The 51,219-nt window shown below is 40.1% G+C and carries 46 protein-coding genes and 1 other RNA gene; 5 read left to right on the forward strand and 42 right to left on the reverse strand.

The window, feature by feature from the left end; genetic code table 11:
• Positions 1–14: 14 nt before the first annotated feature.
• The 15 genes from HMPREF9088_RS05995 to HMPREF9088_RS06065 all read right to left on the reverse strand — a co-directional run bounded on the left by HMPREF9088_RS05995 (position 15) and on the right by HMPREF9088_RS06065 (position 15,353).
• Positions 15–863, reverse strand: coding sequence for a DegV family protein (locus tag HMPREF9088_RS05995; RefSeq protein ID WP_007208271.1), 849 nt, complete (start codon positions 861–863; stop codon positions 15–17).
• Between the two features lie 79 nt (positions 864–942).
• Positions 943–2,214, reverse strand: a complete 1,272-nt coding sequence (locus HMPREF9088_RS06000; RefSeq protein ID WP_007208272.1) for an LCP family protein — start codon at positions 2,212–2,214, stop codon at positions 943–945.
• Between the two features lie 262 nt (positions 2,215–2,476).
• Positions 2,477–3,310, reverse strand: a complete 834-nt coding sequence (gene pheA, locus HMPREF9088_RS06005; RefSeq protein WP_007208273.1) for a prephenate dehydratase — start codon at positions 3,308–3,310, stop codon at positions 2,477–2,479.
• Positions 3,310–3,816 carry a shikimate kinase gene (locus tag HMPREF9088_RS06010; protein ID WP_007208274.1) on the reverse strand — a complete coding sequence of 169 codons (507 nt, stop codon included), beginning with the start codon at positions 3,814–3,816 and terminating at the stop codon, positions 3,310–3,312. Before HMPREF9088_RS06010 ends, pheA begins: the two co-directional genes overlap by 1 nt.
• A 2-nt stretch (positions 3,817–3,818) precedes the next feature.
• Positions 3,819–5,102 (reverse strand): 3-phosphoshikimate 1-carboxyvinyltransferase, encoded by a 1,284-nt coding sequence (gene aroA, locus HMPREF9088_RS06015; RefSeq protein ID WP_040366538.1) that lies wholly within the window; start codon positions 5,100–5,102, stop codon positions 3,819–3,821.
• Positions 5,103–5,113: 11 nt separating this feature from the next.
• The gene (locus tag HMPREF9088_RS06020) at positions 5,114–6,205 is read right to left on the reverse strand and encodes a prephenate dehydrogenase (protein WP_040366541.1); all 1,092 of its coding nucleotides are present in this window, start codon (positions 6,203–6,205) and stop codon (positions 5,114–5,116) included.
• Between the two features lie 21 nt (positions 6,206–6,226).
• A complete protein-coding gene (gene aroC, locus HMPREF9088_RS06025; RefSeq protein WP_007208277.1) occupies positions 6,227–7,393 on the reverse strand; it encodes a chorismate synthase in 1,167 nt (388 codons plus the stop codon).
• A gap of 1 nt (position 7,394) precedes the next feature.
• Positions 7,395–8,477: a 3-dehydroquinate synthase gene (gene aroB, locus HMPREF9088_RS06030; protein ID WP_007208278.1), complete on the reverse strand. Its 1,083-nt coding sequence runs from the start codon at positions 8,475–8,477 to the stop codon at positions 7,395–7,397.
• An 11-nt stretch (positions 8,478–8,488) separates the two neighbouring features.
• Positions 8,489–9,517 (reverse strand): 3-deoxy-7-phosphoheptulonate synthase, encoded by a 1,029-nt coding sequence (gene aroF / locus HMPREF9088_RS06035; RefSeq protein ID WP_040366546.1) that lies wholly within the window; start codon positions 9,515–9,517, stop codon positions 8,489–8,491.
• A gap of 11 nt (positions 9,518–9,528) precedes the next feature.
• Positions 9,529–10,422, reverse strand: coding sequence for a shikimate dehydrogenase (aroE, locus tag HMPREF9088_RS06040; RefSeq protein WP_040366547.1), 894 nt, complete (start codon positions 10,420–10,422; stop codon positions 9,529–9,531).
• A 382-nt stretch (positions 10,423–10,804) separates the two neighbouring features.
• Positions 10,805–11,575 (reverse strand): ABC transporter ATP-binding protein, encoded by a 771-nt coding sequence (locus tag HMPREF9088_RS06045; RefSeq protein WP_007208281.1) that lies wholly within the window; start codon positions 11,573–11,575, stop codon positions 10,805–10,807.
• Positions 11,576–12,460, reverse strand: coding sequence for an ABC transporter permease (locus tag HMPREF9088_RS06050; protein ID WP_007208282.1), 885 nt, complete (start codon positions 12,458–12,460; stop codon positions 11,576–11,578).
• A 1-nt stretch (position 12,461) separates the two neighbouring features.
• Entirely contained in the window at positions 12,462–13,481 is a 1,020-nt protein-coding gene (trpX, locus tag HMPREF9088_RS06055) for a tryptophan ABC transporter substrate-binding protein (protein WP_007208283.1), read from the reverse strand.
• 1 nt (position 13,482) lies between these two features.
• Positions 13,483–14,499, reverse strand: coding sequence for a tryptophan ABC transporter substrate-binding protein (trpX, locus tag HMPREF9088_RS06060; RefSeq protein ID WP_040366552.1), 1,017 nt, complete (start codon positions 14,497–14,499; stop codon positions 13,483–13,485).
• Positions 14,500–14,792: 293 nt separating this feature from the next.
• Positions 14,793–15,353, reverse strand: a complete 561-nt coding sequence (locus HMPREF9088_RS06065; protein ID WP_052607487.1) for a hypothetical protein — start codon at positions 15,351–15,353, stop codon at positions 14,793–14,795.
• A gap of 153 nt (positions 15,354–15,506) precedes the next feature.
• Between HMPREF9088_RS06065 and efbA the strand changes: the two genes are divergently transcribed.
• Entirely contained in the window at positions 15,507–17,210 is a 1,704-nt protein-coding gene (gene efbA, locus HMPREF9088_RS06070; protein WP_007208286.1) for a fibronectin-binding protein EfbA, read from the forward strand.
• Between the two features lie 4 nt (positions 17,211–17,214).
• On the opposite strand, the gene HMPREF9088_RS06075 is transcribed toward efbA, so the two are convergent.
• The 16 genes from HMPREF9088_RS06075 to HMPREF9088_RS06150 form a co-directional block, all read right to left on the reverse strand.
• The gene (locus HMPREF9088_RS06075; RefSeq protein ID WP_007208287.1) at positions 17,215–17,952 is read right to left on the reverse strand and encodes a carbonic anhydrase family protein; all 738 of its coding nucleotides are present in this window, start codon (positions 17,950–17,952) and stop codon (positions 17,215–17,217) included.
• An 82-nt stretch (positions 17,953–18,034) separates the two neighbouring features.
• A complete protein-coding gene (gene pyrE, locus HMPREF9088_RS12380) occupies positions 18,035–18,664 on the reverse strand; it encodes an orotate phosphoribosyltransferase (RefSeq protein ID WP_007208288.1) in 630 nt (209 codons plus the stop codon).
• Positions 18,665–19,387, reverse strand: a complete 723-nt coding sequence (gene pyrF, locus HMPREF9088_RS12385; protein WP_007208289.1) for an orotidine-5'-phosphate decarboxylase — start codon at positions 19,385–19,387, stop codon at positions 18,665–18,667.
• Positions 19,384–20,316 (reverse strand): dihydroorotate dehydrogenase, encoded by a 933-nt coding sequence (locus tag HMPREF9088_RS06090; protein WP_007208290.1) that lies wholly within the window; start codon positions 20,314–20,316, stop codon positions 19,384–19,386. Before HMPREF9088_RS06090 ends, pyrF begins: the two co-directional genes overlap by 4 nt.
• A complete protein-coding gene (locus HMPREF9088_RS06095; protein ID WP_007208291.1) occupies positions 20,313–21,080 on the reverse strand; it encodes a dihydroorotate dehydrogenase electron transfer subunit in 768 nt (255 codons plus the stop codon). Before HMPREF9088_RS06095 ends, HMPREF9088_RS06090 begins: the two co-directional genes overlap by 4 nt.
• 22 nt (positions 21,081–21,102) lie before the next feature.
• A complete protein-coding gene (gene carB, locus HMPREF9088_RS06100; protein ID WP_040366554.1) occupies positions 21,103–24,282 on the reverse strand; it encodes a carbamoyl-phosphate synthase large subunit in 3,180 nt (1,059 codons plus the stop codon).
• Positions 24,257–25,363 carry a carbamoyl phosphate synthase small subunit gene (locus HMPREF9088_RS06105; RefSeq protein ID WP_040366557.1) on the reverse strand — a complete coding sequence of 369 codons (1,107 nt, stop codon included), beginning with the start codon at positions 25,361–25,363 and terminating at the stop codon, positions 24,257–24,259. The genes carB and HMPREF9088_RS06105 overlap by 26 nt, the downstream gene beginning before the upstream one ends.
• Before the next feature lie 2 nt (positions 25,364–25,365).
• Complete coding sequence (locus tag HMPREF9088_RS06110) at positions 25,366–26,646, reverse strand: dihydroorotase (RefSeq protein WP_007208294.1); 1,281 nt, start codon at positions 26,644–26,646, stop codon at positions 25,366–25,368.
• A gap of 10 nt (positions 26,647–26,656) precedes the next feature.
• Positions 26,657–27,580 (reverse strand): aspartate carbamoyltransferase catalytic subunit, encoded by a 924-nt coding sequence (locus HMPREF9088_RS06115; RefSeq protein ID WP_007208295.1) that lies wholly within the window; start codon positions 27,578–27,580, stop codon positions 26,657–26,659.
• A 21-nt stretch (positions 27,581–27,601) separates the two neighbouring features.
• Positions 27,602–28,897 (reverse strand): solute carrier family 23 protein, encoded by a 1,296-nt coding sequence (locus HMPREF9088_RS06120; protein ID WP_040366559.1) that lies wholly within the window; start codon positions 28,895–28,897, stop codon positions 27,602–27,604.
• Entirely contained in the window at positions 28,890–29,432 is a 543-nt protein-coding gene (pyrR, locus tag HMPREF9088_RS06125) for a bifunctional pyr operon transcriptional regulator/uracil phosphoribosyltransferase PyrR (protein WP_071859059.1), read from the reverse strand. Before pyrR ends, HMPREF9088_RS06120 begins: the two co-directional genes overlap by 8 nt.
• Positions 29,433–29,653: 221 nt before the next feature.
• On the reverse strand, positions 29,654–30,562 hold the full coding sequence (locus HMPREF9088_RS06130; RefSeq protein ID WP_007208298.1) for an RluA family pseudouridine synthase: 909 nt from the start codon (positions 30,560–30,562) through the stop codon (positions 29,654–29,656).
• On the reverse strand, positions 30,555–31,022 hold the full coding sequence (gene lspA / locus HMPREF9088_RS06135; RefSeq protein ID WP_007208299.1) for a signal peptidase II: 468 nt from the start codon (positions 31,020–31,022) through the stop codon (positions 30,555–30,557). The genes HMPREF9088_RS06130 and lspA overlap by 8 nt, the downstream gene beginning before the upstream one ends.
• A gap of 16 nt (positions 31,023–31,038) precedes the next feature.
• Complete coding sequence (locus tag HMPREF9088_RS06140) at positions 31,039–31,728, reverse strand: CBS domain-containing protein (RefSeq protein WP_007208300.1); 690 nt, start codon at positions 31,726–31,728, stop codon at positions 31,039–31,041.
• A gap of 128 nt (positions 31,729–31,856) precedes the next feature.
• On the reverse strand, positions 31,857–33,530 hold the full coding sequence (locus HMPREF9088_RS06145; RefSeq protein WP_007208301.1) for a formate--tetrahydrofolate ligase: 1,674 nt from the start codon (positions 33,528–33,530) through the stop codon (positions 31,857–31,859).
• A gap of 108 nt (positions 33,531–33,638) precedes the next feature.
• A complete protein-coding gene (locus HMPREF9088_RS06150) occupies positions 33,639–34,040 on the reverse strand; it encodes an EbsA family protein (protein ID WP_007208302.1) in 402 nt (133 codons plus the stop codon).
• A 72-nt stretch (positions 34,041–34,112) separates the two neighbouring features.
• Between HMPREF9088_RS06150 and HMPREF9088_RS06155 the strand changes: the two genes are divergently transcribed.
• Entirely contained in the window at positions 34,113–34,517 is a 405-nt protein-coding gene (locus HMPREF9088_RS06155; protein ID WP_040366562.1) for a ribonuclease HI family protein, read from the forward strand.
• On the opposite strand, the gene cls is transcribed toward HMPREF9088_RS06155, so the two are convergent.
• The 3 genes from cls to HMPREF9088_RS06170 all read right to left on the reverse strand — a co-directional run bounded on the left by cls (position 34,512) and on the right by HMPREF9088_RS06170 (position 40,196).
• Positions 34,512–35,975, reverse strand: a complete 1,464-nt coding sequence (gene cls / locus HMPREF9088_RS06160; protein ID WP_007208304.1) for a cardiolipin synthase — start codon at positions 35,973–35,975, stop codon at positions 34,512–34,514. The two genes, HMPREF9088_RS06155 and cls, sit on opposite strands and share 6 nt — an antisense overlap.
• Positions 35,976–36,231: 256 nt before the next feature.
• Positions 36,232–38,874: an alanine--tRNA ligase gene (alaS, locus tag HMPREF9088_RS06165; protein ID WP_007208305.1), complete on the reverse strand. Its 2,643-nt coding sequence runs from the start codon at positions 38,872–38,874 to the stop codon at positions 36,232–36,234.
• Positions 38,875–39,143: 269 nt separating this feature from the next.
• Positions 39,144–40,196, reverse strand: a complete 1,053-nt coding sequence (locus HMPREF9088_RS06170; RefSeq protein ID WP_007208306.1) for a DUF7278 family profilin-like fold-containing protein — start codon at positions 40,194–40,196, stop codon at positions 39,144–39,146.
• Between the two features lie 105 nt (positions 40,197–40,301).
• On the opposite strand from HMPREF9088_RS06170, the gene HMPREF9088_RS11625 reads away from it, so the two are divergent.
• On the forward strand, positions 40,302–41,234 hold the full coding sequence (locus HMPREF9088_RS11625) for a DNA-deoxyinosine glycosylase (RefSeq protein ID WP_007208307.1): 933 nt from the start codon (positions 40,302–40,304) through the stop codon (positions 41,232–41,234).
• 99 nt (positions 41,235–41,333) lie between these two features.
• Here HMPREF9088_RS11625 and HMPREF9088_RS06185 read toward each other — a convergent pair whose 3' ends face one another.
• From HMPREF9088_RS06185 to HMPREF9088_RS06215, 8 genes are all read right to left on the reverse strand, one after another.
• Positions 41,334–42,683 (reverse strand): DEAD/DEAH box helicase, encoded by a 1,350-nt coding sequence (locus tag HMPREF9088_RS06185; RefSeq protein ID WP_007208308.1) that lies wholly within the window; start codon positions 42,681–42,683, stop codon positions 41,334–41,336.
• Between the two features lie 200 nt (positions 42,684–42,883).
• Entirely contained in the window at positions 42,884–43,255 is a 372-nt protein-coding gene (locus tag HMPREF9088_RS06190) for a hypothetical protein (protein WP_007208309.1), read from the reverse strand.
• Positions 43,256–43,332: 77 nt separating this feature from the next.
• Positions 43,333–43,968, reverse strand: a complete 636-nt coding sequence (locus HMPREF9088_RS06195) for an HD domain-containing protein (RefSeq protein ID WP_007208310.1) — start codon at positions 43,966–43,968, stop codon at positions 43,333–43,335.
• Positions 43,968–45,467, reverse strand: a complete 1,500-nt coding sequence (locus HMPREF9088_RS06200) for a carboxypeptidase M32 (RefSeq protein ID WP_007208311.1) — start codon at positions 45,465–45,467, stop codon at positions 43,968–43,970. The genes HMPREF9088_RS06195 and HMPREF9088_RS06200 overlap by 1 nt, the downstream gene beginning before the upstream one ends.
• Complete coding sequence (locus tag HMPREF9088_RS06205) at positions 45,464–46,639, reverse strand: THUMP domain-containing class I SAM-dependent RNA methyltransferase (RefSeq protein WP_007208312.1); 1,176 nt, start codon at positions 46,637–46,639, stop codon at positions 45,464–45,466. Before HMPREF9088_RS06205 ends, HMPREF9088_RS06200 begins: the two co-directional genes overlap by 4 nt.
• Before the next feature lie 105 nt (positions 46,640–46,744).
• Positions 46,745–47,108, reverse strand: an RNA gene (gene rnpB / locus HMPREF9088_RS11630) — RNase P RNA component class B.
• Between the two features lie 13 nt (positions 47,109–47,121).
• A complete protein-coding gene (gene gpsB / locus HMPREF9088_RS06210) occupies positions 47,122–47,538 on the reverse strand; it encodes a cell division regulator GpsB (RefSeq protein WP_007208313.1) in 417 nt (138 codons plus the stop codon).
• 67 nt (positions 47,539–47,605) lie between these two features.
• Positions 47,606–48,154 carry an SLOG family protein gene (locus HMPREF9088_RS06215; RefSeq protein WP_007208314.1) on the reverse strand — a complete coding sequence of 183 codons (549 nt, stop codon included), beginning with the start codon at positions 48,152–48,154 and terminating at the stop codon, positions 47,606–47,608.
• A 56-nt stretch (positions 48,155–48,210) separates the two neighbouring features.
• Between HMPREF9088_RS06215 and recU the strand changes: the two genes are divergently transcribed.
• Both recU and HMPREF9088_RS06225 read left to right on the forward strand, forming a co-directional pair.
• Complete coding sequence (recU, locus tag HMPREF9088_RS06220) at positions 48,211–48,834, forward strand: Holliday junction resolvase RecU (protein WP_040366565.1); 624 nt, start codon at positions 48,211–48,213, stop codon at positions 48,832–48,834.
• Positions 48,824–51,085: a transglycosylase domain-containing protein gene (locus HMPREF9088_RS06225; protein WP_007208316.1), complete on the forward strand. Its 2,262-nt coding sequence runs from the start codon at positions 48,824–48,826 to the stop codon at positions 51,083–51,085. The genes recU and HMPREF9088_RS06225 overlap by 11 nt, the downstream gene beginning before the upstream one ends.
• The last annotated feature ends 134 nt before the right edge of the window (positions 51,086–51,219 follow it).

A 51,219-nucleotide genomic window follows, 5' to 3' on the forward strand; every position in this document is an offset into this window, starting at 1 on the left:
CCTGTTTTTGTTGTTTATTGTGCAGATATAGCTAAACCAATCGCTTTTTCTCCTAAATGAGTGCCAATAACTGGTCCAAAATGACCAATTTCAATAATTGCATTTGGGTATTCTTTTTGCAAACGTTCTTTTTCTTCTAGTGCCACACTTAAATTATTGGCATGAATCACATATAATTTTACCGGGTATGGAATATCATTTATACGTTGCCCGATAATTTTTTCAGCTCGTTTAAATGCTTTTTTACTCGAACGAATTTTTTCGAATAAGACAATTTTGCCTTGATCAAACGTTAAGATTGGCTTAATCTTCAATAAACCAGCAATTAATGCGGCGCCATTCGTTAAGCGACCACCACGAACTAGATTATTTAAATCTTCAACAATTAGATACGCATAAGTATGGTCACGAATCTTATCCAGATGTGCTAAAATCGCCTGTATATCAAATCCTTCATCAAGGTCATCAAGTGCAGCTTCAACCATATGACCCATAGGCATACTAGTAATTAAGGAATCATAAGGGATCAGGTCTAATCCTTCGATATCATCTTTAAGTGTAAACAAAGTAGAATAAAAACCAGAAATTCCAGAAGAAAGATGAATACTAATGACAGTATCATATCCTTTTCTCTGCAAATCACGGTAGATTTCTATCGTTTCACCTAATGATGGTTGAGATGTCGTTGGAAATTCGGCGCTATTATTTAATAACTCATAATATTCATCTGGTTCAATATCAATTCCTTCATTATAACTCTTGCCATCAATAATGACTGGAATTGGTATAACATACAAATCTTTATGGCCACGTACTCTTTCAGGTATAAAAGCGGTACTATCAGTAACTATGGCTAACTTCATTTCATTTCCCCGTTTCAACAAGTTTTCACATAAATATAATATAGCATAAATAACTTGCTATTTGAAATATAAATCGCCTTTATTGTGCAAGAAACTTGCTAATAGCTTTTGTTTCAATATCATTATCAAAATAAATAACACTTTCCCCATCTGCTGTCGTCCCAAACTCCCATGTACTATCAACTGGAACAGATAATCGTTGCAAAGAAGATGCACCCTTGACTAATGAAAAACCAATTTTTGCATAGTAGCTAATCGGAATATCATTGGCAGTATATCCCAGTGCTTTTCCAGCTGCATAGGGTAACCGTAAAAGAGCCATCGGTGATTTTAATTGAGAAAAGATAGCAGTCATCACTTGTTGTTGTCTGCGAATGCGCCCAAAATCCCCCTCTTCATCATGTCGAAACCGAGCATATTGAAGCAACTTTAACCCATTCATCACCTGTTGACCCTTTTCAATTTGGATACCATCAAGATCGAGTGATTTTTCAGCATTAATTGCTACCCCATCAGGAAACAATGCATTCACAACTTTTTCAAAGGATTGAAAATCCACTGTTACGTAATACTTCGTGTCAATACCAAGGTTTTCTTTAATAGTCTTTCTTAATAACTCTGCACCACCATACGCATAAGCAGCATTTATTTTGGTAGAATTATACCCTGGGATATCGACATAGGAATCACGCATGATTGATATTAACTTTGGTGTTTTAGACTTGCCGGCAAAACTTAAAATCATAATGGTATCTGCCCGAGCATTTTCACCGTCACGACTGTCATTACCGATTAATAAAATATTTTTAGAGCCGTCTTCTGAAGTTACTCCATTGAAAGTTTGCGATTTTAGTGTTGAGGCTTCACTTTTTGCATCTTTTTGACCTAAGTAAAAGCCGCTAGCACAATAGCCAATGATCAGTACTAGTAACAATAGAATGAATTTTAAGATGCGGTGTTTTTTCTTTTTCTTGGTCTTTTTCTGTTTCGGCGATTTAGTAACTTGCGAGGATTCAACTACCTCAAGTTCACTATCGAAAGAATCGGTATGGTCTTCTGGATCGATTGTATCTTTATTCGTATTATGATAAATGGCTCTTCGTTGTTTTCTCTTTACATGCATTCGAGAAGGCTGCTTGTGTTCATAATAATGGTTAGCATACTCCTCATACGCTTCTGGCGTATCGTATTCGTTTGCTATATCTATTAGGTCATCAGTATCGGACCAATCTGTATCAAGGTAGTTATCTTCTTGTTCGTCTAATTGTTTTACCAGTTTTGAACGTCGATAAGCCTCTCTTGAGAATAGATCATTTTCACCATTCTTGTGGCGATCCATTCTTTTGCTCATTGCAGTTCCCCCTAAGTGACAGTATCTTCTACTATAGGATAACCTAGTATAAAACAATGTGAAAGTACTAATTAGAAAAAATTAACAATCTCCGCATAAGCTAATCGTCTTTTTTTGCTGAATAAATCAAGCAATCCATAGCTGTCGTATTATTTAATTCGCAATTTCCGGCAACAAGAAGACAAGTCAAACAGGAGTGTGACAAAACTCTATCACACTCCTTAAAAAATACTTTTTTTCCAAAAATTAGATTTGGCTATTTTTATTTTACGATACGAATCTCATAGGGGCCTAATACACGGATTTTCGCTCCTAATAAGGACACTTCCTCAAATGCATAATATGCTAATGCAACATTATCTTCAACGGCTAAATCAATAATAAAATAATATTGACCTAGACTTGTCTTCAATGGACGTGATTCAATTTTTGCCAAATCAATCCCACGCCAAGCAAAAGCTGCTAGCATCTTATGTAGCACGCCTGGTTGATTAGATGGCAATGTTAAAAAGAATGACAATTTACCTTGAGTGACTTTACTTGTTGATTCGGTCGGTTTAACTTTTCTTGTGATTACCCAAAATCTGGTCTCATTTTGATCATTGTCTTGAATATCCTGACCGATAATCGTCAAACCAAAGGCAGCGGCTGCTTGCTTGGATGCAATCGCTGCTACCTTTTCTTGAGGATGCGATGTCACGTATTCTGCAGCATACGTCGTTGATGGTGTTTGTACAATAGCTACATCTGGATAATGAGCAGACAAATACGCCTGAGATTGTGCTAATGCTTGCGGATGGGACATAATAACTTCGGGTATTCCCGGATTTGTCGCCATCAATTGTTGACGGATAGGCAAAATTATTTCTTGCTGCACGGTTAATTCTTTAGAATGAAACAAATAATCCATACTAGCATGAACAGATCCTTCTAAAGAATTCTCGATAGGAATGACCGCCATATCAACTTCTTTTGCAATCGTTGCTTCTAGGCACTTTTGAATGGTTGAAAAAGCAAGTTGCGTTTGATTTGGAAATGCTGCATTGGTCGCTTGATAAGTAAACGAGTTTTTAGGGCCTAAATAACCAATTTTCACTATTCCACTCCTACCTCTTTCATTATTTCTAAAACAATCGCTTCTGGAGTTTTGTTCGTTGTTTCCACAATATGAGAAGCTACCTCATGATAAAAGGACTCTCGTTCTTGGAATAAAGCAATCATTTCATCTGTCTTCCGTGAAAGGAACAATGGACGTACGTTGGTTTTATCTGCCTCTAAACGGCGAATAAATTCATCGGGGGCTGTTTTTAAGTAAACGACGTGAGGTAACTGTTTTAAAATGGAGCGATTCGCTTCATTTGTAACAATTCCACCACCTGTCGATAAAACACCTTTGTTTTCGGTTAATTCAGCTAAAACCGTCGTTTCTAACTGACGAAACTTTGGTTCACCGTACAAGGTAAAGTATTCATTTACACTCATATTGATTCTGTTTGTAATGGTCTCATCCGTATCGATAAATAACTGGTTTAGCTCCTTGCTTAGAAGTGAACCAATTGTCGTTTTTCCGGAACCCATAAATCCTACTAGCACTATTTGCATAATTAATCTTCCTCAGTAATTAAACGTTCAAAGTCAGTAAAGAACTGTGGATAAGAGATAGATACCGCTTCGGGATGTTCCAATTCAATCGTCTCATCTGTCAGAAGGGCAGCAATTTGCAACATCATTCCAATACGGTGATCACCATGACTTGAGACATGACCACCGTGGAGTTTAGTTGGTCCATAAATAATCAATCCATCGGCAGTTGGCTCAATATTGGCACCAAGCTTGCGTAATTCATTCACAGTGGCATCGATGCGATTGGTTTCTTTCACTTTTAATTCTTCTGCATTTTTAATAATTGTCGTGCCCTTTGCTTGAGTAGCTAATAACGCAATGACAGGAATTTCATCAATGAGACGTGGAATAATCTCGCCACCAATTTCAGTCGCTACTAATTCACTAGAGCGGATTTCTATATCTGCTGCTTGGTTATGTGTATCTTCATTTAAAATGGTCAGTCTTGCGCCCATCTTATTTAATACATCTAAAATTCCTGTTCTGGTTGGATTTACGCCAACATTTTTCAATACTAGGCGACTGTCTTTCCCAATAGCTCCTGCTACCAAGAAAAATGCTGCTGATGAAATATCACCAGGTACTGTAACCGTTTGACCCGTCAATTCCTGTGGACCGCTAATTTTAATGGTTTTGCCTTCAACCTCAATTGTTCCACCAAATTGTTTAATCATTTCTTCAGTATGGTTGCGTGATGGCTCTTTTTCGATAATAGTGGATTCCCCATCGGCCTGCAACGCAGCAAATAAAATAGCTGATTTCACTTGCGCACTCGCGACAGGCATCGTGTAATGGATTGGTTGTAACGATTCAGAAGGAGAAATCGTTATGGGAGCATAGCCGGACTCATTTTTCCCTGTCAGTTTCGCATTCATTTGTTTTAACGGATCGATTACTCGATTCATGGGCCTTTTAGATAGGGAGTCGTCACCTACTAAAATACTTTGAAATGGTTGATTGGCTAAAATCCCCATGATTAAACGAGTCGTTGTACCGGAATTGCCCATATCCAACGGTTCTTTTGCAGGCGAAAATCCTTTGAATCCTGCACCTTGAATTTTTAATGATGAGCCCTTTCGTTCGATAGAGACACCCAAATCTTGAAAAGCTTTCAATGTACTCAGGCAATCTTCTGCTTCTAAAAAATTCGTAACGACTGTTTCACCTTTTGCAATCGCTCCAAACATAATACTTCGATGGGAGATGGATTTATCTGCAGGAACGGCAAGTGTACCGTTTAAGCTTTTGGCTTGATGTAATTTCAAAAGAACGCCTCCTATTTCATATGACAATGATACGATGTTTTTGCTTCGATTTCATTTTTAGCAGCGAGTAAATCTTCTTCATTTTTAAAGCTTAGTTGCAAGATACCAATGATATCTTCACGAGTTTCTAAAATTTTTACATTAACTAGCGATAATTTTGCTTCGGCAATGAGTGAAGTCACTTCAGCAATCACCCCAGGATGGTCGGGGACGTTAACAAACAAATCATAAAAGCCCGGAATCGCTCCCCGCTGATGAATAGGTAACGTATCACGAGTCTCTTTTGCATTTTCAAAAAACGTGTAGATAGCCTCTTTTTGACTGTTCTGAATCCAGTGTTTTACTTGGTCCATATTTTGCTGCCATGCATCAATTAATTCGACCAATAGTGTCTGATTACTTAAAAGGATATCCGTCCACATGGTCGGATCAGAAGAAGCAATGCGAGTCACATCACGAAATCCGCCGGCAGCGAGTTGTCTGACACGTGGGTGTTCAGCTGAAAAAGAGTCTGCTTGGTTAACCAAGCTAGATGCTATGATATGCGGCAGATGGCTGACCATACCGGTAATGCTGTCGTGTTCTGTGGGAGAGAGCTCAATAAACTTGGCCTTTGTCCCTTGATAAAGTTGTTGCAATTCATTGACTCGGTCATCATTTTGTCTGGCTGGCGTAAAAAGAAAATACGCATTTTCAAATAAACGCTTGTCGACTGCTAAGACGCCTGATTTATGCGAGCCGGCCATCGGATGCCCTCCGATAAAATCAAACGTAAATTGCTCGGCATATCGAACAATCTCAAATTTAGTACTGCCAACATCTGTGACTAAAACATTGGGTTTCAATGCATAACCAGCAAGCTGTTTTAAGTAAGCAAGTGTGGTGTGAACAGGTCCTGCCAAAATAATAATATCCGCTTTTAAACAAGCCTGTTCAAAATCTTCTGTAAAGTCATCAATTATTCTTTGCTGCTTAGCGATAGCCATTGTTTCTTGATGGGCATCGTAGCCAAGTAATGTGATGTCTGGATGTTCATTTTTTATACACACAGCCAACGAACTACCAATTAATCCTAATCCAACTATAAAAACTGTTTGCTCCATTTTCATCGCTCCCCTATTTTTTTAAAAGTTTTTCAAATAGGTACGATAAGCTAAAACAGCTTCTTTTAATTCTTCAAAGGAATCACTTGGGAATTTTTCTAACAGTTCATTGGCAACCACTGTTGCTACGACACTCTCACAAACCACACTCGCTGCAGGAACAGCCGTACTGTCAGAGCGTTCCACACTCGCTTTATAGGGTTCTTTCGTGTCTATATCGACACTTTGTAATGGTTTATATAATGTCGGGATTGGTTTCATTACACCACGGACAATCAAGACTTCTCCATTGGTCATCCCACCTTCAAATCCGCCAAGATGATTGGTTCGTCGCGTATAGCCTTTTTGTTCTTCCCATAAAATTTCATCCATAACTTTTGAACCAGGTAAATTCGCCGCTTCAAAACCAACGCCAAACTCCACCCCTTTGAATGCATTGATGCTTACCACTGCTTGGGCAATTTTTGCATCTAATTTTTTATCCCATTGCACATAACTACCTAAGCCAGCAGGTACGCCGCCAACCAAGACTTCGACAACTCCGCCAATTGTATCGCCATTTTTTTTCGTTTGGTCAATTAAGTCACGAATTGGTTGTTCTACGGTAGGATCTACTACCCGAACATCTGATGCTTCTGATTGCTCGCGTACTTGTGCAACAGATAAGCCGTCAGGAATGGTTGCCTCAATTCCTCCTAAGTTCACCACATGACCAGCTACATCAATGGCTAGTTCAGCAAGTAATTTTTTGGCAATCGCGCCAATTGCTACACGCATCGTCGTTTCTCTAGCAGACGAACGTTCCAAAACATTTCTCAAATCAGAATGATGGTATTTCATCCCACCAACCAAGTCAGCATGGCCGGGTCTAGGTCGAGCAACACGGCGTATTTTGGCTTCTTTTTCCGTTACTGACTCTAACCCCATAACTTTGGTCCAGTTTTTAAAATCTTTATTTTCAACCACTAATGTGACAGGAGAACCCAATGTCTTTCCATGTCTCACACCAGAAGTAATTCGTACACGGTCAGTTTCGATCAACATCCGACCGCCCCTTCCGTAGCCAGTCTGGCGGCGAGCAAGCTCGGTATTAATATCTTCAGCTGATAAAGGCATACCCGCTGGTAATCCTTCAATGATTGCTGTTAGTTCTGGTCCGTGTGACTCTCCAGCAGTAATATAACGCATGTTAAATTTCCTCCTCTAGATGAACATAATCACGAAAATCAGCAAGATCTAATGGAACAATCTTCGCTTTACCTATTTTTTCAAGCAAAATAATCTTGATTTTTTGGCCTCGTGTTTTTTTATCGTTCGCAATTGCCTGAATTAATGTTTTATTTTCTAATTCTAACCCTTCTACACTAATAGGTAAATGGAATTTTTCTAACATTTGTGCGATTTTTTTATCGGTATCTACTGGCATTGTTTGTTTTTTTACAGCAGCTTGGCTAATTAAAACCATTCCTATCGCTACAGCTTCACCATGGCTGACAACGCCATAACCAGCTGTTTTTTCAATCGCGTGACCAATGGTGTGACCAAAATTCAATATTAAGCGTGACCCATTATCGAATTCATCTTCTTCGACGACAGTTTGCTTTACTTTTAAAGCTTGTACAATGACAGATTCCGCATGAGTCAGTAAATCAAATTCATCGCGATAGGTTGCTAGTTCTTCCCAGAAAGGTTCATCGGCAATCGCGGCACTCTTCACGATTTCAGCAATTCCTTCACGAATCCGTCTTGGCTCGAGTGTACTAAGAACTTCAGGGTCAATTAACACACCATCTGGTTGATAAAATGTGCCGACTAAGTTTTTCGCAGTCGCAGTATTTACACCTGTCTTGCCGCCAATGCTTGAATCGACTTGCGCCAATAAACTAGTAGGGACTTGCACAAAATGAATGCCACGCATATAAGTCGATGCAACAAAGCCGGCCAAATCACCGATAACCCCACCACCCAAAGCTACAATACCATCTGTTCGCGTAAATGTTTGTTCAGCAAGTTGTTCATATAATTTCGCTGCCTGTGTCAGTGACTTACTTTGCTCTCCTTCTGGCACTACCATCAACGTTACTGTAAAACCAGCTGCCTTCAATTGTTGGACAACGGTCTTTGCATAAAGTTCAGATACTCGTGAGTCAGAGATAACGGCAATTTTTTGAGGAACCCAAAGCGATTGTAACCACTCGCCCATCGTTTTTAAGGCTCCTTTTTTAATCAAAATATCATATTCATGATTCGCTGTCTTGATTGTTAGCATCATTGTTCCTTCTTTCAGATTGTTTCTAATTGACGAATTTTTTTCATCGCATCTACTAAAATTTCAACTTCTTTCATCATTTGCACATACGTTTTTTCATTGAGTGACTGAGGACCATCCGACCACGCATTCTTTGGATCTGGATGAATCTCTACAATCATACCATCCGCGCCACTGGCAACGCCCGCTCTTGCCATCGGTCCTACTAAATCCCAGACACCAGTACCGTGACTTGGGTCTACAATAATTGGGAAATGACTGAATTTTTTGATAATTGGCACTGCACTCAAATCAAAGGTATTTCTGGTCGCTGTTTCGTACGTCCGAATCCCTCGTTCGATGAAAATAATTGGGCTTTTCCCTTCGACCGCAATGTATTCAGCTGCATTCAACCATTCTGAAATGGTACCTGAAATACCACGTTTTAAGCCAATTGGTTTTCCTGTTTTGCCGACAGCTGAGAGCAATTTGAAGTTTTGCATATTGCGGGCACCAATCTGGATAATGTCACTATAGGCGGCTACCATGTCGATGTGCCCCTCATCCATGACTTCCGTAATGACTTTCATATCATATTCATCCGCAGCTTGTCGAATTTGCTTTAAGCCTTCCTCTCCTAATCCTTGGAACGCATAAGGAGATGTCCGTGGTTTGAAAGCTCCTCCACGCAAGATTTTTGCGCCCCCTTTTTTCGCCATTTCAGCACAGATGCGAATTTGATCAAGCCCTTCAATTGAACAAGGTCCTGCCATCGTCACAAAACTACCATCGCCAATTTTTACTCCATCTACATCTACCACCGTGTCATCTGGATGGAATTCTCGAGAAGTTAATTTGTACGTATTGGTAATTCTTACGGCATCTTCCACACCATCATAACTCTTGAAAGCCACATCTTGCACCGAACGTGTATCACCGATCAATCCTAATACGACTTGTGCACTGCCGGTATTGACCTGCACCTCTAATCCATTGTCGTTCGCACGCTCAATAACCGTTTGAATTTCTTTTTCTGTTGCCGTTGGTTTCATAATGATAATCATTTCTTTTCCTCCTATTTTTTGGTCTTTTCTTTCAATACAAGCGGATAAATTTCTTCTGTTGGCATTTTTTGACCCGTCCATAATTCAAATGCATCGGCCCCTTGGTATAACAACATGCCTAATCCGTTTGCCGTCTGACATCCTTTTTCCTTAGCTAAAGTTAACAATTTTGTTTCAAAAGGATTGTAGATAATATCGACTACAGCCGTTGATGCCTGAAGTCGTTGCAAGCTTTCCTCAGGGAGCGGCAACTGATTTTCATGCGGTTTCATCCCAAGTGATGTCGCATTAACCAATAAGCGACTAGCATCTATGGCATGCGCTAACATCTGTAAATTATCGATGGGCACTAACTCAATCTGACAATTCGTCGTTTGATGAATGAGTGCTAATCGTTGACGAAATGAATCAAACGAAGCCCCTTTACGATTAAACACATAAATTTTCTTTGCTCCATCCAGAGCAGCTTGAGCAACAATAGCTGAAGCTGCGCCACCACAACCCAGCACAGTCATTGTTTGCCCGACAATCGAAATGTCTCGCTCACTCAAGTCTTTAAAAAAACCACTTCCATCTGTGTTATAGCCAATTAATTTACCTTCGAGATTAACGACCGTATTCATTGAGCCACTTAAACGAGCTGAATCGGATAACTCATCCATATAGCTCATCGCCTCAATCTTGAACGGCATTGAAATATTAACGCCTAACATATCAAAATCACGCACGGTTTGAATTGCCCGCTTTAATCCATCACTCGGCAATTCAAACGCTAGATAACGAGCGTTAATCCCCAGCAGTGAAAATGCTGTGTTGTGCATCAATGGGGAAATACTGTGCTTAGCTGGATTAGCAAAGAAGCCAGCAAGACGCGTCTTTCCATTAATTTCTATCGCTTGATCCATCCATATCCTCCTCTTTTTAAACATAACCTTTTCATTCGGGCAACTCATTGAACTCTCTAGAACCTTAGCACAAAAAAGGATGCTCACGTTGATTTTCATCTACAGTGAACATCCCTTCCAAAATGGAATACGATTATATATAGCCACCGTAGATTTAAAGCATCTACGTGGCGGCTTAACATATCAAAAACTCCCTAGCCATCATAGATACAAACTGCTCGTTTGTATCCAAATTCATGAATACAAACCTATCTAAAATAGCTAAAGTAGTAACGATTCAGTTGTGAGTGTTCTAGCATTTGATTCATACATATCGCTCCAACCTGATAAGATGAATTTAGTATAGGTGCTTGCCATCTAATTGTCAACCTTCTTTTTCCTTTTATGCGGGATAGGTGTCTTCGAAGAAACTCAACAAATCGACCATTGTTAGCTTCCTTTTTTCTTCTTCAGAAAAATCTTGAACAATTTTTCCTTTCTGTAGGACAATCAAGCGATTACCATAGCGCAACGCATCTTCCATGCGATGCGTGATCATTAGACAAGTCAACTTGTCTTCTTGCACCTTTTTATTGGTTAAATGCATTAATTGTTTTGACGTTTTTGGATCGAGTGCTGCTGTATGCTCATCAAGTAATAAAACGTCTGGTCGACGGATAGTAGCCATCAATAAGCTCAAGGCTTGCCTTTGACCACCAGAAAGATCTCCTGTCGGTGTATCCAAATGATTTTCTAACCCATTGCCTATTTTGGCACACATCGCATAAAAATGGTCGCGTTGTTTTTGCAGATTTCTAAGGCGAAATGCTCTTTTTTGGCCACGGAATTGGGCTAATAATAAATTCTCAGCGACAGTCATGCGAGGAGCTGTTCCCATCTTAGGATCTTGGAAGACTCGGGCTAGGTAGCGGGCTCTTTTTTCTTCCGAATAGCGTGTGATATCTGTATCATCCAACACGACTTCACCACTAGATAAGGCCAACGAGCCAGAAATGATATTGAAGAGCGTACTTTTTCCTGCACCATTGCCACCAAGGACAGTGACAAATTCTCCTTCATTGACAGTCAATTGCAAATGATCGAGTAAGACTTTTTTTTCATTGGCGCCATTATTTATAATCTTAGTGGCTTGATTGATTGCTAAGCGTGCCATTTAGAGTTCCTCCTTTTCCAGTCCAGTTTTTAAGTTTAATGCTGATTTTAATTGCGGAATCAACAAACAAATAGATAAGATAATGGCTGAAAAAATCTTCAAGTAGGTCGTGTCAAAGCCAAGCTTAATCACTAATAAAATTAATAATTGATAAATGACACTACCAATGACTATGGCAATCAATCGCTCGAAAAACGTCACTTCGCCATAAAGGACTTCCCCAATAATAATCGATGCTAACCCAATGACGATGACCCCCGTTCCTTTACTCACATCCGCATAGCCATCATTTTGGGCGATAAGCGCACCAGAAAGAGCAATCACCCCATTTGATAAAACCAATCCCATGATTTTCATCCAATCTGTTTGGATGCCCATCGAGCGAGCCATCGATTCATTGTCGCCAGTCGCGATGTACGCTTGACCTAGATCCGTTTGGAAAAAGTAATACAATACAGCAAGTAAAAGTGCTAGGACAATTATGCCTAATACGACCGTATCAAAGTTCGTTGGCAATTGGAGAACCTTTAAAGAATCCAATATTTTGGGCTGATTTAACAGTGAGAGATTGGGTGTTTGCATGACGAATAACATCACTGAGTTCAACGCTGACATAACCAAAATACCAGCCAATAAGACAGGAATTTTTCCTTTTGTGTACAACAGGCCAGTCACTAATCCTGCACACATACCTGCTAAAATACCAAGTACTGTTGCTAAAATGGGTGAAATACCGTGAACAATAGCCGTCACACAGACCGCTCCTCCTAGTGGAAGGGAACCTTCTGTCGTCATATCTGGAAAGTTTAATATTCGAAACGTCATAAAGATGCCAAGTCCAAGTATACTCCATAAAAATCCTTGGCCAATAGATGAAATAATCATGCTAGTCTCCCCCTACGATTGTTGCGTCTTTTAATACATCTTCTGGAATTGTGATACCTAATTCCTTTGCCTTCTCTTCATTTACAATGACATTCCCCGTTGATACGACATCAAAAGGCAAGGTTGTTTTACTCGTTTGTTTTAAGACTTTCGCCACTAGTTTTGCTGTACGGATACCAAGTTGATACTGATCTTGGCCGACAGTCGCCAAGCCGCCTTCTTCAACCATGTTATCAACAGAAACAAAGACTGGTTTCTTTGCTTTGTTTGCTTCGTTCACTAAGGTTTGAAATGCGCTAGCGATACCATTGTCTTGCGGAACATAGATGACATCTGTCTCTTGACTCATCACTTGGACGGTTTGTGCCAAATCATTGCTAGATTGAATTGCATAGCTTTTGATTTCGTACCCAGCTTCAGTACCTTTTTCCGTGATTGCTTTAACATAACTTTTTGAATTTTCTTCATTGGCGGAATAGATGACACCAATCGTTTTTGCATCAGGTAATAATTCTTTTAAAAGCTTGATTTGATCAGCGATGGGAGCTTTATTTTGTACGCCGGTAATATTACCGGTAGGCTCTGTTACACTAGTCACTAGTCCCGACCCCACCGGATCAGAGATTGCACCTGCCACGATGGGAATCGTCGTTGTTTCATTGGCAATGGCTTTCGCTGCTGGTGTTGCAATCGGAATTAAGACGTCAGGATTTTCTGACACCAATTGCTGGCTCATTGTTTTGAGCTTACTTTGATCTCCTTGCCCGTTTAAAAAGGTAATGGTCGCATTTTTCCCATCTGTATATCCTTCTTTATCCAAACCATCGATAATTCCTTTTTTGATTTGATCTAGTGAGGGATGGCTAATGTATTGCAAAATGCCAATTGTGTAATGTTTTTGCGTGCTTGTCGTGGTTGTAGCTACCTTGCTGGTTCCTTGTTGCAACCCTACGAGATACCCACCAATCCCCAATGCCAAAAAGAAAGCCAGACCGGCGATGCCCTTACTTAGTTTTTTCATCTCATTCGTCCCCTTCAATCGTCGCTTTTTCTAAAATATCATCTGGGATATTAATACCAAGAAGTTCTGCTTGTTTTGTATTCACAATAATATCCCCACTAGAGAATGTATAGACTGGTGTGGTCGCTGGGTTTGATTTTCCATTTAAGATGGCCGCAACCATTTCACCTGTTTTGATGCCCAATTCTTTTTGATTGATTCCAACCGTGGCAAGTCCACCTTGTTCGACCATGGTATCCACAGATGGGATAATCGGTGTTTTGGTTTTGTTGGCTTGGGCAACGACACTAGCCATGGCATTGGCAATTGTATTATCTAATGGCACATAGATAAAATCGACTGCTTCACTCATTACTTGTACAGTTTGACTAATTTCATTGGTTGAAGGAACAGCATATTTTTTCACTGTATAACCCAATGCTTCTGCAATTTTTGTCGCTTCTTCGACTTGATATTTTGAATTGTCTTCAGCCGATGAATACAAGATTCCGACTGTTTTGGCTTTTGGCAAAAGCGTTTGTGCCAATTCAAATTGAGCGTTGATTGGTGCTTTATCTGAGACCCCAGTTATATTGCCACCGGGTTCTTTTAAGCTAGCGACCAATTTGGCACTAACAGGATCAGTCACTGCACCCAAAACGATGGGGATCGTCGAGGTTGTATTGGCTAGAGCTTGGGCCGCAGGAGTCGCGATACCAACCAATACATCTGCTTTATTATTTACCAACTGCTCACTCATCGTTGCTAGCTTACTTTGGTCGGTTTGGCCATTTTGAAAGCGAATGGTCAAATTGTCACCTTCTGTATAGCCACCTTTTTTTAATCCTTCAATGACGCCTTCTTTAATGGTATCTAGTGCTGGGTGACTGACATATTGTAAGATACCTACCGTCTTATGAGTCGTTGTTTGTTCACTCGATGAAGCCTTGGTCTGTTTCACACCCATGCCATACCCATACATCGACACTAAAAACCCAAATAATAAAAAATAGGAAAAAATCAAGCTTTTGTTTTTCATTCTTTCTACTCCCCTTTTCATAAAAAAAAACTGCATCGATTGGCAGTTGTAAAAACACAAAAGCCGCGTATAATCTACGCGGCTTCGTAAGTATTTATCCGACATAGATACAGTTTTTAGATGTGCACTCTAAAAAGTTGTATCTATGGATATGAGTCCATCAATACAACTACCTACGCCAAATTTGCCATGCTGTTGCTTGCATTTTCACGTGATTCGTTCTCATGATTTTCTCCCCTTTTTTTAATGTTGGTTAAAATATACCGTAACTTCCAACATCCGTCAATCTTTTTTTAATTTGTTTCGTTATCTGTAATATTCCACATCGGTAACCGATTCATTTCCGGAATGAGTTCGCTAGTTGGTTTTTTAAGTGAGGCATAGGTAAATTGTTTCTTTTGTACCCCTTTTTGGAAAAAGACAAACGTTGCTTCACTTGAAGCTAGCTTGTATTGCATTTCGGTCGTCTGGACATCATAAACTAAGGGATAGACATAGATTATCCGATTTAATTCAGATTCTTTTTCGTTTATTAACTGGAAAATCTTTTGATAATTTTTGGCTTGTGGGCTCACAAAAAGAACCGACAATGCAGCCTTTTTACTAACCATTTCATCTAACTCACCATATGGGATTAGCGTTAATTTTTTGGTTGTTTGAAATGCGTCGGTGGCGACTTCATTGATTTGCGATTGACGAATCGACACACGCATCTGTCTCGTCAGTCTTATCCCAATAAAGATGACAAACAAAATAATAACCAAAACGATGCCACTTTTTACTACTTGTTTGCGATTGAGTGATTGGATCTTTTGCAACCACTGAGCAACTATACCTTTTATCTTATTCTGCATATGCTTATCCTTTACTTCATCCATTTCTCACTTATAGTAGCAAGAAAAAAAGCATATCGTCAAGTTGCAATTATGAAGGGCGGTACATGTCTTTGTTTTTTACTGTATTTTCGTTATAATGATAGAAGAATCTATAGAAATGAGGGATGAAAGATGTCATTTGACGGAATTTTCACCCACTTAATGGTCCAAGAGTTATCCGAAACTTTAGTTAGCGGCCGAGTGAATAAAATTCATCAACCGTATGACAATGAAATAATATTAGTCATTCGTACCAAAGGAACCACTCATAAACTGTTACTTTCTGCACATCCTGCTTATGCGCGAGTCCAGCTAACGAATATGACGTACCAAAATCCAGACACACCACCTAATTTTGTAATGATGCTACGCAAATATCTGGATGGCGCCATCTTATCAAGTATCCAACAAATCGATAACGACCGCGTGATTCACTTAGTCTTCCATAAACGAAATGAACTCGGTGATTTAGAACATATTGTCTTAGTGGTCGAACTTATGGGGCGGCATTCGACAATCTTACTGATGAATGAACAAACAGGAAAAATATTAGATACCATCAAGCACGTGGGTAGTTCGCAAAATAGCTATCGACTCTTGCTTCCGGGTGCAACGTATCTTGCGCCGCCACCACAAGATGCAGCAAATCCATATGAGCTGGCTGACTTGGAAGCCTTCGATAAGTTATCCACCTTGCCTGAATTCACAGCAAAGGCTATCCAGCACATCTTTCAAGGATTTGGCGGTGATACAGCCAGTGAATTAGCCTATCGCTTACAACAAGCACCTAATGCTCGCTTACAAGTATGGCAGGAATTTAAAAAAGATCTATCATCGCCACAAAGTTGTTACTATGTTTTAGAAAAAAAAGAGTTTTTTACGCCTTTTTCTTTCCAATCACTTGATGACAAGGCAGTGAGCAAAAAGCAGTTTGCATCATTAAGTGCCTTATTAGATGCATTTTACCATGAGAAAGCTGAACGAGATCGTGTCAAACAGCAGGGCAGCGAATTAATAAAAAAGGTCGAAAATGATTTGAAGCGAAATGAAAGTAAGCTAAAAAAACGCGAACAAACATTGATCGATTCAGAATCCGCTGATGACCTACGTCAAAAAGCGGAATTATTGACTACCTATCAAGCACAAATTGAGCGCGGTCTAAATACGATTGACTTACCGAATTATTATAAAGAGAACCAAGTCGAAACAATTGCACTGAACCCGGCTCTATCCCCTGTGCAAAATGCTCAACGCTACTTCCAAAAGTATCAAAAATTAAGGAATGCGGTAAAACTAGTCGGAACGCAAATTGCAGAAACCAAACAAGAAATCCTCTACTTGCAATCGGTCTTATCCCAGCTCGAGCTTGCTCATCCCTCTGAAATTGCTGGCATTCGAGAAGAATTGATTGCCGGGGGGTATTTAAAACCTTCAAAACGGGTGCAACAAAAGCGCACAGCAAAATCCAAGCCAACCATGTTCCGCTCAACAGACGGAACGGAAATTCTTGTTGGAAAAAACAATCTAGAAAATGATCAACTGACGATGAAGCTAGCGAGAAAGACGGACTACTGGTTACATGCCAAAAATATCCCTGGCTCTCATGTCATTGTGCGCTCTGATGACCCTAGCGAAGAGACGTTACTAGAAGCTGCTGAAATTGCCGCCTTCTATTCAAAATTTCGCCAATCAGCGCAAGTCCCTGTGGATTGTGTGCAAGTCAAGCATATCCGAAAGCCCAATGGCGCCAAGCCCGGATTTGTGATCTATGAAAATCAAAAAACCTATTTTGTCACTCCGCATGAAGAACATGTCCTTACAAAAAAAACTAGCTAGTTAGCTAGTTTTTTTCTACATAATAGATGGATCGCCCTTTTGTTTCTTGGATGGGGCGATTATTTTTTTCTAGTAATTCATCGCTAAATTCTTTTAAAAACTCTGGATTAAAATGCTGAATCGTCTCAAACACAAACCATTGAACCGGACCAGCAGTCGGCGGCGTCGTCAATGAGCCGGTATAATGAAAATAAGACTGATTTTGAGGCAAAAAGATGGCAGGCGAAAAGGTCTGCAAGTGATTAAGAAAATCCCATTTTGATTGTATGTCCACTTTGTCTAGTTCGACTGCTTCCGTATCAAATGTACATATGACACCGACGACTAGGTTTTTTTGTTGCTCACTAGTATGAACCAAGTGGAATTCAATCTCATGTACTTGTCCATCGATGATGTGTTCACTCGGGCGATGGAAATGAATATCCGTCAAAAAATAGCGCACATTTTGAAACACGACATAGCTTTCATGGCTATACGGGACAAAATGCATCGTATTTTTGAATTCTTTTTCGGTAAAGCGTTCGGTTTGGTAATGAAAAAAAAGTTGTGCTTGCTCACTGTTTTTTATCACATGATTGCCGTGTGAAAGTGAAATTGGCGATTGATAGGGATACTGTGCTCCTTTTGCGAACCAATCACAAAGCTCGTGCCAGTGTTCTGGTCCTGTTTGTCCTTCATAACTCCACTCTACATCCATATTGCGTTTGATTTGTTTACTCACGTTTGCTTCGCCAACTTTCATTCTAGAATAACTATCAGTATAATATAGATGTAAGAAAAAAAAAAACGAATGACGCCTCGCCGCATTCGTTTTTTTGCTTTGACTAATTTAACCAGTTTTCTGGGTTTTCTTTCCATTTGCTTAGCAAGTCTTTTTGTTCTGGACGAATGTAAGCTTCTTCTTGGGCGACATTAATTAGGGTTGAATAATTGGTTAATGTCACAAGTGGTGTAGTGGCATTTTCAAAATTTTCTTTTCCTTTTGGTAATTCATAGGTGAAAATCGCTGCTACGCCTAGCACATTGGCTCCTTCGTTTTCAGCAGCTGCACAGGCTTCTAACACACTACCGCCAGTTGAAATCAAGTCTTCGATGACGACCATCTTTTGACCAGGTGTGATCCGTCCTTCGATTTGATTGCCTTTTCCATGATCTTTGGGCTTGCTACGAATATAGACCATCGGCAAGTCAAGCAACTCAGCTACCCAAGCTGCATGCGGGATGCCGGCTGTGGCTGTTCCAGCAATGACTTGGGCATCAGGGAATGTCGCTTTAATCTTTTCAGCTAATCCTTTGGCAATTTTTTTTCTGACAGCTGGATAGCTCATCGTCAAGCGGTTGTCACAGTATATCGGACTTTTCATACCGCTTGCCCAAGTGAATGGTTCTTCAGGGTTTAAAAAGACGGCTTTAATAGCTAATAATTCATGGGCGATAGACATTTCTACTGACATTTAGTTTTCCTCATTCCATAAAGATTTGATTTCTTGGTATTTTTCATACGGGCTTTTCGCCTGTGTAATTGGACGACCGACTACGATATAGTCCGCTGTTAGCCCTCGTGCTTGGTTTGGTGTAACGACTCTTTGTTGGTCGCCCTTCGCATCGGTCAATAAACGAATTCCGGGTGTCAAACAAACAAAATCAGTCGAAGTTTGCTCGTGAATCCATTTGGCTTCCAAGGCAGAGCATACGACGCCATCCAAACCAGCTGTTTCAGTCAGTTTTGCGTAATGCAAGACACTTTCATGTAGGCTGTGAGGAATCAATTGTTCCGCTTGCATGCTTTGTTCACTAGTCGAAGTGAGTTGAGTGACTGCGATTAATTGAGGTTTGACTTGACTTCTGATGCTTTGCGCACCTTCAAGTAGCCCTTCTTTGGCAACTTTCATCATTTCACTACCACCTGCAGCATGGACATTGGTAATCGCTACGCCAAGTTTACCCAAATTTTTCATCGCGCGATACACAGTGTTCGGTATATCGTGTAGTTTCAGGTCTAAAAACACTTCATGACCTTGGTCTGTTAGTTCTTGAACGATGCTTGGCCCTTCTTTGTAAAATAATTCCATTCCGACTTTGACAAACAACTGCTCCTCTTTGGGAAATGTACTCAAAAACTGCTGGGCATCCTCTCTATTTGGAAAATCTAAAGCAATAATTGGTAAAGTATTCATTGGTTCCTCCTAGCTTTGGTTTCTGCGATGAGTTCGTCTAGACTACTAATTCCTAGCTCTTGCATCCGATTTGGTAGTTGTTCAATGAGTTTTTGGCAAATCCATGGATCGGTAAAATTTGCCGTTCCGACCGCCACAGCACTTGCTCCTGCCATAAACATTTCAAGCACATCATCGACGGTCCCAACCCCACCCATTCCAATAATTGGTAGGTCGCAGACTTGAGACACTTGGCGAATCATTCGGATGGCTACCGGTTTAATTGCCGGGCCAGACAATCCCCCTGTTTGATTGGCTAGAATGGGCAATCTCGTTTTAAGATCAATTCGCATTCCTAAAAGCGTATTAATCATCGTTAATCCATCCGCTCCAGCTTTTTCAACCGCTAAAGCAATGGACACGATATCAGTCACATTCGGGGATAGCTTCACATAAATAGGGACAGCCGATACCGATTTGACAGCTTTGGTTAACTCATACGCTACGTCTGGATCAGTCCCAAAGGCAATCCCACCTTGTTTGACATTTGGGCATGAAATATTTAGCTCGATTGCCTGAACGTTTGGCGCTTGTGAAATGGATTGGCACACTGCAACATATTCGTCTAAAGTGGAACCAGCAACATTGGCAATAATTGGTAAATCAGGATGCGACGAAGCTAATGTAGGTAAAATGTCGCTAGTAATTTTTGCGAGTCCTGGGTTTTGCAGCCCAATTGCGTTGAGCATCCCACTAGGGGTTTCGGCCACTCGTGGCATTGGATTTCCCATTCGAGGATCTAAGGTCGCAGCTTTAATCATGACTGCTCCCAGACAATTCAAATCATAATACTGAGCATACTCTTTGCCAAAACCAAAGCAGCCACTCGCAGGCATGATTGGATTTTTTAAGTCCAATCCAGGTAATTGAATACGTAGTTTAGACGTCATACCAGCACCTCTCTTGCTTGAAAGACAGGCCCATCTTGGCAGACTTTTAATGTTTCGTTCGGGCTCTCTTTTTTTGAGCAGACACAAGCATAGCAAGCGCCAATTCCACAGGCCATCCGAGCTTCTAATGACAGTTGAACATCTGGGACATTCTCATAATAACTAGCGACTGATTGGAGTAAGCCTTTATTGCCACAACTATAGATAGCATCTGGTACATCGACATTGGGAAAGACTGTCGCCACAGTACCACGTGCACCATAGCTACCGTCATCTGTTGCCACATGTACGACACCTAATTCCGCAAATTTGGCTAGATGATAGCGTTTGTCTTTACTGGCAAAACCAAACAAATGAGTGACGATGGCCCCTTTTTTGACTAGTTGCTTACTAAGTTCATACAAAGGAGGAATGCCAATCCCTCCTCCGATGACGAGTATTTTTTGCCCCTTTTGAACTTGCTCTATCTGAAAGCCATTCCCAAGTGGTCCCAAACAATCCAGTGTTGCACCTTTTTTTAATTCTGAGAAGACTTTTGTCCCCTCACCTTCTGTCCGGTAAATAAGCTTGCACTCATTTTTTTCTTTGGCAATCTCGTGAATGCTGATCGGACGTCTTAGGATGAGGTCTTCCCGTGGTACTTTGATGTGTAAAAATTGTCCAGGAACGTTCATTTCTTTTACAAGTTCACCTGCTAGTGTAAGTTCATAGATTTGTGGTGCAAGTTGCACTTGCTCGACAAGGTGCATCGCTTCTTGCTTCATGTCCTGACTTCCCTCCGATGGCTTATATTGAATTTGTCGCAAATGCGCGCGATTCCATCACTTTCAAAATAGCATCTGCCGTATCAAGTGAGGTAAAAAGTGGCACACCGTGTTCGACGGCATAGCGGCGGATCAAAAAGCCGTCTTCTGAATCTTGGTTCCGATTTTTGTCTGTCGTATTGATGGCCATTTGGATCATCCCTTTTTGAATTAGATCAATGACGGTCTCGCCTTCTTCATCGAGCTTACCGATTGATTGCACCCGTAGACCGAGTGAGGATAAATAGTTTGCAGTCCCTTTTGTTGCCCGTAAGCTAAAGCCAATATCCGAAAAGCGACGCGCCAATTCGGCCGCTTCTTCTTTTGATTCGTCGGCAATTGTAAATAAGACCGAGCCATATTCTGGGATGTGTAAACCTGATGCTTCAAATGCTTTGTATAATGCCTTTTCAAGTGTTGCATCCGAGCCCATTACTTCGCCGGTGGACTTCATTTCTGGGCCTAAGTAAGTATCGACTTTGCGCAATTTTGTAAATGAGAAGACTGGCGCTTTGACATGGACTAATTGCGACTCGTGATATAAGCCATCTTGATAGCCAAGACTTTGTAACGATTCGCCTAAAATCGCTTTAGTCGCGATTTGAGCCATCGGGATACCTGTGACTTTACTTAAAAATGGTACAGTCCGACTGGCACGAGGATTCACTTCAATGACGTAGACTGTCTCATCATGAATGACAAATTGAATATTCATCATCCCAATACAATTTAAGCCAAGCGCCAATTTTTTGGTATAGTCGATAATGGTTTGTTTTGTTTTTTCGCTTAATGTTTGTGGCGGATAGACAGCCATTGAGTCACCTGAATGGACACCTGCTCGTTCTATGTGTTCCATTATTCCTGGGATAAGCACTATTTTCCCATCACAAATGGCATCAACTTCGCACTCTTTCCCTACTAAATAGCGATCGACAAGGACTGGATGTTCTGGCGATGCCTTGACAGCGTGCTCCATATAATCGCGTAGGTCTGTTTCATTTTCAACAATTTCCATTGCCCGGCCTCCCAAGACATAGCTCGGACGAACCAAGACAGGGAAGCCGATTCGTTTGGCGATTGCTACGGCATCCTCTTTATTAGTAGCCGTGTCGCCTTCTGGTTGCGGTATTTCTAATTCTTTCAGGGCTTGTTCAAACAAGTCGCGATTCTCTGCTCGATCCAAGTCTTCAATCGTCGTGCCCAAAATCTTTACGCCCGCTTTGACTAATGGTTCAGCTAAATTAATCGCAGTTTGCCCACCGAATTGAACGATTACGCCTAGAGGTTGCTCTAAGTCAATCACGTTTAAGACATCTTCCAGTGTTAAGGGTTCAAAATACAATTTATCTGAGATTGAAAAGTCTGTCGACACTGTCTCAGGGTTACTGTTCATAATTACTGCTTCGTATCCTGCCGCTTGAATAGCTTTAACCGAATGAACCGTTGCATAGTCAAATTCAACCCCTTGACCAATGCGGATTGGCCCAGAACCTAGTACTAAAATAGAAGGTTTTTCTGACACAATACTTTCATTTTCCCATTCGTAGGTACTGTAGAAATAAGGTGTCTCCGAGGCAAATTCACCCGCACAGGTATCGACCATCTTATAGACTGGTAAAATGGCGTTGTCTTTCCGTAATTGGCGTACTTGGTTACTTGTCGTTTGCCAAATTTCGGCAATCTTTTGGTCGGTAAAGCCGTATTGTTTGGCCACTTTTACTAGCTCGTTATCAAATGGTGCCTTCGCAAGCGCATGCTCTAGTTCAATGATATGCAAAAGCTTATCGAGGAAGAAGAGATTGATTTTGGTCATTTCTTCTAATTCTTGAATGGTATATCCTCTTCTGATTGCTTCAGCTAAATAAAAGAGACGATCATCTTGAGCTTTGACGATTTTATTTGTCAGTTCACTATCCGGAAAATCGACTAATTCTTTTAATTCCATATGATGTGTGCCAATTTCAAGTGAGCGTACCGCTTTAAGTAACGATTCCTCAATGGTGCGACCGATTGCCATCACTTCACCGGTGGCCTTCATCTGTGTGCCGAGTAGACGGTCACCATGTTCAAATTTATCAAACGGCCATCTCGGAATCTTCGCCACCACATAATCGAGCGCTGGTTCAAATTCGGCATACGTGGTTTCAGTTACAGGATTTTTCATCTCATCAAGGGTTAAGCCTACCGCAATCTTGGCTGCTAATTTTGCGATTGGATAACCTGTAGCTTTACTTGCTAAGGCTGATGAGCGCGAGACACGAGGGTTAACTTCGATAACATAATATTGGAAGCTTTCAGGATCCAAGGCTAGCTGAACATTGCAGCCTCCTTCGATTTTTAGCGCGCGGATGATGGTCAATGATGCGTCACGAAGCATTTGGTATTCATAATCCGAGAGAGTCTGACTTGGTGCAAAGACAATTGAGTCACCGGTATGAATCCCCACTGGATCAAAGTTTTCCATATTACATACCACAATTGCGTTATCTGCCGAATCACGCATCACTTCGTATTCAATCTCTTTAAATCCGGCGATACTGCGTTCGATTAGACATTGGGTCACAGGCGATAGCTTTAAGCCGTTTTCAGCAATTTGACGCAACTCTTCTTCGTTAGCACACATGCCTCCACCAGTTCCGCCTAGCGTAAATGCGGGACGGACAATGACTGGGTAGCCGATTTTTTTGGCAAATACAACAGCTTGTTCAACCGTCGTAATGATATCTGATTCAGGAATGGGTTGTGCTAATTCTTCCATTAATTTTTTAAATAAATCACGGTCTTCCGCTTGGTCAATCGCGCTTAACTTCGTTCCTAATAATTCGATCTTTAATTCATCTAGAATACCAGCTTTTGATAGCTCCATCGCCATATTTAACCCCGTTTGCCCACCTAGCGTTGGTAAGATGGCATCTGGCATTTCTTTGCGTAAAATACGAGAAACAAATTCATACGTAATCGGTTCAATATACACACGATCCGCGATTTCGCGATCTGTCATGATAGTCGCAGGATTGGAGTTAACTAAAACTACTTCATATCCTTCTTCTTTTAATGCTAAGCATGCTTGGGTGCCTGCGTAGTCAAATTCGGCAGCCTGACCAATGACAATCGGACCAGAACCAATAACCATAATTTTAGAAATATCTGTTCGTTTTGGCACGTTCTTTTTGCTCCTTCCATGCTTCCATTAATTCAATAAACTCATCAAACAAGTGAACGGCGTCGTGTGGACCTGGCGCTGCATCCGGGTGAAACTGGACACTAAACGCTGGGAACTTACGATGGCGTATTCCTTCAATCGTCTCATCATTGACTTCGACGTGGGTAATCATCAACGCTTCCTGGTCAATCGACTCGGCACTGACTGCAAAGCCATGGTTTTGCGATGTGAAGTCAATTTTGCCCGTCGCAATCTCTCTAACTGGATGATTCAAGCCTCGATGGCCGAATTTCATTTTGTATGTATCTGCCCCATTCGCTAGAGCGAACAGCTGATGACCCAAACAAATACCAAAGATTGGTAGTTTCCCTTGAATCCCTTGAATCATTTTGACTGCTTCTGGTAAGCTCTTCGGATCCCCCGGGCCATTTGTCAGCATCACACCATCTGGAGCCAGCGCTAAGATTTCTTCCGCTGTCGTACTATAAGGCAAGACGGTTAAATTACATGAACGCTTCGAAAACTCGCGCATAATACTATGTTTTAACCCAAAGTCAACAATGACCACATTATGACCTGTACCAGGACTTGGATAGGCTTTACTAGTAGATACTTGTTGGACTTGATTGGTAGGTAATACCGCAGCTTTTAATTGATCATACGCATGTTCAAACTGATCACCGATATCAACGATGCTTGCTTTCATCGTGCCGACTTCGCGAATTTTTTTGGTCAATGCACGGGTATCAATCCCTGCAATTCCTGGAATGCCTTTATTTTTTAAAAATTGATCCAGAGTCAGTTGTGAGCGCCAATTGCTAGGTACGCGAGCAAATTCCTTCACGATAACACCTTTACATGTGGGAACAATCGACTCATAATCATCGCGGTTAATGCCATAGTTACCAACCATTGGATAGGTAAAGGTAATGATTTGACCATTAAAGCTTTGGTCAGTAATTGTTTCTTGGTAGCCTGTCATACTTGTTGTAAAGACGACTTCCCCAAAGACGTTTGTCGGAGCGCCAAATCCTTCTCCTTCAAAATAGGTGCCATCTTCTAATATTAACCAACGTTTCATTCTTATTCCTCCCTTTGCCATACAACTTCGCCATTTACGAAGGTGTAGACGGTGTCGCCAGAAAAAGTCCAACCATCAAATGGGGTATTCACACCCATCGATTCAAACTTGTTCGCATCTACTTGGTAATTTTGTTCAAGGTCAAAGACCGCAATATCGGCTGGACGACCAACATCTAGGTACCCAGCTTTTAATCCAAAAATATCAGCTGGCTTTTTTGTCATCCAATCGATGACTTGTTTTAATGTAAAAATACCTGTTTGTACAAACTGGCTGTACATGAGTTGAAACGCATATTCAGAGCCCACGATGCCGAATGGTGCGTTTAAAAAACTTTGCGATTTTTCTTCTAATCCATGAGGTGCATGGTCAGTCGCAATACAATCGATTGTTCCATCCAATAGACCATCGATCAACGCTTTCTGATCTTCTGTGGCCCTTAATGGAGGATTCATTTTCCAAAAACCAAAGTCACTTTGAATATCTTCATCTACTAAGCGTAGATGATGGGGGCAGACTTCACACGTCACATGAACACCAGCTGCTTTTGCATCTCGAATCACCCGAACACTTTCTTTTGTCGATACATGACACACATGATAATGGACACCCGTCGCCTCAGCTAGTAACAAATCTCTAGCAATTTGCGATGACTCTGTCACACTCAAAATACCTGGCAAACCGAGTTCTTTAGAGCGCTTGCCTTCATGCATAACTCCGCCAAATAAGAGTGACTCGTCTTCCGTATGTGCCACCACTGGCATACTTAGTTTGGCAGCTTCTTTCATTGCTAGATACATCGTACCCGCTGTCTGTACGCCGACACCGTCATTAGTAAAGGCAAAGGCGCCCGCCTCTTTTAGTTGTGCATAGTCGACTAATTCCTCACTGCGTAATGCTTTGGTTAATGAAGCATATTGCAATACATTGACTTTCGCATCTTTTTTTAATATCGTTTGAATATTTTGAAAATTTTCTTTGCTATCGGGGACTGGATCAAGATTAGGCATGGCACAGACTGTCGTAAAGCCCCCTCTAGCAGCAGCCATCGAACCGGTCGCAATGGTTTCTTTATAGGTAAAGCCAGGTTCTCTAAAATGCACATGTACATCGACTAAGCCCGGAGCTGTGAATTTCCCGTCTAATGCATAGACTTGATCAAATGCTTCTTCTTCAAACGACTGGCCAATCGCATAAATTTTTCCATCTTCAATCCAAATATCGAAAATCCCTAACTCGCCTGAAGCGGTAAATAGATTGGCATCTTTCAGTAATGTCTTCATTCAAATCCTCCTATAAGATAGCTTCCGTTAATACTGCTTCTAATATGGCCATACGCGCGTAAACGCCATTGGTCATTTGAGTAACAATTCTTGATTGCTTGGCTTCCACTAATTCACTTGCCAATTCGACATCGCGATTGACTGGTGCTGGATGCATGATAATCGCTGAGGGCTTCATTTGGCTCGCTCGCTCAATGGTCAGTCCATATGTTTGATGGTAGGCCTCTTTTGAAAACACCTGCTTGCCATCATGATGACGCTCATGTTGCACGCGCAGCATCATCATCACGTCGACTGATTTTACAAGCTCGTCAATCGGTAAATAAGTGCCGAACGCCATATACTCTTCAGAAAACCACTCCTTTGGTCCTGAGAAATATACCTCAGCTCCCAAGCGCCGCAGCATCTGCATGTTTGATTTTGCCACACGAGAATGGACGATATCACCAACGATGGCTACTTTTAGTGAATCAAATGTGCCAAATTCCTCATAAATGGTCATTAAATCAAGTAAACACTGACTAGGATGCTGACCACTACCATCGCCACCATTCACAATTTGTGTTTTAATGGTCTTGCTATCGATTAGCGGTTGAAAAAATGCTTCCTCAGAATGTCGAATAACACAGACATCCGTTCCTAGTGCCGAAAGTGTTAAAATCGTATCATACAAGGTCTCACCCTTTTGGATGGAGCTGGTGGATGTATCAAATGAAAGAACATCCACCCCTAATTTTCGTTCGGCCGTTTCAAAGCTAGTATGTGTACGAGTGCTATTTTCAAAAAAGAGATTTGCTGCAAAATACTGCTGCTTTTCAGGTTGCCACGTTGCACCTTTTTTGAATGCTTCTCCTCTTCGAATCAACTTCATTACCTCTATATTTGACAGTCGTTCGACACTGACAAAATGATTTAGTATTACGCGATCATTCATGGAATCACCTCTCACCTAAGCTTACTTTTCTTCGCTTCTTGCTTGTTCTGGTAATATCAGATTTAGAAAAATCCCTAGTACTGTTGCTAACGCCATTGAAGATAGCGTAAATGTTCCTGCTTGGAATACCAATCCACCAATACCGACTACCAAAATAACTGAAGCAATCAACAGATTTTTCTTTTTATCAAAGTCCACTTTGTTTTCAATCAATATTTTCAAACCACTTGCAGCAATGACACCAAAGAGGACAAAGCTAATCCCCGAGATAACAGGATTTGGAATACTTAAGATTAGTGCAGTTAATTTTCCGACAAAGCCTAAGCCGACCGCTAAGACAGCTGCGCCACCGATAACAAATACACTATGCACTCTGGTGATTGCTAATACCCCAATATTTTCACCATAACTTGTGACTGGCGGTCCACCGACAAAACCAGCTACGACTTGAGCAAGTCCATCTCCTAGCAGTGTTTTGTTTAGACCAGGTTCTTCAAAGAAGTTACGCTTAGTTAATTTATTTAACACCATTAAGTGACCGATATGCTCTGTCATCGTGACAAAGGCAATCGGTGCCATCGTCGTAATCGCTCCGATATGCAATGTTGGTTTGTATTCGATAAACGGTACTTGAAAGTCCGGTAGTGCAAACCAATGGGCATCGACAATCGGTTGTACATCGACAATCCCCACAAGCAATGCTAAGACATAGCCACTCACGATACCTAGTAAAATGGGAATTAACCCTAGAAAGCCTTTCAGGTACATGTTAAAGAAAATTGTAATTGCTAAAGTCGCTAGAGCTACAAAGACGTATTTGAAATCATAGACTTGGTTGCCGTCTACTGTCCGATACATGGCATTGTTTGCGGCAGTCGCTGCTAACCCTAATCCAATAACCATTACCACCGGACCAACGACAATCGCTGGTAAAATTTTATCCAACCATGCTGATCCAACCTTGCCAATCACGATTGAAACGATGATGTATACTAACCCGGTAGTCATCGCCCCTTGTGCAATCGCTGGATAACCATCTGTTTTCATTAATAATTGCATCGCTGCAATAAAGGCAAAGCTACTTCCCAAATAGGCTGGAATTTTCCCTTTTGTTACAGTTAAGTAAACCAATGTTCCTAGTCCAGAACTCACCAATGCAATCCCAGGATTGATTCCGACTAAGATTGGAACTAAAACTGTCGCACCAAACATGGTGAATAAATGCTGTAAACTTAACCCTATCCAATGTAGCGGTGCTGGTTTATCATTAATATCTAATACTGCCTCGTTGTTCCGAAAGTCACTTTGCTTACTCATTTCCATCCTCCAGTTGATCAATTAAGATACGATCATTTCCATCTAACTCTTCCATCTCTACGACAATTTCTTCTGATTTTGAAGTAGGAATATTTTTTCCGACAAAGTCAGCACGAATCGGTAATTCACGATGGCCACGGTCTACTAATACTGCTAATGAGATTCTTCTCGGACGGCCATAATCCATTACTGCATCCAGTGCTGCTCGGATGGTACGACCGGTGTAAAGTACATCATCCAGCAAGATGACTTCTTTGCCTTCAAGTGCTACTGGAATATTGGATAATTTCGCGACTGTGCCATCATTTTTTTGATCATCGCGATAGCCAGTAATATCTAGTTCTCCAACTGGAACTTCTACGTTCTCTAATTGTTTCAAGCGTTGCGCGATACGTTGCGCAATATAGATGCCACGCGTTTTAATACCAATTAAAACTAAATCCTCAATCCCTTTATTGCGTTCAATAATTTCATACGTAATTCGTGTTAATGCTCGTTTCATGGTTACTGCATCAATGACTTCTTTTTTTACCACTGCTAATTCCTCCTCCAAAATTAATAAAAAAACTCCTGCCTAATGTAAGGCAGGAGTGAACATGCTCGTATTCTTTCGTCTGGATATAGACGAAACCAATTAGTAACTAACTTTGCACGCATGCATCGTAATTACTATTCACAACCTTCTTAGCCTCACGGGACTATCATTAAAGGATTACTATTTATTTTTTCTTACTATACCGTTAATTAAGTAAAAAATCAATCACTTTTCGGCAATTTCGCTAACGTTTTTTTGAAAATTTCTGGTAAAGGGGCTTCAAATACCATTTTTTCTCCCGTCGAAGGATGCGTAAAACCTAATAGCTTCGCATGAAGAAACTGACCATTACCTTTAATCGTCCGCTTTAAGCCGTAGACCGGATCGCCAACGAGTGGATAGCCGATGTATTGCATATGCACACGAATCTGGTGCGTTCTCCCCGTTTCAAGTTGAAGCTCGACTAGCGTATAATCTTCATAGCGCTCAAGCACTTGAAAATGCGTAACCGCATCTTTGCCATTGTCGACAACCGCTTGCATCTTACGATCGACTGTTGAGCGGCCAATTGGTGCTCGAATGACACCTTTATCATGAGGAATCACGCCATGGACTAGTGCGACATATTTTCTTAATGAGGTTTTATCTTTCAACTGCTTTGCTAAATCTTCATGTGCTTGATCGTTTTTAGCAACCATTAATAGACCTGAAGTATCTTTATCAATCCGATGAACGATTCCCGGTCGAATGACACCATTAATCGATGACAACGAATTTAAATGATAGATCAATGCATTTACCAAGGTGCCATTCGGGTGTCCAGCTGAAGGATGGACGACCATTCCTTGTGGCTTATTGATGACTGCGACGTCCGCATCTTCATAGACAATTTCAAGCGGCAAATTCTCGGCAATTAAGTCCAAGGTCTCTGGTTCAGGGATTTGAATGGTAATCCGATCTCCCTTTTGCACTTTATAATTGGCCTTAACAACAACGCCATCGATTTTCACGCATGCTTCTTTTAGCCACAGTTGAATTTGCGAGCGGCTATAATTCGCCAATTTTTCGGCCAAAACTTTATCAATACGGCCTTTTTCTTCAGTGATACTTATTTTTAATTCCTCAGTCATTATGAGTTCCTTTCAAACGTTCTTCAAAAAATGTGTAGATAAACAAACAAGCCACACCGATACAAAGAGACATGTCTGCCACGTTAAAAATGGGAAATTGAATAAAATCTAATTGAAACATATCAACGACATAGCCCAATCGAATGCGATCAATAAAATTTCCTATTGCACCAGCTAAAATCAGTGAAAAACCGACCATTAGTAATACATGACCACCGCGATTTTTAACCATAAAATAGAGAATGGCCGCAACAGCGACAACGGTAATAACGGTAAAAAAAGCTAGTTTCCCTTCGAAAATACTCCAGGCTGCGCCAGTGTTTTGCAAATACGTCAGCGAGAACACATTGGTAAGAACTGGATGTGACTCACCTAGTGGAATGGCAGAAACAATGGCACTTTTTACCCATTGATCCAATCCGACAATCAAAAAACTTAACAAAAAATATCCTATTAACATATAATCCCATCCATTTCTATTGTTCTACTAAGTCACGTGGGCGAATAATTCCAACTAGATTGCCATTGGGTTCGCCGTCTTTGGTAATCAAAATGGCTTCTAACGTAGCATTTTCAGAAAATTGTTCTTGCACATAGTCCATCGTTGTGTCACTAGAGACAAATTGATAGTTTGTTGTTTTATTATCTGCTTCAAGTAGGGCACTGGCAGTTAATTGCTTAATACGTTCAGCCGAAATGGGATAATGCTTGGCAAACCAAAACCCCAAAATCCTTAAAGTTAATAATCCTTTAAATTCGCCGTCTCGATACATAGGAAACTGCGAATAGCGTTCTTTAGCAACGATACTAAGCAATTCTTCAAGCGGCAAATCAACAGTAAAGCCAGTCACTTTCTTAGCAAAGCGCGGCAATACTTTTTCGGGCTCAAATAATTCCTTTTCAATCAGCTGGATTCGGGTGATGACCCAATCATTTGGCTCTGCAATCACAAAATCTTCACCAATTTGATCATGAACAATCGCATTTCGTAATTGTGATAACTGCAAAAGGTCATCTTCATATTTTTTTATCGGCAAATCTGAGCGACGAGCTAACTTACGAACCATCTGACTAAAGCCCATCTTGGTTTCACTTTTCAATTGATTTTGCATCCATTTTTCGATACGGTTAAACGCACTAATAAAAATTTGTGCTCTCTCAGCCATGATACGGGTCCCCTTTCTATCGAGTGAACTTATTAAGTATACCTTATTTTTGCTTCCTAGCAAGCTATTTCAACCTAAAAAAATGGTGACCTCTTATCAAAAAAGGACACCAGTCTAACTATTTAAAATTAAAACAAACCAATCGCCTGACCATCGTCAGTGACATCCATATTTAATGCTGCTGGGCGTTTTGGTAGCCCAGGCATGGTCATGACGTCTCCTGTTAAAGCGACAAGAAAGCCTGCGCCTAACTTAGGGACAAATTCTCTAATGGTCACGTCAAAGTCAGTCGGCGCTCCTAATTTTGTTGGATCGTCGGAAAAAGAATATTGCGTTTTAGCCATGCAGATTGGTAACTCGTCCCAGCCATATTGTTTAAATGATTGGATTTGTTTGGTTGCTTTTTGGCTGAATGTCACTTGCTTACCACCATAGATTTTTTTTACAATTGCTGCTGTTTTTTCTTCAATGCTCGCGTCGTCTTGATATAGTCGTTGATAATTTGTCGTTCCATTCCCTGCTGTAATCTCTACAATGGCTTGCGCTAACTCTTCACCGCCAGCACCACCTTGCGCCCATACGGCACAACGTCTGATCTCTACTTGATCTGCTTGACACAAGTCGACAAGTGTTTGAAATTCTGCTTCCGTATCAGTCACAAACTCATTTAATGCAACAACTACAGGTATTTGATAGCGTTGCATATTTCTGATATGTCGTTGCAAGTTTGCATAGCCCTCTTTCAGGCTAGCAATATCTTCCTGTGCTAACTCATTTTTAGGTAGCCCACCATGCATTTTCAACGCTCGAATCGTAGCGACAATCACAATGGCATCTGGTGCTTTTCCTAAAACAGGCACCTTGATATCTAGAAATTTCTCGGCACCTAAATCCGCACCAAAGCCAGCCTCTGTTACTACAAACTCACTCGCATGCAAAGCTAACTTAGTCGCCATGACACTGTTGCATCCATGTGCGATATTGGCAAACGGCCCTCCATGAACAAATGCCGGTGTTCCTTCTAACGTCTGCACCAAATTGGGTTTCAGTGCATCTTTTAATAGTAACGCCAAAGCTCCTTCAACTTGTAAATCGCTGACTGTTATCGGTTCTTTTTGATAAGTATAGCCGATAACAATCGCACCTAACCGTCTTTTTAAGTCATGGATGGAATCAGCCAAACAAAGGATTGCCATAATTTCACTCGCAACGGTAATATCGAACCCATCTTCGCGCGGCACGCCTTGCATTGGTCCGCCTAAACCAACGACAATTTGCCGTAAGGCACGATCATTCAAATCCACTACCCGCTTCCAAATGACACGACGGGCATCAATTTGTAAAGCATTGCCTTGCTGCATATGATTATCAATTAATGCCGACAATGCATTATTAGCTGTCGTAATCGCATGCATATCACCTGTAAAGTGTAAGTTGATATCCTCCATTGGTACCACTTGAGCATAGCCACCACCTGTAGCACCACCCTTCACTCCCATGACTGGCCCTAAAGAAGGTTCACGTAAGGCCAATGAAGTTTTGGCGCCTATACGGTTTAAGCCATCTGCCAAACCAATACTAACAGTTGATTTCCCCTCTCCTGCTGGTGTCGGATTAATGGAAGTGACCAAAATTAATTTACCCGATGGTTCACTATCTTTTGCTTTGATTGTTTCAAAAGGGATTTTGGCTTTGTACTGGCCATATTGCTCGATGGAATCAGGTGAGAACCCTACTTTATTTGCTATCTCTGTGATTGGTGCCATTGTGGCTGCTTGTGAAATTTCAATATCTGTTTTCATAGATTCCTCCAATTTACGAACATTCTAACGATAAAGATGAATTTCATCCATCATTAGGTCTTTATTATAACAAATAAACTCGAATTTTAAATTAATAATAATAATTTCTTACTTTTCTCCTTTAAGACTTTCGCATTTTTTCCATTCTTCGATAAAGCGCAATTGATTTTTCTTAGACATCCTACACACGAACTGCTCATTGAAAAGTTCAATACAGATATGGTTATTGACTTGCTTGATTGAATGGATGTTCGCTAATGAAAGCGTCCGTCTTTTCCAAAAACGAGCATAAGTAATTCGTAAGGAGTTTCGATCTAGAATAATTTTCCGTCGCCACCCTAGAAAGAGAATAAATAGTGAAACTATCGTAAGTAAAATACTAGCTGGATATGGTTTTGCATTTTCCAAAGCCATAATCAAACTAAAGAAAAATAAAAACAAGGCACTCGACCAAAAAATTAAACTCGAGGCCGTTTCAGGTTGCCAGTGAAATTTTTTTTGAGACGGCATGCATAAAACTCCTTAAGCAATGTTTGATGATTTTTTGTATAATAAATGCAAAATGAAAGGATTGTGACTGTAGTGTTAAAAATATATATCGACGCATCCACAAAAGGAAATCCCGGACCAAGCGGAGGGGGATTTATGATTATAGGAGAAGGGCTTTATGTTCAAAAATCCTTTCCATTTACTCAAAAATTGACGAACCACCAAGCAGAATTTTCCGTCTTATCTTCATTATTAGACTATTTGCTTGAAGAAAACTTAGTGGAACATACGATAACCGTACATACCGATAGCAAAGTAGTCGCTCAGGCAATTGCCAAAAAATTTACGAAAAATTCTGCTTTCGATTCGCTTGTAGAAGAAATCTTGATTAAATTTGCTTTATTTCCTTTATTATTTTTAAAATGGATCCCAGAATCACAAAATAAAGGGGCCGATCATCTAGCTCGTCAAGGTTTGGCCAAAGCGCTAAAATTATAAGATAGGCGAAAGTAAGCGCGAGAAGTTTTGCTTAAATCGCAACCATCTGGACTGACTACGGATCATTTCTCGTGTTAATTCGACCGAATGTTTCATATCCTCTTCAAAAATTTCTGCTAAAGTCTGGTTTACTTCTTGATTGTAAGCAAAGGCACTTACTTCAAAATTCAGTGCATAGCTCCGGATATCTTGATTAGTTGTCCCAAAACTTGAAATCGTATCATCCATAATGAGCGTCTTCGCATGAATAAAACCATTGTTATAAATGTAGATTTTCATGCCGCGCTTTTGCAAATAATTCGCATAATGCTGCGTCGCACGGTAAATAAACGGATGATCTGGCATGCAAGGAATCATAATTCGGACATCAATTCCTGATCGCACAGCAATGACTAGTGCAGTGATCATGGAATCATCTGGAATCAAATACGGCGTTTGAATCCAGACGCGCTTCTCAGCTCCTAAAAGCATCTTGATAAAGCCGCCTCTAAGGATTTGCTCCTCGCTATCAGGTCCATCTGCGACAATCTGCATGGTAACATTTCCTGCATCTTTGGGATCCGGGATTGAAAAGAAACGAGCCTCGTACTCCATCATTTGTGACTCTTTTTTAACAGAAGCATTCCAATCTTTGATGAAAATCTCTTGCAGACTAAACGCAGCAGTGCCCACAATTCTGGCATGAGTATCACGCCAATACCCAAATTTTTTGCTTTCACCTAGGTATTGATCACCAACATTGAAACCACCTGTCCAGCCAATTTTACCATCGATAATAACAATTTTACGATGTAAATGATAATTTAATCTTGTCTTACGAATTAAATTCCGTGAAGTAATAAAAGGCAATACTTTTCCACCTGCTTCAATCAGCGGTTTAAAGAATTTAATGGATGTTTTACCGCCCCACGGATCAAATACTAGGCGCACAGAGACACCTTCTTTTGCCTTTTCGACTAGTACATCTAAAAATTGGTTACCGATCTTGTCGTTAAAAAAAGCATAGTATTCCACGTTTACGGTATCTTTCGCTGCTCGAATGTCGTCAAACAAAGCTGCAAACTTTTCTTTCCCATCCGTATAAAAGTCAACTTTATTCCCTTTTGTTAGTGGCGATTCTTCCACGTTATTGAAATAATTATTTAATAACTGCGATTCTACCGTTTTAACGGTCTGATGGTAATGCTTATTGTTTTCTTTGATTAGTTCATTAATTTCTTTAATACGCATCCGATGGGTATCTTTAAAGCGATACATCGCCTCGCCATCAATTCCACGCCCACAAAAGGTATACAAAATAAAGCCAAAGACTGGGAAGAAAACCAATGTCAACATCCAAGCAAATACACTAGCAATCGACCTTGGTCTACGAAATACCGTAATAAATGCCCCAATCGTGTTTAACATAATTAAAACGATTAACGCATCGTATAACAAAGTCATATCCATTTTTACCATTTTATTCCTCCCGCCTTAGTTAACAACTAAGCCCCTCTACTAAAAGCACAAATATTACAAAAATTATAACACAAAAAAGAGAAAGTGACAGAAGACGGTAAATCAGGAAATCGATGGCATTTTTTTCATCTATGGAGTGATATTTTTCTCATTCAATCAGAAAAAATAGCTTTTACAACTAATGCACATGAATTGTTCGGTTTCTTGATTTATTTGGCTTCTGTACTGTTCTCTTTTTTCTATTCTTACAGTATTGTTAGTTTGCTGTTAACCATTCACTAACAGCTGCTAGTGCATCCGGAATACCGGCAGGATTTTTCCCACCTGCTTGCGCCATATCCGGTCTGCCACCGCCTCCGCCACCAACTTTTGGTGCGATTGCTTTGACTAACTCGCCTGCTTTGTATCCTTTTTGAATTGCTTGCTCACTCATCGCCACTAACAAATTGACTTTCTCATCCGCAGCAGTAGCTAGTACCAATACATCCGAAATCGCCTTTTGCTTCCATTGGTCTGCTAATTGACGCAGTTGATTCATATCTTTGACGTTCACTTGTGAAGCAACATAGGTTACCCCGTTGACTTCTTTGATATCTGTGAAAATATCAGATGCTTGTTGATTAGCTAATTTCGTTGAAAGCGTGTCATTTTCTTTTTGGGCTTCTTTTAATTGTTGTTGCAATTGATCAACTTTGCTTACGACTTCTTTTAGTTGTGGCGATTTTACTAATGAAGCTACTTGTTTTAATTGTTCTTCTTGCTCACGTGCAAGTAAATACGCTTCTTTGCTAGTTACGGCTTCAATTCTTCTTACACCGGCACCGATTCCTGATTCAGAGACAATCTTAAACAAGCCAATGTCTTCCGTATTTTTGACATGATTTCCTCCACATAGCTCAATCGACCAATCTGCAATATTCACTACGCGGACATCATGCCCGTATTTTTCACCAAAGAGTGCCATCGCACCCATTGCTTTTGCAGAATCAATATCCGTCTCAACAGTGACAACTGGTAGAGCTTCCCAAATCTTTTCATTGACAATTTGTTCCATCTTCACTAATTCTTCAGGTGTCACTTGACCAAAGTGAGTAAAGTCAAAACGTAAATGCTCTGGGGCCACTAAAGATCCAGCTTGATTGGCATGTGATCCTAGGACTTCTTTTAATGCTTTGTGCAGCATATGAGTAGCTGTATGGTTCTTAATTGTTTTGTTGTGTTTAGCAGTATTCACTTGTAAAAAGTACTCAGTTCCTTCAATTAATTGACCTTTTACTGTTACTGTGTGTAAAAACTGACCATTTGGCGCTTTTTTAACATTGGTTACGTCTGCTACAATCATGCCCTCACTGTTGACGACGATACCTGTATCGGCTACTTGACCACCCATTTCAGCATAAAATGGTGTTTTAGCAAAGATTAATTGTGCTGAACCTTCATCAATTTTTTTGACAAATGCATCGTCACTTATAATTAAAACGAGCGCTGATTTTGCTTCCAAATCCGAATAGCCGACATAGTCACTTTCAACTTTGATATCAGTTAATAGTGTCGATTGTACACCCATTGATTGCTCTTTTGAACGGCCTGCACGGGCACGGTCTCTTTGCGCTTGCATTTCTTTTTCAAAACCTACATGATCCACTTTTAAGCCAGCATCTTCAGCTACTTCTTCAGTTAATTCAACTGGAAAACCATACGTGTCATACAATTTAAAGATGGCTTGACCTGCTAACGTTGTTCTATTGTTCGCTTTAACATCTTCGATTACTTCGTTTAAGATAGCTAATCCTTCGTTAATCGTTTCGTGGAAGCGTTCCTCTTCATTTCGCACGACCTTTTCGATAAAGGCTTGTTGTTTTAATACTTCAGGATAGTAACTTTCCATAATGTGGCCAACTACAGGCACTAATTTGTATAAAAAGGCTTGTTGAATTCCTAATTTTTGTCCATGCATTACTGCACGACGCAACAAACGTCTCAATACATAGCCACGACCTTCATTTGAAGGAAGCGCACCATCACCTATCGCAAATGATAAGGCACGGATATGGTCAGCAATGACTTTAAAGGATACATCCGTTTGTAAGCTATCCCCATAATGCACACCTTGGCTCAGCTCTTCTACACTATGAATAATAGGTAAAAACAAATCTGTTTCAAAGTTAGTTGGTGCATTTTGGATAATTGAGACGACACGTTCCAAGCCCATACCTGTATCAATGTTTTTATGTGGTAACGGTTCATAGGTGTTGTCTGGTTTATGGTTGAATTCAGAAAATACTAGATTCCAAATTTCTAGGTAGCGTTCATTTTCTCCACCAGGGAAGTTTTCCGGATCATCTTCCGCAATGTCTAAATATTCTGGACCACGGTCATAGAATATTTCGCTATCTGGACCACTTGGACCCGCACCAATATCCCAAAAGTTATCTTCAATTTCAATAATGTGTTCTGGCGTCAAGCCAATTTCTTCAGACCAAATGCGTTTTGCTTCGGTATCTTTTGGATAGACTGTGACGTATAGTTTTTCAGGGTCAAAGGCTAACCATTCTGGTGATGTCAAAAATTCCCATGCAAAATGAATAGCATCTTCTTTAAAATAATCACCGATTGAAAAGTTCCCTAACATTTCAAACATGGTATGGTGACGAGCTGTTTTCCCAACATTTTCAATATCATTGGTACGAATTGATTTTTGCGCATTTGTAATTCTTGGGTTTTCAGGGACCACACTGCCATCAAAGTATTTCTTTAAGGTAGCAACACCTGAGTTAATCCATAATAAGGTCGGGTCATTTACCGGCACAAGCGATGCGCTTGGCTCTACTGTATGTCCTTTTGAACGAAAGAAGTCCAAAAAAAGTTGTCTCACTTGTGCACTTGTCAGTTGTTTCATGAATTCTCCTACTTTCTATCATTATAAATAAAAAAACATCCTTGCAGACAAGGACGTCTACACGCGGTACCACCTTGTTTGCAATGATGTTTGAATCATTACCTCTTAAGACTCGTTAACGCGGAGTAACGTCAATGTTTCCACTGAATCAAAAAAAGGGAGCAACTTACTTTCTGTTCTCTCTCACCAACTAAGAACTCTCTTGTTTTGAAAGAAGTCATGTCCTTTTCTACCCTGTGAAGTATAGCGAAATTCCTCTGCATTGTCAATCATTCCGAGCGAATGATAATTGCCTTACGATAATTATATTCTAGCGGTGATAACTTTGCCTGCCGATCAAAACTGTGGCGAGATCGATAATAACTAGCTTGTGGCAGTAAATCTAATAAGGTCAAGCCCGTTTGCTCCCATTGCTCCCCTTTGACACAAGTCGAGTCGGTTAATTCAAAACATTGAGCTAATGATTGAAACGACAGACCAAACATGTTCTTACTTTCGATCATTTGTTCAATGTACGCGTGTTGATCCGGTGTGTCGCTGCTCACCATATTTCCCCAGCGGAATAACTTGCGACTTCCTGCCCCTATGGCATACTCCCATTGATCTTCATCTAGTAAATCAAAGACGTGATTCGTCAATTGATCGTTTAATTCATCATAGCTACTAAGTTGATGCACATATACATCATAGCTTTCTTGATTTGCATTCAGTTTTGCAAAGAATTGATTTTCTTTATAGAGCGTAGCGGGTTGTTCACAACTAAGACTTTCTTCAAAAGTGACTGGTGCTAAAAAAGCCGCTTGAAAGTCTTGTTCAATTGTTTGAAAAATCTTTTGTTGGCCAAAAAATTCACCAGTGATGATATGAAAATGGCCGATAAGCTTCGTTCCGACAGGCTGAGGAGTCTTTTGGACAAACATTGGTAGAATATCTTTTTTTCTAAGTGGACTAGTCGATTCATTTAGAAAGGTCGTCCAATCATCTTTGGTTTTTAGCTGATAGTTTCGGATTATTTTTTTGACTTGCTCTGTTTCATTTTCTAATTTGTCATGCCAAGCAGTCGTCGGCAGACCATTGACGCCCGAATCCCAACCAAGAATCGTATCCGTATTTCCTGGGACAAAGACAAACCATTCCCCGTCAATTTGAAATTCAAACGTTTGGCATTTAATACCGTCTTGCGCACAGTCAATATACCGTACATTAGACACTTTTTTTAATGGACTAACAAAATACATAAGTAATTGGCTAATTATTTGTACCTTCATTTCTTTGGCTAGCGTTTTCCATACGCTCCAATCTAGGACCTCGTAGAAATTCATCTTTTCACCCCATCATTGTTGCTAGTTGTATTATACTTATATTCTCACAGGAAATCAGTTAAAAGTAAAACACTTTTTTGCTAAATAACAGAACGGAGGATAAAAATGACTTCTGGATTTCATCCCGTCTTCTCAAAATCAACTAAAACCTTGATATTAGGAACTGCTCCAAGTGTAACCTCCTTAAAAAAACAAGAGTATTATGGTCATGTCGGTAATCAATTCTGGCCACTCTTTACTTCCTTTTATCGACTAGATCCTTTGTCTTATGCTGAGCGCTGTCAGAAACTACTAGAGTTTCAATTAGGATTATGGGATGTCTACAATCAATTTCAACGAATAGGAAGTTCCGACCAATCCTTTGTATCCACGACTGTAAATACATTTGATTCTCATTTCTTACGAGAGAAACTATCATTGATAATTTTTAACGGAAAAAAAGCGGCTAAAGAAGGAGCAAAACAAGCTTTCTTTACCGACAAATTAACATTGACTTGCCCTTCAACTAGTGGTGCAAACAATGCGCAGGCACATGTAAGAGAACAAAAATGGTTCCAAGCATATCAACTTCATGAGCATATAAGAAAAAGCTCACTCGCTAAGTTCCATTTATTTTTTGGTCATTCTGATACACTAAAACAAGCCGTCTTTGCGTTACGACAGGAAGTGTTTGTTCATGAACAACAGATTTCAGAATTAGATGAATTTGATTGGCGCGACCAGACAGAGGATACCAACTATTTTTTAGTGACGTCAACTGACTTTTCTCCAGTCGCAACCATTCGTTTTCAAACCCTGTCACCTACGACCGTTCAGCCCGATCGTTTCTGTGTGCAAAGCGACTATCGCATGCAACATATCGGCTGGGATCTATTAACTCTTTATGAATTGTACGCTTCGTTCCACGGTTTTCACACCAGTATTCTCAGTGCTGAATTAACAGCTATTGATTTTTATCAAAAGCTGGGCTATCACACGTCGGGCGACTCCTTTTACGAAGATGGCATTCTTTGCCAAAAAATGACCAAAAAACTGTAAAAATGGATGAAGACAGAATTATTTAATCACAAATTAAAAGACCATAAACTTCAAAAGTTGGAGAAACAACTTCTGTATTTATGGTCTTTTTGGTCAGGATTATTGGCTTGAATTTTTTTTGTGTTTTTTCGCTTGGCGCGTCTTTTGACGTTGCTCAATTCTTCGTTTTTGTTGTTTTGACTTATCAATTTCCCACTGAATTTTTTTCTTGTAACCAGGTTTAATTTTTTTCTTTTTCTTTTTCACCATACCAATTAAAGTCGGATCTAATACATCTTGTGTTTTTTTCTCACGCTTCGTTCGACGATTACGATCGTACGTAGAAATAATTTCACCATTTTTAATTTCTTTCGGCTCAAAAGATATCCCTAAGGCTTCGATTGCTTCAATTTGTGGCTCTTGCGATGGATCGTAAAGCGTGATGGCGATACCACTTAGTTGATTTCGACCAGTTCTGCCTACACGGTGAATGAAAAAGTCTAAATCGTCAGGAATCTCTGCATTTATGACATGTGAAACGCCCTCAATGTCGATGCCTCTTGCAGCTAAGTCAGTCGCAACGACATATTGAAATTCCATATTTTGAACTTGCTTCATAACCCGCTTACGTTCACGAGGACTAATGTCACCATGAATGGTAGCTACTTTTAAATCTTGTTCTTTCAAATAATTGGCAATTTCATTCACACGTTGTTTCGTATTAGCAAACACGATGGCCAAATATGGATGCCCAACCGTTAACAATTGATACACCAAATGACTGGTATTTTTGCCTTTCGTTGAAATCAACCAATTATCAATTGAGTCCGAAATTACCGTTTTCGAAGCAATTTCTTCAATCACTGGATTTTGCATGTATTTTTTTAAGAATGGGCGTAGCTTTTCTGGAATCGTCGCCGAAAAGACTAAAAATTGAATATCCTCAGAAAATTTCGCAGCAATTTGATCGACTTCTGGTAAAAATCCCATATCCAATGCCATGTCTGCTTCATCTACGACAAAAGCGAATGCCGTATGAATCTGAAGCGCTTGTTCATTGATCATATCTAAGATACGACCTGGCGTTCCGATGACCACTTGCGGCTGTTGGTTCGCGATGCGGTCCACTTGTCTTTTTTTATCCGTTCCACCAACAAAATTCATAACACGAATTTCTGTTTCGGAAAATGACGCCAGTTGTTTGGCTTCTTGATAAATTTGACTAGCTAATTCCCGACTTGGTGCACAGATTACGACTTGAACTTCATTTTTTTCTGGTTGCACTTTATCAAATAATGGCAGTAAAAAGGTATGGGTTTTCCCACTGCCCGTTTGTGATTGACCAATTAGGCTCTTTCCTTTGCTAATAATTGGTATTAATTTCTCTTGTACTTCAGTAGGGTGTACAAATCCCTTATCCGCCAAGGCGGTTTGGATATATGGTTGAAATGCAAATGAGGTAAATAACATTTACGCACCTTCTTTCTCTAGACATCTTGATTAGTATACCACAGATTTACTCTGCAGTTGATTGTATTTATGCATTGTTGATTTCAAAACTCTTAGTAATCATTCGTAGCCGCTACAAAAAGACTATAGCAAACAGATACCACCACTCACTCGAACAGATCAAATGAATTGGAGGCATAAGAATCTATTTGCTATAGCGTTTAATTCGTATGAAAACCATCCACAAATTCATAATAATAAAAAGATATGGGTTTCTTTTGACTCGCAACTGTCAGTAGCGACAAGTCCATTTGTACGAAAGCTTTATCTAAAACCATATAATAGTTATCTTCTAACGCTTGCTCTATATATGGTAAAAGTTCAGCTTCATCACCTTGCTTTTCAAGCAAGATTTCTTTGACTTGTTCAAATACTCGTGCATCCTTAAGTCGAAAATAGCACTCTTCATATTTATAAAAGGCTAATTGGAAAAGACGCTCTTCCAACTTGGCTTCAACTATGAAGAAACACTCGGAAACATGGGGAAGTACTCGTAACAATTGATCCGGCTTCATCGCCTGTTGAAAAAACATGAAATCCTCTCCTCTTATCCTTATTATATGAAATTCATATCGAAAAGAAAACAAATCGACTCATATTCTAAGAAAAACTAAAGAGCCATTTCGTTAAAAAACTCTGTTAAAAAAGATTCCATAAAAACTTTGCGACGTATTCCTTCTTTTTTTCCAGTTGGCGTGTTCATTAGGTCGGGTAACAGAAATAGTTTTTCATAAAAATGATTAATGACTGTCGAACCTTTGCGGTAGTCACTTTTTGATGAATATGTGCGCGGTAAAAGATGCTTATCAAAAATCGGATGGCCATTTGATCCACCAAAGTAAGCCGTTCGCAAAATCCCTTGGGCACCAAGAGCATCGATTCGATCCGCATCTTGCACAATTTGTCCTTCTATAGACAAGGACTTCTTCTCCTGTAAATTCGCAGAATAAGACATATTGTCTAAAATAGCGATAATTTGGTCAGCTTGCGTTTCTGTCGCAATTTGACCGAGAAATATCAGTAACTCTTCCCGCGCGCTTGTAACGTCAGCGACAACTTTGTCATCGATGGTATCATGTAATAGAGCGGCACTCTTAGCTACAAACTCATCTACAACAAAGCCATCTTCTTGGATAATTTTTTCAACCCATGCCAAAACCCGTTTGGCATGCTCAAAATCATGACCTGTACGTTCGTCTGTCAACTTCTCTTGACTATAAGCACTTACTTCTGCAAATGAATCCATTAGTTTTTCACTTGGTAGACGTCAAAGTAGATTTTTTCCATATAATCCAAGAGATATTTCGGATTTAACGCCTCGCCCGTAGCATCCATAATCAGTTGATTTGGCTTTCTAGAAGCTCCATACTGATGGATGTGCTCTGTTGACCATCGTTTAATTGGTGAATAGTCATCCGAGGCTAAAATCTCATCGATTGCTAGCTCTTTGCCCATCGCATGGTACAACTGTGCGGCATACATATAGCCAAGTGCGTATGAAGGGAAATACCCAAAGCTACTTCCTGACCAATGCACATCTTGTAAAATACCAGTCAAATCATCTTCCGGACGAATGCCTAGATACTCTTCATATTTGTCATTCCATAAAGTTGGTAAGTCATCAATACTCACTTCTCCGTCAAAAATTAATTTTTCAATTTCGTAACGGATAATAATGTGTAATGGATACGTTAGACTATCTGCTTCGATGCGGACTAAACTTGCTTGCGATTTTTTTAATGAACGATAAAAATCTTCAAAAGAAATGTCAGCAAATGTTCCTTCTGCACATTCTTGGAAGAATGGGTATTGTTTTTCCCAGAAAGCTCGATTACTGCCGACAATTATTTCGTTGAATAACGATTGCGATTCGTGAATGCCCATCGATGCCCCTTCGTGAGCGGGTGTATACTCGTATTTTTCATCGATATTTTGTTCATACATCCCGTGACCAGCTTCATGAATAATACCAAAGACAGCCATCATAAAGTCGTTTTCATTCCAACGAGTCGTAATCCGAACATCGCGATGATTGATTCCTGTCGCAAATGGATGAATGGTGTCATCTAAGCGACCACGTGAAAAGTCATAGCCAAGATCAGCAACTACTTTTGTAATGAATCGTTTTTGTTGCGCTTTGGACATGTGGCGATTCAAGAAATCAGTCACTGGTTCTGTCCCTTCCGTAGCCAATTTCTCAAGAATTGTCATAATTCCCGTGCGCAATTCAGAAAAGACTTGGTCTAACTTAGCAGTTGTCATCCCTGGTTCATATTGATTTAGTAAAACATCATAATTAGTGGACTCATCTTTTTTCCAATACGGAATTAATTCTTTCGTCAAGCGAATGTTTTCTGCCAATGCCTCTTTAAAATAAGCATAGTCATTCTCTTTTCTAGCTTTTTGCCATGCGCCATGCGCTTTAGATGTCGCAGCTGAATAAGCTACCATCAATTCATTAGGAACGGCATGATTTAATTCATATTCCTCTTTTACTAGTCCAAGAGCGACTTGGCCCACTTCCGTTAATTCTTCTGGCTTATCTTCAAAATAGGTGATTGCTTCTTTAATTGTTGCGCCGATTTTCTTTTCAAAGTAGAGACCAGCTAGATAGCCTGTCGTTTCTCCACGGTATTCGCTGCCTTCTTCTGGCATACCGGTTTGAGAATCCCACTCTAAAATTGCAAGTGTTTGTTGCAACATATCTAATTCTTTTAATTCTTGTAAAAAAGTGGCTTCGTTCATTTTACCCCATCCTCTTCTTTTTTCACTCTCGGTGGACGTTTTCCCCAATATTGGAAGTAGTCCGTACGCAACGCTCCATTATAAAGCTTGCGTTTTTTGGTTGCTTTTTGCCCATAAAATTCTTCAAATAATAAATCACTCGTCAAAATATATTTACTCCACGTATCAAGAGGGCGAAAGACCTCTCCCATCTCTTCATACAATTTACGGACAGTCTCTTCTTCACCTAGACGTTCACCGTAAGGAGGATTCGCAATAATCACACCATATTCTTTTTCTGTTTTAAAATCTTTGACTGCTTGTTGCTTAAATGTAATGGACGAGCCTAGCCCAATTTCATCGGCGTTTGCTTGTGCAATCTCAATCATTCTACCATTGATGTCCGTACCAGTAATATCAAGCTCGCAATCATAATCAGCCAAGTCATCCGCTTCAGAACGAACCTTCGCAAACACTGCTTTATCGACCCAATCCCAACTTTCACAAGCAAAGGTTCTGTTAAAACCAGGGGCAATATTGTGACCAATTAACGCTGCTTCGATACAAAGCGTACCTGACCCACAAACAGGATCAATTAACGGGCGATCTTTACGCCAATTCGTCAACATAACTAGGGCAGCAGCCATATTTTCTTTTAGTGGTGCGCCACCTTTTTCAAGACGGTAACCTCGCTTAAACAAACTAGGACCCGTCGTATCAAGAGTCACCATGACGTGATCTTTTAAAAGAGCCACCTCAGTTTTAAACAACGCCCCTGTTTCTGCCAACGGGATTGACGCCGGACGATGATAATACTCTCTTAATCTATTGACAATGGCTTTTTTCGTAATTGCTTGGCAATCTGGTGTACTGAAAAGCTTGGATTTGATTGATTTACCAGCGACAGGAAACTCTGCATCGAGTGGCAATAAATCTTCCCATGGTAAGGCTTTGACATTTTCAAATAATTGATCAAATGTGAGTGCATCAAATTCACCTACGACAATTTTGATGCGATCGGCTGTCCGTAACCAAAGATTGGCTTTGGCTATTGTCTCGATCGTACCTTCAAAGCGTGCACGGCCATTCTCAATTTGACAGTCAATCCCTAGATCTCTTAATTCTTTACCAACTAATGCTTCTAATCCACTTGCTGCTGTCGCAACTAATTGAAAGGTTTGGTTGTTTTTCATAATTCACTCCTCGTTTATTGACAGGAAATGTATCTCATCTAAAAAAATGTAGCTATTTCCAAAAAAAAACCTTCCAATTGGAAGGAATCCCTGATTACTGTGATTTTCTATAAGCCATGTTTTGTCCAATTATTTTACAGGGAGCAAAATAATTTGGATAATCATCTATCTGCAATTTCTTGCCTCTTTGTTCCGTTCATTTCCGTTCCAAAAAGCGCCCCGACCATTGTTTGGGTTGCTCACTCGAGGGGTTTACCGCGTTCCACCAAATCAATTTCTTGATTTGCTTCGTCACTGTGGCACTTTCAAGGATACTGAAGCATAGCAAAGCCTTAGCTCTTTTTCCTGCCGTTACCGTATAGGTACCCTAGCTTATGGTTTCACTAGGCACGAACACTACAAGCATCGCAGCTTGTGTGAGCATGGACTTTCCTCAGCCTACCTATGTAGACCGCGATTATCCGAAAACCACAATTTTTAACTTAAAATTGTCTTGTTCGTTCGTTGTCGTCTTCTAATTCCACTTGGGTATAATTAGACGTAACAACTGGTGTCGTTTTTTCTTCAATTTTTACATCTTGATGCAATTTTTTACCGAAGACTTCTTTTTCTAAATTCGATAAACGCTTCAAAATATCAAAATTAGTTACTGTTTGACTTTTTGGTAGTTCTGTTTGAACACGTGAATTTACAACAGACTGTGTTTTGCTCAGCTGTGCGACTTTCGCATGCAATTTGTCATTTTCTTCTTGCAATTCGAGGATGCTCTTGGCATACGTTTCGTAATCTTTAATAACATTATCTAAAAATTCATCCACTTCAACCGGATCATATCCACGCATTTTATTTTTAAATTCTTGTTGTAAAATATCTTTTGGCGAATAAATTAAATCTGACATCTGTACACCTCTTCTCTAATATACCATATCTGTCTCTTATCATATCGAAAAACTAGTCATAAATCAATTAAAATCCGTCAGCCCACACGCTATTTTGTAAATCATCCATCGTTAATTGATAGACAACGTAATCTGCTCGCTCTTCGTATCGTCGAGCTTGCTTATAAAAATGCTGGCATTTGCCAATATATTCCTCATCATAAATAACAAAACTCGCATCAGAATGCGTCAGCAAAAATTGGCTATGATTTTGTAACTGTGCTTTATTCTGATACGGTGCATGGCTGACACTCCCAACATAATCAGCTTTTGCGACTAAGTTATCTCGTAGCTGTTGGTTTGATTCATTCCAATTCGAGCCAAATTCAAGATATGGAAATAGAACTCCTAATTTTATTTCCGGATACTCTTTTTTTAAATCGAGTACGACCTCACCTCCCCAGACTTCAATACCCAAATTACCACCAACTAAAAACCATTGATAGCCATCCTCGATAAATTGCCTTACTTGCGAAGTTAAACTTTTTTTAATAATCGTAATTTTTTTATCTGTAGCTTGAAAAATTCCAAGTTCGCTTGCACGATAACCGGTGATTACTATGCGCTTCACATACATCCTCTTTCCTTTATTTATTGCTTTTTGGTATACTGATTGACAGGAGCGTGATAAAAGTGGTAATACACTATCCAAACGGTCAAGCAAGACCTAGTCATCAGCTAAGTAAACCAACCATACTTGAAGGCAACAAAAAAAGCAATTTTGCTAATCGCGGAATGCGTTTTGAGGAAGCTATCAATCAAAGCAATGACTACTATTTAAGTCGCAATATAGCAGTTGTCCATAAAAAGCCCACACCTGTCCAGATCGTTTCGGTCGACTACCCTCGAAGAAGTGCAGCTGTGATCAAAGAAGCGTATTTCAAAGAAGCATCGACCACGGATTACAACGGTGTGTACAAAGGAAGGTATCTTGACTTTGAAGCCAAAGAAACCAAAAATAAAACATCCTTTCCACTAAAAAATTTCCATCAACATCAAATCACTCATATGAAAATGTGTGGCAATCAAGGGGGACTTTGTTTTGTTTTATTATGGTTTTCCACCATACAGAGATGCTTCTTTTATCCAAGCCCTCTCTTAGTTTCGTATTGGGAGACAAGTCAACGTAAATCTTTACCTCTCGGAGTAATTGAGCAAAATGGAATTGAAATTTCTTTAGGTATCGCTCCAAGAATCCCATATATTCAGGCAGTTGATGCCTATATTCAATCAAAGGAGACTCAATATGGCAAATGAATCACGGACCAATCGGCACAAAAAAGAGCCACAGGAAAAAACCAAAAAAACGGCACCTAAAAAGAAAAAAGGAAAAAAATCAGTCCACTCTATCATTGGTAAGATTTTTTTGGCACTTCTATTTTTAGGATGTATCCTCTTTCTCGCCGGCGTTGCACTTTTTGCATACTATATACGCGATACACCCAAACTAACTAATTCCGCACTTGATGCAACGGTATCATCTCAGTTGTACGCGGCGAATAATGAAAACTTTATCGACATCGGCACGGAAAATCGAGTAAAAATCGATCCTACTGATGTTCCCGAGCAACTTGCAGATGCGATTGTCTCTATTGAGGACAAGCGTTTTTACAAACATATTGGTGTCGATCCCATTCGGATAGTCGGCTCAGCAATTTCAAATATCTTTAAAGGAACAAAACAGGGTGGAAGCACCTTGACACAGCAACTTGTAAAACTATCCTACTTCTCAACAAATGAAGAAGATCAAACTTTCAAACGAAAAGCGCAAGAAGCATGGTTATCCGTCCAATTAGAACGTAAGAAATCAAAACAAGAAATCCTTACCTACTATATCAATAAAGTCTATATGGCCAACGGTGTATATGGGATAGAGACCGCAAGTGAAACCTATTATGGAAAGTCATTGAAAGAGTTAACTTTAGCACAAACAGCCTTACTTGCCGGTCTGCCAAATGCACCATCTTACTATAACCCATATGTAAATCCAGACGCTGCAAAGTCCAGACGAGATTTAGTCCTACAAGCTATGCTAGACAATAAAAAGATAAGTCAAGCTGAATACGAAGCAGCCGTTAAGAGTGATGTCTCCGACGGCTTGCAAAAATTGGCAACAACGGATTCGAATTGGAAATACTACGATAACTATATTAAGCAAGTAAAAGAAGAAGTTAAGGAAAAAACGGGTAAAGATATCGATACTGCTGGATTAAAAGTGTATACCAATCTAAATATCGATGCTCAAAAACAATTGTACACTATCGTTAACTCTGATGAATACGTTAGTTACCCTGACAGTGAGATGCAAGTCGCATCTACGCTAATCGATGTAACCTCTGGTAAAGTCGTAGCGCAAATTGGTGGTAGAAATATCCCGGAAGACACGCGTTTGGGTACCAACCTTGCCGTAAGTACTCAAAGAGATTTTGGCTCTACTGTGAAGCCAATTACCGATTATGGACCTGCTTTCCAATATCTCCATTACTCGACTGGTAGATATATTACCGATGAACCTTACAATTACGAAAATTCGTCGACTGCCTTAAAGAACTGGGATAATTTGTATTATGGCACACTAACCTTAAGAAGAGCTTTAGCTCTTTCACGAAATGTACCTGCCGCCAAATTATTCGCAGATGTGGGTGTCGATGATATCACAACTTTCCTTAAAGGCTTAGGAATTGAGTATAAATCAATTTCTCAAGCTAATGCTATTACAAGTAACACAGAGCAAGATGGCACCAAATATGGCGTATCAAGCTTAAAAATGGCCGCTGCCTATGCTGCATTTGCCAATGGTGGTACCTATTATAAGCCACAATATGTCAATAAAATTGTCTTTCCTGACGGTACTGAAAAAACATATAGCGCTGAAGGAAAAAAAGCAATGGATGCAGGTACCGCTTATATGATCACCGATATATTAAAGGATGTGATTAGCGGTCTAGGTAATAATGCTGCCATTAACGGCTTATACCAAGCTGGAAAAACCGGGACATCCAATTATACCGATGAACAATTAGCGCAGATTACATCGCCCTACTCCGTCTATCCAGATACGACATTTGTCGGGTACACACCACATTATTCGATGGCTGTTTGGATTGGCTATAATAATATTTTAGACCCAGTTACTAGTCAATCAGCCCATGTAGCAACAGATGTCTATCGCGAGCTGATGACATACGTCTCGTCATCTGTTGAAAATACGGATTGGGAAATGCCTGATGATTTAATTAGAGTTGGTAATGAATTATACTTTAAAGGGACTTACCAAGCACCTGTCCAATCATCAACAACTATTCAACAGTCAAGCTCAACATCAAGTACTAGCAGTTCCTCATCCTCAACAAGTGAATCAAGTAGTAGTTCATCTACTAGCTCTTCTGAGGAAGCTGAGAGCAGTTCGAGTACTGAATCAAGTACAAACACTACACCTAGCAGCTCAATATCAAGTAGTAGCGAAGAGCAACAATCTTCAAGCTCTTCCAGTTCAGAAAATCAATAAAAAAGAGACTGCAAAAAATGTCCAGATACACGCACAAAGACCAGAAAATCTGGCTCTATAATTTATTGGACTGATGAATCAGAATTGATTCTTCAGTCCAATTTTCATTTTAGGTATTAAAAAACATATCGTTC

It is taken from the genome of Enterococcus italicus DSM 15952, assembly GCF_000185365.1.
Lineage (GTDB): Bacteria > Bacillota > Bacilli > Lactobacillales > Enterococcaceae > Enterococcus_G > Enterococcus_G italicus.

Excerpts from the sequence above, each read along its gene's own strand:
- HMPREF9088_RS06145 (WP_007208301.1), bottom strand. The coding sequence starts at position 33,530 with ATGAAAACAGATATTGAAATTTCACAAGCAGCCACAATGGCACCAATC.
- HMPREF9088_RS06110 (WP_007208294.1), bottom strand. The coding sequence starts at position 26,646 with ATGAAGACATTACTGAAAGATGCCAATCTATTTACCGCTTCAGGCGAG.
- HMPREF9088_RS06200 (WP_007208311.1), bottom strand. The coding sequence starts at position 45,467 with ATGAACGAAGCCACTTTTTTACAAGAATTAAAAGAATTAGATATGTTG.
- HMPREF9088_RS06150 (WP_007208302.1), bottom strand. The coding sequence starts at position 34,040 with ATGCCGTCTCAAAAAAAATTTCACTGGCAACCTGAAACGGCCTCGAGT.
- HMPREF9088_RS06065 (WP_052607487.1), bottom strand. The coding sequence starts at position 15,353 with ATGCAGAATAAGATAAAAGGTATAGTTGCTCAGTGGTTGCAAAAGATC.
- alaS (WP_007208305.1), bottom strand. The coding sequence starts at position 38,874 with ATGAAACAACTGACAAGTGCACAAGTGAGACAACTTTTTTTGGACTTC.
- HMPREF9088_RS06050 (WP_007208282.1), bottom strand. The coding sequence starts at position 12,460 with ATGATTATTTCATCTATTGGCCAAGGATTTTTATGGAGTATACTTGGA.
- HMPREF9088_RS06020 (WP_040366541.1), bottom strand. The coding sequence starts at position 6,205 with ATGGAGCAAACAGTTTTTATAGTTGGATTAGGATTAATTGGTAGTTCG.
- pyrF (WP_007208289.1), bottom strand. The coding sequence starts at position 19,387 with ATGAATACTTTACCAATTATTGCTTTAGATTTTCCAAATAGAGAGGAT.
- aroF (WP_040366546.1), bottom strand. The coding sequence starts at position 9,517 with ATGATTATCATTATGAAACCAACGGCAACAGAAAAAGAAATTCAAACG.
- HMPREF9088_RS06000 (WP_007208272.1), bottom strand. The coding sequence starts at position 2,214 with ATGAGCAAAAGAATGGATCGCCACAAGAATGGTGAAAATGATCTATTC.
- HMPREF9088_RS06120 (WP_040366559.1), bottom strand. The coding sequence starts at position 28,897 with ATGAGTAAGCAAAGTGACTTTCGGAACAACGAGGCAGTATTAGATATT.
- HMPREF9088_RS06010 (WP_007208274.1), bottom strand. The coding sequence starts at position 3,816 with ATGCAAATAGTGCTAGTAGGATTTATGGGTTCCGGAAAAACGACAATT.
- HMPREF9088_RS05995 (WP_007208271.1), bottom strand. The coding sequence starts at position 863 with ATGAAGTTAGCCATAGTTACTGATAGTACCGCTTTTATACCTGAAAGA.
- efbA (WP_007208286.1), top strand. The coding sequence starts at position 15,507 with ATGTCATTTGACGGAATTTTCACCCACTTAATGGTCCAAGAGTTATCC.
- HMPREF9088_RS06225 (WP_007208316.1), top strand. The coding sequence starts at position 48,824 with ATGGCAAATGAATCACGGACCAATCGGCACAAAAAAGAGCCACAGGAA.
- HMPREF9088_RS06075 (WP_007208287.1), bottom strand. The coding sequence starts at position 17,952 with ATGAAAGTTGGCGAAGCAAACGTGAGTAAACAAATCAAACGCAATATG.
- aroB (WP_007208278.1), bottom strand. The coding sequence starts at position 8,477 with ATGATGCTAACAATCAAGACAGCGAATCATGAATATGATATTTTGATT.
- HMPREF9088_RS06205 (WP_007208312.1), bottom strand. The coding sequence starts at position 46,639 with ATGAAAAACAACCAAACCTTTCAATTAGTTGCGACAGCAGCAAGTGGA.
- pyrE (WP_007208288.1), bottom strand. The coding sequence starts at position 18,664 with ATGTCAGTAGAAATGTCTATCGCCCATGAATTATTAGCTATTAAAGCC.
- trpX (WP_007208283.1), bottom strand. The coding sequence starts at position 13,481 with ATGAAAAAACTAAGTAAGGGCATCGCCGGTCTGGCTTTCTTTTTGGCA.
- HMPREF9088_RS06185 (WP_007208308.1), bottom strand. The coding sequence starts at position 42,683 with ATGTTATTTACCTCATTTGCATTTCAACCATATATCCAAACCGCCTTG.
- HMPREF9088_RS06045 (WP_007208281.1), bottom strand. The coding sequence starts at position 11,575 with ATGGCACGCTTAGCAATCAATCAAGCCACTAAGATTATAAATAATGGC.
- gpsB (WP_007208313.1), bottom strand. The coding sequence starts at position 47,538 with ATGTCAGATTTAATTTATTCGCCAAAAGATATTTTACAACAAGAATTT.
- HMPREF9088_RS11625 (WP_007208307.1), top strand. The coding sequence starts at position 40,302 with ATGACTTCTGGATTTCATCCCGTCTTCTCAAAATCAACTAAAACCTTG.
- HMPREF9088_RS06115 (WP_007208295.1), bottom strand. The coding sequence starts at position 27,580 with ATGAATGATCGCGTAATACTAAATCATTTTGTCAGTGTCGAACGACTG.
- lspA (WP_007208299.1), bottom strand. The coding sequence starts at position 31,022 with ATGTTAATAGGATATTTTTTGTTAAGTTTTTTGATTGTCGGATTGGAT.
- HMPREF9088_RS06090 (WP_007208290.1), bottom strand. The coding sequence starts at position 20,316 with ATGACGTCTAAACTACGTATTCAATTACCTGGATTGGACTTAAAAAAT.
- HMPREF9088_RS06190 (WP_007208309.1), bottom strand. The coding sequence starts at position 43,255 with ATGTTTTTTCAACAGGCGATGAAGCCGGATCAATTGTTACGAGTACTT.
- HMPREF9088_RS06195 (WP_007208310.1), bottom strand. The coding sequence starts at position 43,968 with ATGGATTCATTTGCAGAAGTAAGTGCTTATAGTCAAGAGAAGTTGACA.
- HMPREF9088_RS06130 (WP_007208298.1), bottom strand. The coding sequence starts at position 30,562 with ATGACTGAGGAATTAAAAATAAGTATCACTGAAGAAAAAGGCCGTATT.
- HMPREF9088_RS06105 (WP_040366557.1), bottom strand. The coding sequence starts at position 25,363 with ATGAAACGTTGGTTAATATTAGAAGATGGCACCTATTTTGAAGGAGAA.
- HMPREF9088_RS06170 (WP_007208306.1), bottom strand. The coding sequence starts at position 40,196 with ATGAATTTCTACGAGGTCCTAGATTGGAGCGTATGGAAAACGCTAGCC.
- HMPREF9088_RS06140 (WP_007208300.1), bottom strand. The coding sequence starts at position 31,728 with ATGGCTGAGAGAGCACAAATTTTTATTAGTGCGTTTAACCGTATCGAA.
- cls (WP_007208304.1), bottom strand. The coding sequence starts at position 35,975 with ATGGTAAAAATGGATATGACTTTGTTATACGATGCGTTAATCGTTTTA.
- HMPREF9088_RS06095 (WP_007208291.1), bottom strand. The coding sequence starts at position 21,080 with ATGAAGCAAGAAGCGATGCACCTTGTCGAGCAAGTGCAACTTGCACCA.
- HMPREF9088_RS06215 (WP_007208314.1), bottom strand. The coding sequence starts at position 48,154 with ATGTATGTGAAGCGCATAGTAATCACCGGTTATCGTGCAAGCGAACTT.
- trpX (WP_040366552.1), bottom strand. The coding sequence starts at position 14,499 with ATGAAAAACAAAAGCTTGATTTTTTCCTATTTTTTATTATTTGGGTTT.
- aroC (WP_007208277.1), bottom strand. The coding sequence starts at position 7,393 with ATGCGTTATATTACTGCTGGAGAGTCACACGGACCAGAACTAACAGCA.
- aroE (WP_040366547.1), bottom strand. The coding sequence starts at position 10,422 with ATGGATCAAGCGATAGAAATTAATGGAAAGACGCGTCTTGCTGGCTTC.